The sequence below is a fragment of the Alteromonas sp. 4NH20-0104 genome, assembly GCF_057547795.1.
On the sequence record NZ_BAAJLP010000011.1, the window covers coordinates 1 to 57,671 of the forward strand.

The 57,671-nt window shown below is 51.0% G+C and carries 47 protein-coding genes (1 of these 47 running past the window's edge); 28 read left to right on the forward strand and 19 right to left on the reverse strand.

All coding sequences use genetic code 11. The features are described from left to right. The first annotated feature begins 260 nt into the window (after positions 1-260). Positions 261-1,901: an acyl-CoA synthetase gene (locus AC27IB_RS09610; protein ID WP_487120546.1), complete on the forward strand. Its 1,641-nt coding sequence runs from the start codon at positions 261-263 to the stop codon at positions 1,899-1,901. Positions 1,902-1,940: 39 nt separating this feature from the next. On the opposite strand, the gene AC27IB_RS09615 is transcribed toward AC27IB_RS09610, so the two are convergent. The 3 genes from AC27IB_RS09615 to AC27IB_RS09625 form a co-directional block, all read right to left on the reverse strand. Beyond that, positions 1,941-2,303 (reverse strand): RidA family protein, encoded by a 363-nt coding sequence (locus AC27IB_RS09615; protein WP_487120548.1) that lies wholly within the window; start codon positions 2,301-2,303, stop codon positions 1,941-1,943. Between the two features lie 14 nt (positions 2,304-2,317). Further along, positions 2,318-3,742: an MATE family efflux transporter gene (locus AC27IB_RS09620; RefSeq protein ID WP_296049411.1), complete on the reverse strand. Its 1,425-nt coding sequence runs from the start codon at positions 3,740-3,742 to the stop codon at positions 2,318-2,320. A gap of 113 nt (positions 3,743-3,855) precedes the next feature. Then, positions 3,856-5,103 carry a DEAD/DEAH box helicase gene (locus tag AC27IB_RS09625; protein ID WP_487120550.1) on the reverse strand — a complete coding sequence of 416 codons (1,248 nt, stop codon included), beginning with the start codon at positions 5,101-5,103 and terminating at the stop codon, positions 3,856-3,858. Between the two features lie 164 nt (positions 5,104-5,267). Between AC27IB_RS09625 and AC27IB_RS09630 the strand changes: the two genes are divergently transcribed. Then, positions 5,268-6,215, forward strand: coding sequence for a S41 family peptidase (locus AC27IB_RS09630; protein WP_487120552.1), 948 nt, complete (start codon positions 5,268-5,270; stop codon positions 6,213-6,215). Between the two features lie 57 nt (positions 6,216-6,272). Here AC27IB_RS09630 and AC27IB_RS09635 read toward each other — a convergent pair whose 3' ends face one another. Next, the gene (locus AC27IB_RS09635; protein WP_487120554.1) at positions 6,273-8,120 is read right to left on the reverse strand and encodes a DUF885 domain-containing protein; all 1,848 of its coding nucleotides are present in this window, start codon (positions 8,118-8,120) and stop codon (positions 6,273-6,275) included. Between the two features lie 167 nt (positions 8,121-8,287). Between AC27IB_RS09635 and AC27IB_RS09640 the strand changes: the two genes are divergently transcribed. From AC27IB_RS09640 to AC27IB_RS09660, 5 genes are all read left to right on the forward strand, one after another. Beyond that, positions 8,288-9,499 (forward strand): M24 family metallopeptidase, encoded by a 1,212-nt coding sequence (locus AC27IB_RS09640; protein ID WP_487120556.1) that lies wholly within the window; start codon positions 8,288-8,290, stop codon positions 9,497-9,499. Positions 9,500-9,599: 100 nt separating this feature from the next. After that, positions 9,600-10,979, forward strand: coding sequence for a YcjX family protein (locus AC27IB_RS09645; protein WP_487120558.1), 1,380 nt, complete (start codon positions 9,600-9,602; stop codon positions 10,977-10,979). Positions 10,980-10,981: 2 nt separating this feature from the next. Next, a complete protein-coding gene (locus tag AC27IB_RS09650; protein ID WP_487120560.1) occupies positions 10,982-11,887 on the forward strand; it encodes a DUF697 domain-containing protein in 906 nt (301 codons plus the stop codon). Between the two features lie 152 nt (positions 11,888-12,039). Next, a complete protein-coding gene (locus AC27IB_RS09655) occupies positions 12,040-13,416 on the forward strand; it encodes an alkaline phosphatase PhoX (protein WP_487120562.1) in 1,377 nt (458 codons plus the stop codon). A gap of 472 nt (positions 13,417-13,888) precedes the next feature. Further along, positions 13,889-16,948: a TonB-dependent receptor gene (locus AC27IB_RS09660; RefSeq protein ID WP_487120564.1), complete on the forward strand. Its 3,060-nt coding sequence runs from the start codon at positions 13,889-13,891 to the stop codon at positions 16,946-16,948. 70 nt (positions 16,949-17,018) lie between these two features. Here the strand turns inward: AC27IB_RS09660 and AC27IB_RS09665 are convergent, their stop codons facing one another. Next, positions 17,019-17,390, reverse strand: coding sequence for a VOC family protein (locus tag AC27IB_RS09665; protein WP_296049427.1), 372 nt, complete (start codon positions 17,388-17,390; stop codon positions 17,019-17,021). A 297-nt stretch (positions 17,391-17,687) separates the two neighbouring features. Here AC27IB_RS09665 and AC27IB_RS09670 point away from each other — a divergent pair, with 297 nt between their 5' ends. Both AC27IB_RS09670 and feoB read left to right on the forward strand, forming a co-directional pair. Then, on the forward strand, positions 17,688-17,921 hold the full coding sequence (locus AC27IB_RS09670) for a FeoA family protein (protein ID WP_296049429.1): 234 nt from the start codon (positions 17,688-17,690) through the stop codon (positions 17,919-17,921). Between the two features lie 37 nt (positions 17,922-17,958). Then, complete coding sequence (feoB, locus tag AC27IB_RS09675) at positions 17,959-19,779, forward strand: ferrous iron transporter B (protein WP_487120566.1); 1,821 nt, start codon at positions 17,959-17,961, stop codon at positions 19,777-19,779. Between the two features lie 32 nt (positions 19,780-19,811). Here feoB and AC27IB_RS09680 read toward each other — a convergent pair whose 3' ends face one another. The 8 genes from AC27IB_RS09680 to AC27IB_RS09715 all read right to left on the reverse strand — a co-directional run bounded on the left by AC27IB_RS09680 (position 19,812) and on the right by AC27IB_RS09715 (position 26,658). Further along, complete coding sequence (locus tag AC27IB_RS09680; RefSeq protein ID WP_296053732.1) at positions 19,812-20,345, reverse strand: tetratricopeptide repeat protein; 534 nt, start codon at positions 20,343-20,345, stop codon at positions 19,812-19,814. Positions 20,346-20,354: 9 nt separating this feature from the next. Further along, positions 20,355-20,756, reverse strand: a complete 402-nt coding sequence (locus AC27IB_RS09685) for a hypothetical protein (protein ID WP_296053730.1) — start codon at positions 20,754-20,756, stop codon at positions 20,355-20,357. A gap of 127 nt (positions 20,757-20,883) precedes the next feature. Further along, entirely contained in the window at positions 20,884-21,789 is a 906-nt protein-coding gene (locus AC27IB_RS09690) for a winged helix-turn-helix domain-containing protein (protein WP_487120568.1), read from the reverse strand. Between the two features lie 68 nt (positions 21,790-21,857). Then, the gene (locus AC27IB_RS09695) at positions 21,858-23,027 is read right to left on the reverse strand and encodes a heme biosynthesis HemY N-terminal domain-containing protein (protein ID WP_487120570.1); all 1,170 of its coding nucleotides are present in this window, start codon (positions 23,025-23,027) and stop codon (positions 21,858-21,860) included. Next, a complete protein-coding gene (locus AC27IB_RS09700) occupies positions 23,024-24,217 on the reverse strand; it encodes a uroporphyrinogen-III C-methyltransferase (protein WP_296048054.1) in 1,194 nt (397 codons plus the stop codon). The genes AC27IB_RS09695 and AC27IB_RS09700 overlap by 4 nt, the downstream gene beginning before the upstream one ends. Positions 24,218-24,220: 3 nt before the next feature. Further along, positions 24,221-24,934 carry a uroporphyrinogen-III synthase gene (locus AC27IB_RS09705; RefSeq protein ID WP_296048051.1) on the reverse strand — a complete coding sequence of 238 codons (714 nt, stop codon included), beginning with the start codon at positions 24,932-24,934 and terminating at the stop codon, positions 24,221-24,223. A 5-nt stretch (positions 24,935-24,939) separates the two neighbouring features. Then, positions 24,940-25,869 (reverse strand): hydroxymethylbilane synthase, encoded by a 930-nt coding sequence (gene hemC / locus AC27IB_RS09710; protein WP_487120573.1) that lies wholly within the window; start codon positions 25,867-25,869, stop codon positions 24,940-24,942. A 120-nt stretch (positions 25,870-25,989) separates the two neighbouring features. Next, positions 25,990-26,658: an alpha/beta hydrolase gene (locus tag AC27IB_RS09715; RefSeq protein ID WP_296048049.1), complete on the reverse strand. Its 669-nt coding sequence runs from the start codon at positions 26,656-26,658 to the stop codon at positions 25,990-25,992. Positions 26,659-26,836: 178 nt separating this feature from the next. On the opposite strand from AC27IB_RS09715, the gene gmk reads away from it, so the two are divergent. The 5 genes from gmk to AC27IB_RS09740 all read left to right on the forward strand — a co-directional run bounded on the left by gmk (position 26,837) and on the right by AC27IB_RS09740 (position 31,214). Further along, positions 26,837-27,478: a guanylate kinase gene (gmk, locus tag AC27IB_RS09720; RefSeq protein ID WP_487120575.1), complete on the forward strand. Its 642-nt coding sequence runs from the start codon at positions 26,837-26,839 to the stop codon at positions 27,476-27,478. Positions 27,479-27,560: 82 nt separating this feature from the next. Further along, entirely contained in the window at positions 27,561-27,833 is a 273-nt protein-coding gene (rpoZ, locus tag AC27IB_RS09725; RefSeq protein ID WP_296048043.1) for a DNA-directed RNA polymerase subunit omega, read from the forward strand. Between the two features lie 138 nt (positions 27,834-27,971). Beyond that, complete coding sequence (gene spoT, locus AC27IB_RS09730; protein WP_487120577.1) at positions 27,972-30,080, forward strand: bifunctional GTP diphosphokinase/guanosine-3',5'-bis pyrophosphate 3'-pyrophosphohydrolase; 2,109 nt, start codon at positions 27,972-27,974, stop codon at positions 30,078-30,080. Between the two features lie 16 nt (positions 30,081-30,096). Then, positions 30,097-30,483 (forward strand): RidA family protein, encoded by a 387-nt coding sequence (locus AC27IB_RS09735; protein ID WP_296048038.1) that lies wholly within the window; start codon positions 30,097-30,099, stop codon positions 30,481-30,483. Positions 30,484-30,590: 107 nt separating this feature from the next. Continuing rightward, positions 30,591-31,214, forward strand: a complete 624-nt coding sequence (locus tag AC27IB_RS09740) for a peroxiredoxin-like family protein (RefSeq protein WP_487120579.1) — start codon at positions 30,591-30,593, stop codon at positions 31,212-31,214. Here AC27IB_RS09740 and AC27IB_RS09745 read toward each other — a convergent pair. Together AC27IB_RS09745 and AC27IB_RS09750 are read right to left on the reverse strand one after the other, a co-directional pair. Further along, positions 31,211-31,825, reverse strand: a complete 615-nt coding sequence (locus tag AC27IB_RS09745) for an FMN-binding negative transcriptional regulator (RefSeq protein ID WP_487120581.1) — start codon at positions 31,823-31,825, stop codon at positions 31,211-31,213. The genes AC27IB_RS09740 and AC27IB_RS09745 overlap by 4 nt on opposite strands. Positions 31,826-31,867: 42 nt before the next feature. Further along, the gene (locus AC27IB_RS09750) at positions 31,868-32,434 is read right to left on the reverse strand and encodes a hypothetical protein (RefSeq protein WP_296048028.1); all 567 of its coding nucleotides are present in this window, start codon (positions 32,432-32,434) and stop codon (positions 31,868-31,870) included. A 178-nt stretch (positions 32,435-32,612) separates the two neighbouring features. Between AC27IB_RS09750 and recG the strand changes: the two genes are divergently transcribed. From recG to AC27IB_RS09785, 7 genes are all read left to right on the forward strand, one after another. Beyond that, positions 32,613-34,694 (forward strand): ATP-dependent DNA helicase RecG, encoded by a 2,082-nt coding sequence (gene recG, locus AC27IB_RS09755; protein ID WP_487120584.1) that lies wholly within the window; start codon positions 32,613-32,615, stop codon positions 34,692-34,694. Continuing rightward, on the forward strand, positions 34,687-35,466 hold the full coding sequence (locus tag AC27IB_RS09760) for a class I SAM-dependent methyltransferase (protein ID WP_487120586.1): 780 nt from the start codon (positions 34,687-34,689) through the stop codon (positions 35,464-35,466). The genes recG and AC27IB_RS09760 overlap by 8 nt, the downstream gene beginning before the upstream one ends. A gap of 297 nt (positions 35,467-35,763) precedes the next feature. Beyond that, on the forward strand, positions 35,764-36,357 hold the full coding sequence (locus AC27IB_RS09765; protein WP_296048021.1) for a response regulator transcription factor: 594 nt from the start codon (positions 35,764-35,766) through the stop codon (positions 36,355-36,357). Positions 36,358-36,650: 293 nt separating this feature from the next. Further along, complete coding sequence (locus AC27IB_RS09770) at positions 36,651-39,137, forward strand: S8 family serine peptidase (RefSeq protein WP_296048019.1); 2,487 nt, start codon at positions 36,651-36,653, stop codon at positions 39,135-39,137. A 146-nt stretch (positions 39,138-39,283) separates the two neighbouring features. After that, on the forward strand, positions 39,284-39,757 hold the full coding sequence (locus AC27IB_RS09775; RefSeq protein ID WP_296048017.1) for a peroxiredoxin: 474 nt from the start codon (positions 39,284-39,286) through the stop codon (positions 39,755-39,757). Positions 39,758-39,862: 105 nt separating this feature from the next. Then, positions 39,863-41,464, forward strand: a complete 1,602-nt coding sequence (locus AC27IB_RS09780; protein WP_296048014.1) for a carboxylesterase/lipase family protein — start codon at positions 39,863-39,865, stop codon at positions 41,462-41,464. Between the two features lie 70 nt (positions 41,465-41,534). Further along, the gene (locus AC27IB_RS09785) at positions 41,535-42,716 is read left to right on the forward strand and encodes a BaiN/RdsA family NAD(P)/FAD-dependent oxidoreductase (protein WP_487120589.1); all 1,182 of its coding nucleotides are present in this window, start codon (positions 41,535-41,537) and stop codon (positions 42,714-42,716) included. 62 nt (positions 42,717-42,778) lie between these two features. Here AC27IB_RS09785 and AC27IB_RS09790 read toward each other — a convergent pair whose 3' ends face one another. Together AC27IB_RS09790 and AC27IB_RS09795 are read right to left on the reverse strand one after the other, a co-directional pair. Then, entirely contained in the window at positions 42,779-44,260 is a 1,482-nt protein-coding gene (locus AC27IB_RS09790; RefSeq protein ID WP_296048010.1) for a tryptophan halogenase family protein, read from the reverse strand. Between the two features lie 5 nt (positions 44,261-44,265). Continuing rightward, on the reverse strand, positions 44,266-45,288 hold the full coding sequence (locus AC27IB_RS09795) for a LacI family DNA-binding transcriptional regulator (protein ID WP_296048007.1): 1,023 nt from the start codon (positions 45,286-45,288) through the stop codon (positions 44,266-44,268). A 233-nt stretch (positions 45,289-45,521) separates the two neighbouring features. Here AC27IB_RS09795 and AC27IB_RS09800 point away from each other — a divergent pair, with 233 nt between their 5' ends. From AC27IB_RS09800 to AC27IB_RS09825, 6 genes are all read left to right on the forward strand, one after another. Continuing rightward, the gene (locus AC27IB_RS09800; RefSeq protein ID WP_487120592.1) at positions 45,522-48,251 is read left to right on the forward strand and encodes a TonB-dependent receptor; all 2,730 of its coding nucleotides are present in this window, start codon (positions 45,522-45,524) and stop codon (positions 48,249-48,251) included. A 94-nt stretch (positions 48,252-48,345) separates the two neighbouring features. Continuing rightward, positions 48,346-50,835, forward strand: a complete 2,490-nt coding sequence (locus tag AC27IB_RS09805; RefSeq protein ID WP_487120594.1) for a family 20 glycosylhydrolase — start codon at positions 48,346-48,348, stop codon at positions 50,833-50,835. A gap of 105 nt (positions 50,836-50,940) precedes the next feature. Beyond that, complete coding sequence (locus AC27IB_RS09810) at positions 50,941-51,825, forward strand: glucosamine kinase nucleotide-binding domain-containing protein (RefSeq protein WP_487120596.1); 885 nt, start codon at positions 50,941-50,943, stop codon at positions 51,823-51,825. Then, positions 51,825-52,823 (forward strand): glucosamine-6-phosphate deaminase NagB-II, encoded by a 999-nt coding sequence (gene nagB-II / locus AC27IB_RS09815; RefSeq protein ID WP_487120598.1) that lies wholly within the window; start codon positions 51,825-51,827, stop codon positions 52,821-52,823. Before AC27IB_RS09810 ends, nagB-II begins: the two co-directional genes overlap by 1 nt. Continuing rightward, a complete protein-coding gene (gene nagA / locus AC27IB_RS09820; protein WP_487120600.1) occupies positions 52,824-53,954 on the forward strand; it encodes an N-acetylglucosamine-6-phosphate deacetylase in 1,131 nt (376 codons plus the stop codon). Further along, positions 53,951-55,261 (forward strand): sugar MFS transporter, encoded by a 1,311-nt coding sequence (locus AC27IB_RS09825; protein WP_296047989.1) that lies wholly within the window; start codon positions 53,951-53,953, stop codon positions 55,259-55,261. The genes nagA and AC27IB_RS09825 overlap by 4 nt, the downstream gene beginning before the upstream one ends. A gap of 79 nt (positions 55,262-55,340) precedes the next feature. On the opposite strand, the gene AC27IB_RS09830 is transcribed toward AC27IB_RS09825, so the two are convergent. Beyond that, on the reverse strand, positions 55,341-56,315 hold the full coding sequence (locus AC27IB_RS09830) for a GGDEF domain-containing protein (RefSeq protein ID WP_487120602.1): 975 nt from the start codon (positions 56,313-56,315) through the stop codon (positions 55,341-55,343). Positions 56,316-56,448: 133 nt separating this feature from the next. After that, the gene (locus AC27IB_RS09835; RefSeq protein WP_296053782.1) at positions 56,449-57,342 is read right to left on the reverse strand and encodes an inositol monophosphatase family protein; all 894 of its coding nucleotides are present in this window, start codon (positions 57,340-57,342) and stop codon (positions 56,449-56,451) included. Between the two features lie 148 nt (positions 57,343-57,490). On the opposite strand from AC27IB_RS09835, the gene AC27IB_RS09840 reads away from it, so the two are divergent. Beyond that, positions 57,491-57,671 carry the 5' portion of a DUF502 domain-containing protein gene (locus AC27IB_RS09840; protein WP_487120605.1) on the forward strand. 398 nt of this gene lie beyond the right edge of the window, so only the first 181 of its 579 coding nucleotides appear in the window; its start codon is at positions 57,491-57,493; the stop codon falls past the right edge of the window.

Sequence of the window (57,671 nt, forward strand, 5' to 3'; positions counted from 1 at the left end):
AACAATAACGTCGCGAAGAGAACAAACCGCATAACTATCCATGGATATTTTGATTTGTCATACAAATACCATAGCCCGCCGCTAAAGATAACCGAAATGTTTTATTTTTGTTACGGGTTATCGTGGAGTTTGATATTTGAAACATAAAAAGCCTCAATAAATCCAGCTATCTAAGACCATCGGCTACTGTGCTTAGCTTAAACAAAAGTCTAGTATGGAGGAATAAATTAAACGCTTGTTTGAATGCGATAAGGATACCCATGAACCCTACACATCATCATAACCCCTACGCGTTAGGACTCGACCAGAACCTTGCTAACTTTGCGGCTTTAAGCCCGCTGTCTTTTATCAAACGAACCGCGGCGGTGTACCCCAATCATCTGGCGGTTATCCATCAGCAAACCCGCCGCACCTGGGCCGAAACCTATGCGCGCACGCAGCAGCTTGCCAGTGCATTAACTCAGCGGGGAGTCGATAAGGGCGATACGGTAGCTTTTATCTCGCCCAATCTACCGGAACTGTTTGAGGCGCACTTTGGCGTGCCGATGATTGGCGCGGTGTTAAATGCGGTGAATATTCGTCTGGATGCCGAAGCCATCGCGTTCATTCTGCAGCATGGTGAGGCCAAAGTGGTAATGGTCGACCGTGAGTTTTCTGAAGTGGTTGGTAAAGCGTTAAAAATGCTCAGCAAGCGGCCATTGGTTATTGATATTGATGATCCCTATTACGAAGGCGGTGAGTTGATTGGTGAAATGGATTATGAAGCATTTATCGCCAGCGGTGACGCAGCGGGGTTTGAATGGTCGCTGCCTGAGGATGAATGGGACGCCATTACGCTTAACTATACGTCGGGCACTACCGGCGATCCCAAGGGTGTGGTGTATCACCATCGTGGCGCATATTTAAATGCGTTGAGCAATATTGTGTCATGGAATATGGCGCCGCATCCCCGTTATTTGTGGACGTTACCCATGTTCCATTGTAATGGCTGGTGCTTCCCCTGGACCATTGCCGCTAATGCCGGGTTAAGTGTGTGCTTACGCCACGTTCGCCCTGATGCCATTTACCAGGCCATTAAAGACGACGGGGTGAACTATTTTTGTGGGGCGCCTATTGTGCTGAATATGCTCAACAACGCGCCGGATGAGTTAAAACAGGGCATCGAACATCAGGTGAGTGTGATGACGGCGGGCGCTGCGCCACCGGCGGCGGTGATTCAGGGCATGGAGGAGATGGGCTTTGCGGTCACTCATGTTTACGGCCTCACCGAAACTTACGGCCCTTGTGTAGTCTGCGCCTGGCACGATGAGTGGGACGAGCTGCCCAATGAAGAAAAGGCCAGAAAAAAAGCGCGGCAAGGCGTTAAGGTCCCCATGCAGGAAGACATTATGGTGGCCAATCCCACTACCCTTGAACCGGTGCCTCAGGATGGCAAAACCGTTGGTGAAATTTTCATGCGTGGGAATGTGGTGATGAAAGGGTATTTGAAGAACCCGTCAACCACTGATGAGTCTTTCGAAGGTGGCTGGTTTCATTCCGGTGACTTGGCGGTATGGCATGCCGACGGTTATGTGGAAATCAAAGACCGTTCCAAAGACATTATCATCTCTGGTGGGGAAAATATCTCGAGTATCGAGGTTGAAGATGTGCTTTATCGCCATCCGGCTATTATTGAAGCGGCTGTAGTGGCACAACCGGACGAAAAGTGGGGGGAAGTGCCGGCCGCGTTCATTAAACTTAAAGAGGGGATGCAGGTTAGCGGCGAAGAGGTGATAGAATTTTGCCGCAATAATATGGCGCGTTTTAAGGTGCCTAAGAATATTATCTTTGGTGAGTTGCCTAAAACGTCCACCGGTAAAATACAGAAGTTCGTACTGCGCAATCAGGTAAAAGAAAGCTGATTACACGTGTGGGGGCGGCTGGCACCGCTCCCACGAGGCTTATAAATACCCTTCGCCCGCAGCAACGGTAAAGGCCATTTCCAGCAGCCAGTCCGGGTCGGCCAGCTCCACTTTTACGCACGCACGGCTTGGTGCCGTCCCTTCATCAAACCAGGCATCCCATACGGCATTCAGGCGGTCTACCAGGCTAAAGTCAGTAATATAGATTGTCACACTTAAGATGCGTGACTTATCGCTGCCGATTAAAGCAAGAGACGCTTCGGCCTGGGCAAAAATGGCGCTGACCTGACCTTCAATGTGGAGGACTTCGTTTGTTTCAGGCACTTCTACAAAGTTGGCGATGCCGTTGAAAACGGTGATATCTGACCAACGTTGGGTGGGATTAATACGGTGGATTTTCATGTGTTTTCTCTTTACTAAGGATAATACTGATCGTCTGACTCACGCAGGGTTTCTTCGGTAACGTGGAGCACTTCCTGCTTTTGATTGGTAAGTTTGGTGTGTTTCCAGGTGCCTCGGGCCAGCCAGCAAATACTCACAATGCCAATCAGGATATTGGTGGCTGCAAAGGCCCACCAGATACCGGCTTTACCGAGCTCTGTGTGTTTCGATAAGACAAACGCTATGGGGAATAAAAACATCCACTGCGACAATAGCGATAGCACCATGGCGTTCATCATATTACCGGAGGCTCTGAACGCGCCGGTAATACAAACCTGTATCGCCATACCGCCCCAGGTGAGCGCCATTACTTCGACAAACTCAGCGCCGGTGGCAATGACTTCGGGTTGCTCGGGCACGAAAAACGCGATGATTTGCGGGGCCAGCAAAAAGCTCAGGATGCCAACTAACGTCAGCGACACGAAGCCCCAAATGGCCCCGGTAACCGCCGCTTGCGAAGCGCGCTCTATCTGACCGGCGCCCAGGTTCTGCCCAACCAGAGTAGAGATGGCCATCCCCAGGCCCAGTGCCGGGATGGTAACAAACATCAAAATATTATTACCTACGCCATAAGAGGCAATGGTCACCGTACCGAAACTGGCCACCAGAAACGACATAATGATTTGCCCAAGGGCCCGCGCAGAGAGATCCACCGAGCCGGGAATGCCTAAGAAAAAGGCGCGGCGAATATAACTGTAATCGGGAATAAAGTAGCGCAACCGAACATGAATGCCATGGCGGCCTTTGAGCAAAATGCCAATGCCTATTACGGCGGCCAGCGCCTGGGTAACCAAAGTGGCGAGGGCTGCGCCGGTAACACCTAAACCGGTAAAACTGCCATACCCAAAGATAAACAAGGGGTCGAGGACCAGGTTAAGCAACACGGTACCAAGCACAATCAGCAGCGGTATACGCACCTCGCCCACACCGCGCATTAATGCCTGGAACATGTTGAAGGTAAATACAAAGATCACGCCGATGAAAGAGACATGCATAAAGCTCAGTGCGTTGCTGTAAACCTCGGGTTCTACTTTCAGCAGAGTCAGAAAATGGGGCGATAACCAATATCCGCAAGTACCCAGTATTGTGGACATTACCAGTACCATTAATAAGGTTTGTGCGGAGACTTTGTCGACCTCATCCCTGCGCCCGGCGCCCATATACTGGGCGGCCAGTGTGGCGCCGGCCATGGCAAGGCCCGCCCCTATGGCTATCACCAGAAAGGTTACCGGCATACTAATCGACACGGCGGCAACTTCCGCCGGACCCAGGCGACCCACCCAGAACGCATCAGTTAACTGATAAGCGGATTGCAGAAGCTGGCTGATCACTATGGGAATGGCAAGCGATAGCAGTGCCTTATGAATGGGGCCGGTGAGAAGTTGTGATGAATGGGCCATGCAAGCTCCGTAGCAAAAGACGCGCTATGGTACCCCGACCCCGCTGAAAAAACACGGCTGTCAAACCTGCGGATTTGGCATTTTATATATTCAAAAGCACAGGTCAGCACGCCCTAGCGGCGACGCCGTTTGCCGGCTTTTCCTTTGCTGGCAGTTTCACCCAGGGCGTTAGCGCGCAGAGACTTTTTCGATGGTTTGCGTCGGGTGTTACCAGCACTTTCCTGTGTGGCTGGGTTGGGCTCAAAACCTTCCACCCACTGAGGAATAAAATGTTCGCCGGTGAGCTTTTCAACGTCCTCAAGCAGGTATTTCTCTTTATGGGAAACCAGCGATACTGCCAGCCCTGCTAAACCGGCCCGGCCAGTGCGACCTATGCGGTGGATATAGTCCTCGGCGTTATAGGGAAGCTCAAAGTTGATGACATACTGTAACTGCTGGATATCAAGGCCCCGGGCGGCCACATCGGTGGCAACCAGTGCGCGGACCTGGCCGGTTTTAAAGGCTTCCAGAGCACGTTCGCGTGCGCCTTGCGCTTTGTCGCCATGAACGGCCGAGGCAGTGATGCCGTCTTTGCCAAGCTCTTTGGCCAAGGCATCCACCGCCTGCTTGGTGCGGGTAAATATGAGTACCTGCTGCCAGTTGTTAGCACCAATCAGGTAAGCCACCAGAGCCGCTTTTTTGTGACTGTCCACTTCATAGATGCGTTGTTCAACTTTTGCGGCAGTGGTATTCCTTTCGGCCACTTCAATGAGTGCCGGATCTTTCAGCAGGGTGTTTTTGAGGGCAAACACCTCATCGTTAAACGTGGCACTGAAAAACAGCGTCTGGCGCTCTTCTGGCAAGTGTCGGAGGATGCGCTTGATATCGATAATAAAGCCCATATCCAACATCCGGTCGGCTTCATCGAGTACCAGCGTTTGCAGGTTGCTCAGGTCAATAAGCTCCTTGATAACCAGTTCCAGTAACCGCCCGGGGGTGGCAACCAATACGTCACAGCCCTGGTTTAATGCTTCAATCTGCGGGTTGATGCTTGCTCCGCCGTAGGCTACTACCGAGCGTAAGCCGGTATTCTGGCTGTAGGTAACAAAACTCTGGTGTACCTGCTGGGCGAGCTCGCGCGTTGGGGTAAGCACTAACACACCAATGGCGTTTTGGGGGCTTTGGTCGGTCAGGTACCGCTGAATTAACGGCAAGGCAAACGCCGCGGTTTTGCCCGTTCCGGTTTGTGCCCCGGCCAGTACGTCGCGCCCGTCCAGTACCTCGGGTATGGCAGCCTGTTGAATAGGCGTTGGAGTTTGATAGCCAAGCTCGTCAAGGATGGCTAACAATTGGGTGTGCAGCCCCAGGTCGGAAAAACGCATAACTTACATCGCTACTGATTAAAAAAGACAGTGCTATTGTAGCACTTTAACGGTTGGCAGCTTAGCTGTAGTTTATGTCCGGATATCTGTTTTTATTCACCACGCATTGAAAGCGGATACTTAAGACCAACTTATAGGATAGGCAACTATAAAGGAATGAGCCGGTGACGTTCGTTAAACGCATTTTACTTGTGGTATTCATTTTCAACCTTGTTGGCTTAACACCGGCGTTGGCCCCTGCATTTGCGGCAAATGAACCTTTGCTAGCGAAGCAGGAAGTCCATGATGCAGTGACCCAGCTGATAAGCGCCGTTAAGCAGGAGTATATACGCGACGACGCACGTCATGACACGGTTGAATTACTTAACAATGCTCTGCAGCGAGGTGACTTTAACGGTCCGTTTTCTTTCGGTCGCCTGAAAATAAAACTGGAGTCCATGCTTTACTCAATAAGTCAGGATTCCAACTTCGAACTGCACTGGCAGTCCGGGCTAAACGGCACCGCGATGGCTGGTGATGTGCTGCCCGGCGCGCTTCAAACGCAAATGCTGGAGGGCGATATTGGCTACCTCGCCGTCGATGGTGATTTATTGGATGAGCAGTGGCAGGCAGAAATTGATAAAGCGATGGCTTTTTTAGCTGGCAGTAAGGCAATTGTGATCGACCTCAGAAGTGCTGGAATGACTTCATTGCCGGTCTCGCAACAGTTTCTGAGTCATTTTATGCCAGTCGGAAAGCCGCTCTCGATGGTTACTTTTGCCCACAATAATCGCACTCCTTTGTTGGCAGAGAAGGTGACGAATCCGGTTGACAGAGACAAGCCGCTGTTTATTGTTACATCGCCTTTTATTGCCGGTTCCTGGGAGTTCGTCGCTTTCACATTACAGCAAGCCGACCGGGCGACGATAGTGGGCATGCCAACCATTGGCCTGGGTTATATGACCACCGTGAAGAAACTGAGTGAGCATTTAAGCATGGTGATGGCTTACGCTGAGCTGCAACATCCACAAACCGGCGATAGCTGGAAAAGTAGCGGCGTTATACCTGATGTGCAAACTGACGCTGGCGAAGCGGTGTCTGAAGCGCTTAAGCTGGCAACTGAGGCATTATAAATAGAAGTTTGCTGATTTAAAAAAGGGCATAAGTGCTTATGCCCATTTTTTTGAATGTTAACCAGCCGGGTAGGGCGATGGGCCGCCTTCGGCAATAAACTTATCGACTCGTTCTTCCAGAACCGCAAGGGGCACTGAGCCCATTTGCAGGATCATGTCGTGGAAGTTACGAATATCGAACTGCTCACCAAGGGCCGCTTCCGCACGTGCGCGGTATTCAACAATGGCCATCTGGCCAAGATAGTAGGAGAGTGCCTGTCCAGGCCAGGCGATATAGCGGTCTACTTCGGTGGTGATTTCATGAATCGACAGCGCGGTGTTCTCTTTCATAAAATCCTGCGCCTGTTTACGGGTCCAGCCCTTGGCGTGGATACCGGTATCAACCACTAAACGAGCCGCTCGCCACATCTGGTAGCTGAGCATGCCAAATACCTCGTAAGGGGTATGGTAAAGGCCCATTTCTTCACCTAATAACTCGCTGTACAGTGCCCAGCCCTCACCGAATGCAGAGATATAGCTCTTGCGGCGAAACTCAGGAATGGCATTGTTTTCCAGTGACAGCGGCATCTGGAACGCATGACCCGGGGCCGATTCGTGCAGCGTGAGCGCCGGTAACGAATACAGTGGGCGCGAAGGTAAGTCGTAGGTGTTTACCCAGTAAGTCCCCGGGCCACCGCGGCCAGCGGTATAAAATGGCGCGATGTCATCCGGCACTTTAATAATGGCAAAACGTTTACGGGGCAGGTGACCAAACCATTGGCCTGCCACGGCATCAAATTCCTTGGCAGTCCAGGCCGCGCGGTCGAGCAGTGCCTGTGGTGTACCAACATAAAATTGCGCGTCGGTGCGCAGGAAGGTTAAAAAGGCCTGTAAGTCACCGTCAAAGCCTACCTCGGCCATTACTTCATGCATGCGCTGGCGGATTTTGGCGACTTCATCCAACCCTATCTGATGGATTTCTTCAGCGCTCAAATCCAGCGTGGTGTACTTCTTAATTTGCGCCTGATAATAGGCTTTGCCATCGGGCAGGTCATAACCGGCAATCGAAGGCTGGGCATTAGGAATGTAGTCTTCCTGCAAGAAAGTCAGTAATGTCTGATGAGCGGGAATAACATATTCGGCGATAGCGGCTTTGGCTTTGGCCTGCAATTGCGCTTGTTTTTCTTCACTTAAGCGGGAAGGCATTTTCTTAAACGGCTTGAAATACATGTTATCCGCGCCTTTTGCTTCCACTACCGAGATCACTGACGCATCACGGCCCTGTAAGGAAATCTTCGGTAACGTAAACTTACGCGCCAGGCCAAGCTTCATATTGGCAATTTGCTGATCGAAATAGCGCGGCATGTCTTGCAGCCACTGTATGTAATTCTCGAAATCCTGCTCGCTATGAAAGGTTTCACGGGTGATATAGGCCAGGTTGCTCCAGAACGCCGTATCACCAAGTAAAGGCTTTTCGTAGGTTTTAAACTGCTGGTCGGCAATCAGGTTTTCAACTTGCAGGCGATACACCGCGTAGTTGATTTGATTGGTTTGTGATAAGGCGTCTACGTCGATAGCGTTGAGCTGTGCCAGGGTCTCCTGCCACCGGGCGAGACGTTTTTGCTGAGTAGGAATGCTAACATCCGGCAGGCTCGACGGCGCGCTGGTGGTATTACTGTTCTCATCGGTAGCGTCTTTATTCTGGCGCCACGCCCACTCTGCCTCATACAGCGCTTCAAAGCGGCTGTCGGCGCTGTTCTGAACCACACTGGTGGTAGCTGACGGCGAAGAAGTGGAAGAGCAAGCCGTTACACCGATGGCTGAACACGCCATCATTACCGATAAAGCTACTATTTTTACTGGGTTGGGGGATTGAGCTGTGAGCACCAGAGTCTCCTGTTTTTGTTCTATGCGGATATCATTCATTCTATCGTATCTTACTCATACTGCCTCAGTGAAACGCCCTGAGCGAGAGGAAACCGTCAGGTTGCCGGTCTGGGGAGACTAAATCCCGGGTGGCTGCCTGTTGCCAGCCAGGCGCATAAGTTATAGTGACCGCTATCTGAAAGCCGGAATTTTCACAGGAGTAAGGTATGCAAAAAGGTATAGGCGGGGCAAGCAAAGCGTCGGCACTCGCGACATTGACCGACATGACAAAAGACACCCGCCCGGTAGATAAAGCCGAATACACCCGTCGTATCGACAAAGCGCAGCGTTATATGCGCGAGCATCAAATTGCAGCTATTTACCTTAATGCCGGGACGAATTTAAGTTATTTCACCGGCATGGACTGGTACCCCAGCGAACGGTTAGTGGGGGCGATACTGCCCGCCAACGGTGAGGTAATTTACATTGCTCCTTTGTTTGAAATTGATTCGCTGTCGGAGCGTCAGGTGATTGCCGGCGATATTGTTGGCTGGCAGGAACACGAAAGCCCCTATGCGCTGGTGGCCAGCGTTTTAAAAGACGTTGGTGTTAACGGCGGTGATCTGCTGGGTGTGGATGAAGCCACGGCGTTTTTCATTGTTGATGGTTTTAACAAAGCCATGCCGGATATTGAAATCATTAATGCCAGTGGCGTGACAGCCCATTGCCGTATGCATAAATCGGCCAGCGAACTGGCGCTTATTCAGCGCGCGATGGACATGACATTGGCAGTCCATCAGGCCACCGCCAGCATATTACATGAAGGGATCACCACCACCGAGGTAGAACAGTTTATTCATGACGCGCATAAAAAGGTGGGCGCCAGCGGATCGTATTTTTGTATTGTGCTGTTTGGCAAAGCCACCTCTTTTCCTCATGGCGTAAAAGATCCGCAGGTATTAAAACCCGGCGATCTGGTGCTTATCGATACCGGTTGTAAGTTACATGGCTATTTGTCGGACATTACCCGCACCTATTCCTTTGGTGGAGCCAGCGAAAAACAGGCCCGTTTGTGGCAGGCCGAAAAAGACGCGCAACTGGCGGCTTTTGCTGCGGCGGCCAATGGCTCGCCCTGTGGTGACGTTGATGCCGCGGCCCGGGTTAGTCTGGAAAGTGCTGGCCTTGGACCTGATTACGATTTGCCGGGATTACCTCACCGCACCGGCCATGGCATCGGCATGGATATCCACGAATGGCCTTATCTGGTAAAAGACAATCCGCAGCCATTAGCCCAGGGCATGTGCTTTAGTAATGAACCAATGATAGTGGTGCCTGGCGAGTTCGGGATCCGCCTGGAAGACCATTTTTATATGGCAGAGGACGGCCCGCGCTGGTTTACCGCACCGGCTCAGTCCATCGATAACCCCTTTGGGCTGTAACTGTAACAAAGTGTGGCAAAAGCTTGATATTGATTGCAAAGCCACCCACGTTAAGTAATACATTCAGGGATTAGCAGGATAAAGGGGCGGGAGGACTACCATGCGAAACTTGCTGGACAGTGTGCTTAAACCGGTCAGACGGGCGTCTGATGCCGGCTCGGCACAATTTGCCGAATGGTTTATGCAGTCGCGCCACCGTTTTACCATTACCGGCTTAAGCCGCAGTGGTAAATCCATGCTGTTTACCAGCCTGATGACCATCTTAAAGTACCGCAGTGAGCAGCAGTATCAGTGTCTGCCGTTGCTCCATTACCTGCCCATGGATCTGGTTGAGAACATGTGGGTGGAGCCACTGGGCGACCTGCCTGAATTCCCGGTAGCAGAGCACATGGCGGCGCTGGAAAAAGGTGAATGGCCGCCAGCTACCGAGTCAGTGGCTGGCTTTCAGTTAACGGTGCGACTGCGCCAGACCCATGGCGTTAAAAAGTACCTGCTGCCGTTTACCGATATCGTGTTTGAGTTTATTGATTACCCCGGCGAGTGGCTCACCGACTTACCCATGCTGGATAAAACCTTTACGCAATGGTCGGACTCCGCCTGGGCGCAGCAAATGAATGAGCCGCAGAATCAGTTTGCTAAAGACTGGCATGCGGCGGTGAGTGAATTCGATTTTGAACAGCCGCCCACCCCTGATGCAATTAATTTGCTGGTGACCCAATACCGTGAGTACCTGTTGGCTGCCAAAGCCCAGGGCATCTCCATGCTGCAACCCGGCAGTTTTCTTATTCCCGGGTCGGGGTTCGACTGGCAGGAATATGGCTTTACGCCATTGCCGTCACGGATAAGCAGTGATTTATCCAGCCCCTGGACACAACGTTTTAGTCATCATTTTGAGGTGTTTCAGAAACGCTGGCTGGCAGATTTAAAACAAAGTACGTTTCGCGAGACAGACAAACAAATCATCCTGGTCGACCTTTTCGAAGGCTTAAATCACAGCAAAAGTCACTTATATCAGCTGCGGGAAACCTTAAGCAATTTGGCGCAAACCTTTCTGTATGGCGATCCGGGCTGGGTGCAACGCCATCTGTTGCGCCAGCAAAAAATTGCCAAAGTCGCCTTTGTTGCCACCAAAAGCGATCTCATTCCGGCGGCCCAGAAAGACAACCTGCTGGCGCTGCTTAAAGATGTAACCCGGGGCGCAACGGCCCAGCTGGATAAAGACGAAATCCAGTTTGAACACTTTCTGGTCTCGGCCATTCAGGCTACCGATGCCGGTTCAAATGAGCAGGCACTGCGCTATGTAAACAAGGATGGTCGGTATATGGAAGCGACCTTTGAACCCTTACCTGACTCGCTGAAAGCCATGCCAGGCGAGGAGCATTATCCGGCGTTACCCGCCGGTGTCCCAAGAGACCATCTGGCGCGCATTTTAAATGGCAATGGCCTGGACAGGCTGTTTCAGTATCTACTGGAGGACTAACCGTGAGCACCACAGAAAAAACCTATCGCTCCAAAGTCACACAAACGGAAATTGATATGCAGCCACCGGATCATGCCATGCCGGTTAAACGCGACGCTGAGACGCTCACCGTGGTAGAACCCGCCAAAGGCTTTTCTGCTAAGTGGCTGGCGCTGCTTTCTGGAATTGGCTGTGTGGTTGGGTTTAGCCTGTTTGAAGCGGTCACCTTCATAGAGAGCAACTTTGCTTCCTCGCCGGTGGCCACTTCAGTGTTGGCCGCGGTGCTGGGGATATTTGTGCTAAGCGTATCGTTCATGACCCTCGGCGAGGTGCGGGGCTATCGCAAAGTCACTCAATTTATTCATCGCCGGCCAAAGTTATCAGAACTGGCGCGCAACGACGCCAGGCAGGCAACGCTGGATGCATTGCAGCTGCACGCCAGCCAGTTTACCCGCCACAGTTATGCTGAGCAGTGCTACAAGCGTTTTACCGGCTTATTAAAGGCCGATCATTCCAGTGCCGAGATTGTGGAAATGTACCGCCAGTTTGTTGCTGAGCCGGTGAAAGCCAAAGCCAGTGAAGTGGTGAAAAGGGAATCCATGGCCAGCGGCAGCATGGCGTTTATCAGTCCGAATCATCTTATTCAGTCGTTAATGATTTTGTGGATCAGCATGCGCACCATTAAACGGGTGGCGAAAGTATACGGGCTGCGACCGGCAACAGCAGGTAACTGGAAGCTGATGAAAATTCTGGCTCAGAACCTGGCCGCGCAAAGCATTTTCGATCTGGCCACCGATGAAATGACCAATCAGCTCAGTGGCTCGTTAGCTGCCAAGCTGATGGAAAACTCTGCCGAAGCGGTGGCGGCTGGCGCACTTAACGTGCGGTTGGGTAAAACCCTGATGCGCCTGCTGGAAGAAGAGAAATAGCGCTTCGTCTGGTGGGTAGTTTATCGGTAAAAATAGCGCGTTGAGCGTTTACTCCGTTGTCTGGAAGGAACCAAAACCCATTTTGTTATTCGAAACACACCGTAACGATGTAAATTAAAAACAAAAATGGCCGTGCAAAACAAAGGAACACCATGATTACACGACGACAGTTTACCGTCGCCCTGGGAACGCTGGCAGCCGCCGGTATGTCAGGCGGCCTCTTCAGACAGCCCATGGCTGCCACCAACGTTAGTATGAAAACCAGTGCCGGTTATGGCCCGCTTATTAACGACCCTAATGGCATACTGTCACTACCGGAAGGGTTTACTTATAAAATCTTATCTTCTTTCTCACAGAAAATGGATGACGGCCTGCAAGTACCCGACCGCGCCGACGGGATGGGGTGTTTGCCGCTGGATGAAAACCGGGTGGCATTAATTCGCAACCATGAATTGCAGCCTAAGCATTTGAGCGAGTTTGGCCCAGGGCAACCAGAGCCGTTTAAGTCACCCTTGTCTTACGACAATAATCAGTACGACGAAGCCCTGCCAGGTGGTACCACTACGATTGTGTACAACACCCAAACGGGTAATAAAGAACGGGAATATCTGAGCCTGGTTGGCACCGTGCGCAATTGCTCTGGCGGGATCACCCCCTGGGGGAGCTGGCTTACCTGCGAAGAAAGCGTGGATACGCCGTCTGACGAAGGGGATAAGTATCATGGCTATGTGTTTGAAGTGCCTGCTACCGCGGAAGGGCTGGTTGAGGCAAAGCCCCTGAAAGCTTTAGGACGTTTTAATCATGAAGCCGCCTGTGTGGATCCTGAAACCGGTATTGTTTACATGACCGAAGACCGGGGTGACAGCCTGTTGTATCGTTTTATCCCCAATGAATATGGCAATCTGGCGGCGGGCGGAAAACTGCAGGCGCTGGCCGTGAAAGGCTATCCTAAATTTGACTCACGCAACTGGAACAAGCGTGAAATGCCAGTGGGTGAGTGGCTGGATGTAAGTTGGGTAGATATCACCTCGCCCGACAGCGCCGAAGATGATCTGCGTAAGCAAGGCTATCAGGCCGGGGCTGCGTTGTTTGCCCGGGGCGAGGGCATTCACTGGGCAGAGGACCGATTGTATTTCTGCTGCACCAACGGCGGCCATAAAAAGCTGGGGCAGGTGATGGCTTATAAGCCTTCTGCCTATGAAGGAAGCCCGGGCGAGAGTGATGCACCAGGTGTTTTGCAATTGTTTGTGGAAAGTGCCGACAGTCAAGTGCTGAACTTTGGCGATAACTTAACGGTAACACCCAATGGCCATTTGATTATTTGTGAAGATCAGTACACTGCCATTGTGGATAATCACTTACGTGGAGTGACTCCGGCGGGGGAAGTGTATTCTTTTGCGCAGTTGGCCCTGCAAACGGAGTTGGCGGGGGCGTGTTTCTCGCCGGATGGCAAAACACTGTTTGTGAACCTTTATTCCCCCACCAAAACCCTGGCGATTTCGGGCCCCTGGAATCACCTTAACGCTTAAGCGTTCAAAACGCGGCAGCCAACCCGGCTGCCGTGTTAAATTCAGAATAATTTTTCGTCTTTATTAGGAATAATTAATATTTTATTTCTACGAATAAGCTATTCCTGAGTAATAATTAATCACGTTATTGAATAAAAAAGCCCATGTTATTCCTCACAATGATATAAAAAACCTATCTGCTATTTTCGGATGTTTATTTTTTAAACTTATGAATTAAATAGTTTAAATTTTGATTAATCCGCGTTTTTTGCACAAACTTTAGTGTTAAACTCAATTCTGAACAGGCCGGTTTGTATTAGAATAGAATAAATAAAACCGTTGAGCCGAAAATTATTCTTGATCTGAGATAAAATATTTCAAAAAATATGAATAATTAGAAAAAATTATTCTTGACGTGTGGTCGTGCTGTGGGTTAAATGTTGACCATAAGTGGTAATTTAGCCGCACTAAAAACAGTAAAAGGGTCACTCTCATGCATAAGGAACTCACGTCAATAAGGGCGAGATTTGCCGGCCAGTATCTGTCTGGTCAGATTCGTCAGGCAATTCGTCAATCCTGGAAAAACCGTTCAACTTCTACTGCCGCCGTTATGTTTGCCGGCGCGATGGCTGCGGGCATCTGTGCGCCAGTACAAGCCCAGCAAATTACCGGCAGTATTAAAGGTACCGTAACCGCGCCCGGCGGGGATGTAGCGGTAAGTGGAGTGCAAGTCGTTGTAACCAGCGACGTGATGCCCAAGCCGCGTTCGGCAACCACACGTCCTGACGGTACGTTCTCATTACCCTACCTGCTCCCAGGGAGTTATGATGTAACCTTTACCTTTGCCGATGGCTCGAAGCGCACAACCAGTACTATGGTGCTGCTGGAGCAGGCGTCGGTGATTAACCTGGCTTATGAGCCCGCTCAGGCTGAGCGCATTGCCGTTTACGGCACCGCGATTGTTACTGAAGGTGACTCTGCGCTGACTAACTCATTTGGCGAAGACGTTATTGCTAATATGCCGATTGGTCAGTCTTACCGCGACATGCTGAAAATTCTGCCAGGTGTGGAATACAGCGAAAATAGCACGCTTGGGCCCTCAGCCGGTGGTTCGGGTGTGGATAACAGCTATGCACTGGATGGTGTGGACTTATCTTTACCGATGTTTGGTAACTTATCTTCCGAGCCAGCCACTCACGATATTGCTTATGTGTCTGTCGACCGCGGTGGTGCTAAAGCGATTGGCTTTAATCGTGCCGGTGGTTTTGCGGTTAACTCTGCTACGAAATCGGGTACTAATGAGTTCCATGGTAGCCTGGAATACCGACTGCAAAATTCAGGATTCACTTCCACGCCGGTGGATGGCGTGATCAGCGATGTCGACCGCAGTTGGATTATTGCCTCGGTTAGTGGTCCCATTCTGGAAGATCAGCTGTTTTTCTATGGCTCGTATTTCCGTCCTGAAGTGAACGGCGATAATAAAATCACAGCATACGGCCCAACCAAATCTTACGAAAACACCCGTGATGAGTATTTCGGAAAGCTCACCTGGGCACCCACCGAAGATATTTTGCTGAATGTTAGTCAGCGTGTGTCAGATCGACAGGAAGTGGGCGGGTCCATTGGTGAATTTGAAACAGACAGTGTGTCTCTGGGGTCTGAAGCGCAAATTAAGATCACCGCAGTAGATGGCTCATGGTTATTAGGCGATACATCGAGCCTGAACTTTAAGTATGCCAAATATTCTGAAGACGGCAGCTCACGTCCGGACGTGGAATTAGGTTTTATGCCGGCATTAGGTGATTCACTGGATATCGGCAACCTCGATCAAATGGGTTATTTCGGTGTACCGAGCTTACGTGATTACCCTGACGGTGCAACCGCTGATGAAATCGCTGCTATCGACGCCTTTAATGCTTCAGCTGCGCCGTTAATTGCTCAGTATGGTTATGTGGGTGATGACGGTGACTTAAGCGGTGGTGCCGGCATTGGTGCCTACCCAACTTATAACAATCAGGACTTTGCCCGCGAATCCTTTCAGGTGGGTTTCGATACTGAAATCTACACCGGTGAGATGACGCACTTCCTGCATTTCGGTGCACGTTGGTCTGAGCTGGAAGAAGACTTATCCCGCCTATCGAACGGCTGGGGCTCTATCAGCTACATCGGTGGTCTGGGCGCCGATGGTGGAGACAGCGATTTAACCAACGTCTTCTACGAAGCCTCTATTCAGCAAATGAGTCTGGTACAGGATGGCAACGCAGTCTCATCGATTACGTCTTATGCCGAGTCGATTGATTTTGAAATCAACGATGAAATTGAACACGGCGACTTTACCTATAACATTGGTGTTCTGGTAAGCCGCGACACCTTGTATGGTCAGGGTCTGCGTAAAAACAGCAGTAATGTATCAGGCTACGAGTTAGCGCCGGGTGAGAAATACGAAATGTACAAAACCGACTGGAAGGATATGATCCAGCCGCGTTTGGGCGTTACCTGGGAGTACGAAGAATCGGCGACTGTATTTGCTAATTACGCCAGCTACAACCCGAATGCCAGCTCACTGGCACGGGCTGCATCATGGGATCGTAATACCCGCCGTACCCTGTTAGTTCGTTTCGATGAGAATGGTGACTTTGTAGATGCCGGTGGTGCTGCAGGTTCGTCAGGTAAATTCTTTGCTGACAATATGCGTCCCCGTCGTATTGACGAATTCACCATTGGTACCACTAAAATGGTGACTAATGAGCTCTTCGTGCGCTCACACCTGCGTTATCGCTACGGCAGTCATTTCTGGGAAGATATGCCTAATGGTGCTCGCTTGTACGGCGACTACGGTGATTTCGGTGGTGTACCGGCCAATATAGCAGAAAAAGGCCTGTATATTCCTAACCTCGACGCCATGCGCGATGAAGTGGGCGGTTCGTCTTATGTTATCGCTGAAGTCGATGGCGGTCAGACCAAGTACTGGGAATGGAGTATCGAAGGTGAGTACCAGAATGATAAGTGGTATGTCAATGCGTCTTACGTCTGGAGCCACTACTACGGTAACTTCGACCAGGACAACACCACAGCAGGCAATGATGCCAACACCTTTATCGGTTCATCATTCTACGGTGACGGCCGCGGCCGCATGGTATGGGATAACCGTTACGGCAATATGATTGGTGATAAGCCGCATAAAGTAAAAGTGATCAGTACCTATACTGCTGACTGGGAAGGTGTGTTTGGTGCGTACTTTGTGTTCCAGTCGGGTGAAGCCTGGACTGCGTGGGATGGTACCCCTTACGGTTATTCATCAGGCACCAGCCGTTTTGCTGAACCGGCAGGTGGCCGCCGCGGTGCAAGCCACTGGCAAATGGATTTGAGCTATACGCAAAACTGGGAATTTGTGGAAGGTTACACTGCACGTTTCCGTGCTGATATCTTTAACGTGTTCGACAAGCAAACCGGCTATAGCTACAACCCTTATGTTGTTGATGAAAACTTTGGTACACCACGTCAATACTACAACCCACGCCGTATCCAACTGGCTGTAGGTGTGAAGTTCTGATTTCCGTATAACCTCGTTGACTCACGACGGTTGAGCCACCTCTTTGAGGTGGCTTTTTTATGGGCGATACTTATTTTGCCATGCAGAAGAAATTCAGTTTGTTGCCGTCGAGATCGCGGACATAAGCACAGTAGTAGGCTTCCATGCGAACGCCAGGCTCCCCTTCTGTGGTGCCGCCAAGCTCTATGGCCTTGGTATAAAACGCATTTACCTGATCAGGATCAGTAGCGGCAATTGCTACCATGCTACCGTTACCCACGGTCGCTGGCTTTTCATCATAAGGGGTTGCGATGGCGAACATCGGTGCGGCGGGGTTATTGCCCCAGGCAATCATGCGTGGTGCATCAATTGCGCGTTGAGCGCCAGCCAGACTGAGTAGTTCGTCGTAAAAGGCAGCGGCCTTTTCAATATTGTTAGTACCAACGATAGTGTAAGCAATCATGTAAAATTCCTTGTTATTAACAGGCCCCATTGGCTTGCAAAATAGTGTAGAGCAAGACATCCCGGTCAGGAATGAAAAATTATCCATCCTCAACAGGTCTTTGTTCTTATCTGGATATGGGGGAAAACAAATTAATCTCAACAAATAGTCTATCAGCCGTTAACAAAACCCGGTCTGCTATAGCCTGACTGGTCAAATTCTGGTAGTCTAAATGGGAATGATTGTTATTTAAGTGGTGCGCGGGTAACCGCTGCACAGTTTTGGCCAACAGGTGCCACTGATTAGGTGTTATTTAGTATGACGTTATGGGAATTAGGTAAGTCAAAGTCTGCCACGGTGACACAAATTGACGCCTCCCTCGATCAACAAATTATTGCCCGTCTGGGTGAAATGGGGCTTTCTTCAGGCCGCAAAGTCCAGTGTATCCGACGTGGTCCATTAGGTGGGCCAATGGTCATGCAGTTAGGTGGAAGTGTTTTTGCTATGGAGCACGACCTCGCCACCCGTATTCAGATTTCCCCCACTGACTGAAATATCCAGTTAGTTTAGATTCAGGACAGCCGTATTCATGCAACGCATTTTAATGGTAGGTAAACCCAATTGTGGTAAGAGTCTGCTCTTTAACCAGCTCACCGGGTTACGCCAGAAAGTCGCAAACTACCCAGGTATTACCGTCGAAATCACGCGCGGCAAGTGCGATAAGTTCGAGCTGGTCGATTTGCCCGGCGCGTATTCGTTAAACGGTCTGACCCGTGACGAAATTATTGCCGTGGATGAGATTCAACGCTCAGTTGCCGATGACGACACGTCTATGGTGCTGGTGGTACTCGACGCTACGCGTCTGGCGCAAAGCCTGGTGATGGGGTTGCAGGTTCAGCGACTGGCTTTTGAGCATAATAAACCGGTGATGTTTGCGCTCAACTTTATTGATGAAGTGAAGCGTGTTGGTGAGAATATTGATGCCGAAGGTTTATCCAAAGCGCTGGGCAGCCCGGTACTGGCCCTGTCTGCCCGCTCTCTGGACGGTCTGCACGAGTTTAAACAGAGCTTGTTGGGCATGGCTGGCGAACCTGAGCGTTTCGCCACCACCGACGGGACAGCCCATGAAGAGGTAGCTGAGCGTAGTCAGGAACTGGCCACGGAATTTGGTATTCAGCATGATATTGTGCTCAAAAATCAAAACCGTATTGATAACTTCATGCTCAACAACTGGACCGGTGGCATTATCTTTATTGCCGTGATGTTTGTGTTGTTCCAGAGTATCTTTACGCTGGCTACACCACTAATGGACGGTGTGGAAAGCTTTATTGAAACACTGGCCGGCGGTGTGGGGGCGGTGACCGCGGAAGGCGTGGTTCACGACTTTATTAACGATGCCATCTTTGGTGGCTTCGGTTCCTTCTTAGTGTTTGTGCCACAGATAATGGTTCTTACGCTGATCATCGGTTTGCTGGAAGACTCCGGCTATCTGGCCCGGGCGGCATTGATGTGCCACCGGCCGCTGAGCTTTTTTGGGTTGTCCGGTCGTAGTTTTATTCCTTATTTATCCGGCCATGCCTGTGCCATTCCGGCCATCATGGCAGCGCGAACCATAGAGTCGCCCCACAAGCGCCTGATCACCATGCTCACCATCCCACTGATGTCTTGTTCGGCAAGATTGCCGGTTTATGCTCTGTTGGTAGCCGTGTTGGTGCCCGCTAATGAAACCTTCCTGGGCATTTTTAATATGCAGGGTGCGGCATTTTTTGGCTTGTATTTCTTTGGTATTTTCATGGCGCTGGTGGTCAGTCAGATCCTCAATCGCTTCTTACCCCGGGATCTGGAAAAAACCGATATGCCGTTTATTCTGGAGTTGCCGACTTATCGTCTGCCGCACTGGAAGCCGCTATTCCAGCGAGTCGTAAACAGTGGAATCATGTTTATCAAACGTGCCGGTCCTATTATTTTCATGGTCTCTGTTGGCATCTGGATCCTCGGCTACTTTCCGCTTAATTCTACCTTGCAGGATTCCTGGTTAGGGCAGATTGGTCATGTTATCGAACCCATCTTTACGCCAATGGGACTGGACTGGCGCTATGGCGTGGCAATTTTAATGTCGTTCCTGGCCCGTGAAGTGTTTGTTGGCGCGCTGGGCACGCTGTTTGGTTTGGAAGGCGCCGATGAAGACGTGGCCGGCCTTGCTGAACGGGTACAGGCAGATGGCATGACTACCGAAGCCGGACTGGGCCTAATGTTGTTCTACGTGGTTGCACTGCAGTGCGTGGCAACCGTTGCCATGCTAAAAGGTGAAAGCGGTAGCAGCAAGTTGTCATGGGGGCTGTATGTGGCTTACGGGCTGTTGGCTTACGTGATAGCGGTGGCCGTGAATCAAATTGGCGGTCTGCTTTAACAGACCGCTCAATATATAATACATCAGCAGTGTTACTGGCAATGCGCACTCAGGCAGCGAGTCTCTGCTAAATGCTTTATGGCTAACACTTCGCCCTGCTTCGCTGCTTTGGCAATCCACTGTATACCTGATTCCGGTTGTTCGGTTACGCCTGCGCCTTTTATCAGTGCCATGCCATAGTGATACTGGGCAATCGGGTTACCGGCCTTCGCAGCTTTAGCCAGCCATTGGGTGGACAATACGGGTTGTGGGGCTCTGATGGTGCCTTGTTCATAGAGCAGCGCTAAATAGATCATGGCCGAAGTTGAACCTCGTTGCGCGCACTGAATCAGAAACTTTTCACTATCGCTGTGTAAGCCCCCCTTGTCGAGCAGGTAAGCGTTATAGCAAATGGTGCCTATGCGGTCAGGAAAACGGTCCATTTGTTCCTGATAGTAATGCCAGGAAAAGTCTGTGGGATTTAAGGCGCCGCCATAGTCGTCTATCTCGCCATCGAGAAATTGAGCTGCGCTCTTGAGAGGCAGGAAAATCATTAGCACCGAGACATAAAGAAAGATTTTCATCATTGCGGCCCCTTATAGCTGAACAGGGTAAAACAACACATTGAGCACCAGTAACAATGCCCAGAACCCCGTTTCAATCGTTTCTGTAACAGGCTGAATACGCAGCAAAGCCCCCCAAATGTGTACGATAACCATCAAAATACAAAACAGAATAAAGAACTGATAGATAAAGGGCGTGCCAAGGTTATAAATAGCGGCTTGCATAAACATGATATTGGTGACGATGGCAAAAGCCCCCAAACACCTTCCAAAGTATATTGTCAGATGTGTGTCATCAGGAATCTTCCACAGTAAAAGCTTTGCCCACAGACAAGGCTTAAAAAACAGCGGCAGGCTAAAAGCGAAAAACGTGATGAGCGCTATGACCAACAGATAAGTTTGTGCGTGTTCTGACCAAATTCCAATCCAGGACATTATGATACCTTTTGTTGCGAGTTAATCGGCCAGGACATTGGACCTGAAACGGCAACCGGATATGCCAGAAAAGGCGAAGTAATTCGCAAGAAATTTGCAAAATGGCGCTAAAAATGCGGATAAAGACTTATGCGGGAGGGCTAAATCGGTATCCCTGACCGTGTACGGTTTCGATGATTTTGGGCCGCTTTTTTTCGGGGTCCAATTTTTTACGTAAGGTGATGATGTGTTGTTCCAGCGCCCGGCTATTTTGAATAAATTCCCGGCCCCATGCTGCATCGTACAATTCTTGTTTTGTAACGACTTCGCAAGGGTGACTGGCGAAATGCTGCAGTAACTTTACGTCCCTGTCTGTGAGGTCAATGGCTAAGTCTTGCCGTAAACCACGCAGTTGTCGCGGGTAGACAGTCAGATCGCCCAAGGTAAACCCGGTTTCCTGGGGGAGTGGTACTTTGGTGATTGCAGGGCTTTGGCGGCGCCAGAAGAAAACGCAGATGCCCGATATAACCAGGAACATCAGACCGGCAATGAGCCAGCTATGGTTTGGCGATTCTGCGCCGGTGACCAGGAGTTGCTGATTGATCTGATTAGCCGAGACAGACAGTAAAGAGGCCAGTTGCTCAACATTGAGCAGCGCGCACACGAGCTGCTGCGTTCGATAGCAGTAAAATAATTCAGCACCCGATGCATCGACTTTTTCTGCCCGCCAGGGATGAGCACGCTCTGCCAGTGCTGTTAATCGTTTTTCAGCAGCGATAACCTGCTGATCCAGTACATGGAGTACCTGTGCGTTGGTCGGATAGCGTTGTTCACCATTGCTATCCCAAATCATTGCACTGGTGATAACTGGCGAAGCAGAGATATAAAGTCTGGTGCCTGCTATATCACTGCGCTCATTTAAGGTTGCAATATACTGCAACTCACTTTGCAGGTATTCGTTGAGTTCAGTACTTTTTGAGGCCGCGGCGGCGAGTCGTGGCGCGACGATCAGCATCGCAATCATAATGGTTAAAGCGAGAGTAAATCCATGCATAAGCCTACTCACAAGCCCGAAAACATAGCTCTATATCGTTCGCGCGGTTAGTCGCGAGCCAATACAGATTACTGAAGTTTCAGACTTTGTTTATAAAAGGCCATCGCCGATTCGCGGTTATTGGCCTTTTCGTTTATCTCAGCCAGTAACAGCAAACCTTCCTGAGTGGGATTAAGCTTCATGGCTTTCTGCAGGGCTTTGTTGGCCAGCATATTGTCGCCGGCGTTGTACGCTACATGGCCAAGCACCAGATATAACTCCTGGTTTTCTTCATTGGCCTTAATCCATTTTTCCAGTGCCTTAATGGCAGGCGCAGGGTTGGGTAACTGTAAGCCTTTCAGCAGTGGCAATAGCTGTGGATGAGGACCGCGTTTCTGCCAGTCCAGCAATACCGTCTGAGCTTCCTGATGCATGCCCTGAGCAAGCAGTTGCTCTGCATAGGCTGCCTGATAGCCAATATCATTACGCTGCTTGCGCGGCAGGTTGTCCCAAAAGGATTTTAAGGCAATCGCACCCTGTTTACTGGCCACTTCCGCCAGGCGACCCTTAGCGATTTGCTTAGACCACTTGGCGTAATCGTCGCCCAGGACTTTCTTATAATTGCCCAGCTCCTCTTCCAGTTTCGCCCACTGGTTACTCTCTGCCAGGGCCTGCACTTTTAATTTTATGGCGGGTGCTGTGGCCTGTTGTTTATCGCTGAGCTGAGCCAGCTCCTTTAAGGCATCGCCTGGCTGACCTTCGGCCAGCGCCATACGCGCCAGGGTAACTCTCGCGGCCAGCGCCGAACTCTCATAATCAGCGGCTTCGTTGAGTTTACGCTCAGCAGTATCCTTACGCCCTCTGGCAACGGCGGCCTGCGCTGAAACCAGATAATTTACCCCTTCAAACTCGCCATTTTCGGCCTGATCCGCGGCTTTAGTAGCGGCCTCCCAGTCACCTTCTGCGAGCGCCTGAATACTGCGATAAAAGGCCTTTTGTGTTTTACGCCGTGAACGATTACCAAACCAGTTGCCAGATCGTCTGGTTAAACTCCAGGTACGGCTGAATACAGTGGAGATGATGATCCAGCCCACCAGGCCAATAAATAGCATAATACCCAGAGCCACCACACTGGTTTCAAGTACCAGGTTGCCCATTTGGATCATCACATAGCCTTTGTCGCCCACCAAAGACGGCGCGGCAATCATTGCGGCCAGACACACCGCCACAATAATTAATAAATAGATAAGCTTCTTCATAGTGCGCTGGCTCCTTCGCCGAACACACGTTTTACCCGGCTGTCGAGTAACGACTCCAGTGCCGCCTGGGAACTGAGTTCAGTAGGAATAGCTTTGCTGATGTCAGTATTTTTTAATTGGCTCAGAGCACTTTGAAAACCTGAAACATCGCTGTTTGACAGGATATAGTCGTCACTGATGATCGCCGTTGCCCGCTCAATGGATGCCTCATACAACGTTTGTTCACTTGCCAGTGCTGCCGCCTGGGCCTGTTGTAGCGCCAGTTTTATTTGCTCACGGGAGAGCCATTCCTGTTGCGCTGTCATCATTGGTTCAACCGGCTCGTCACGGTATTCAATGCGAATAAAGTCATCCACCAGTGAGCGCCACACATTGAGCAGATTTTGCTTCCAGTCGCTGGCCGAGTCGCTGACGGCTTCACTGGTAAATTCATTGGCTTCTTTAGGCGTGATAATGGCCAGCTTATCAACTTGTTTAACCAGTCCGTCGAGGGCTAGCGCTACCGACACTTCTGATACGGGGTTGACCTGTTGAAGGGCCTGTATGTCCTGGGCGATTAAGGCTCTTACCGGCAGAACCGACGGATCAGCTAATGATTTCAAGCGCTGGTCGGCATTGCCCAGCAGCATAATAGCCGTGCGCAAATCCTTCTCGAGCCACATTTTACGGCCCGCCATGCGCACCAGGTAATCGGCTTCGGCTATTAACCAGTCGGTAGGCCTGCGCCCGTCTAATTCCTGTATTTGTGCCAGTGCGCCCTGCAATTGATTCTCCAGTTGCTCCACGGTGGCTTGTTGGGCGGCTTCACCGTCCAGTACGTCCTGGGTGGCGGCTGCCTGCGCACTGAGTTGCTGCTCAAGTGTTGAGGCTTTGCTGGCTATCTGACTGTGTTTCTGGCCAAGCTCATTGTTGAGCTCGCTGCGCAGTGAGTCGAGTTTGGTCTGGGTGACGCTGTGCTGATTAAAGTACCAGTAACCGCCATAGGCCGCACCGCCCAGTAATAGCAGGTTTAGCAAGGTAACTAACCATAACAGGCCGGTTTTGGCTGTTTTGGGGGATGATGAATCTGCAGACTCGGGTTTGGCAGAAGTGCTTTTGGGCGCAGCGGTCTTAGCCGCAGAGGCTTTACTGCTGGCTGCGTCGGGCAACTGCTTGGGTTGCTCTTGGTTTGGTTGCTGCTGATCAGCCATATATCACTCCCAATTCTGCTGAATCCATGTAATGAGCGCTTCGTCGCTGGCTTTGGGGCAAACATCTGCTTGCCGAATACCATATTGATGAAGTTGTTGCGCTATGCGCTCACTGACCGTTAACCATTTTACACCGGTTAGCGGCTGGGTATTAAATTGTTTTATTAGTGCCTGGGCCTGTTCGCTACTGGTGGCAATAATGCCCGCCAGTTGTGTCCAGTTACAGGTCCGGCTAAATACAGGGGGAATTAATGGCACTCGTTCGTAAAGAACCACCTCGTTTAGCCTGGCACCGCGTAGGGTTAATTGTTCCGGGATTGTAGTGCGCCCGCCTTTACCCTTTAATAACAAAATGTGCCTATTGGCGCAATCATTGAGCAAAGGTAAAGCGAGCACCCCTTCTGAATTTTCAGCTGTGGGCACAATGGGGGTTAAACCAGCGTGGGTCAGAATCCCTGCGGTACTCTGACCAACGGCAATCACCGGCTGATTGATAGGGTGAGTGGCCAGATGTTCTGCCAGCGGTATGGCGGCGGCGGTGCTGGTGACCACAACAATGGCATCCGGGTGGGCCGCCAGTAAAGCCTGTAACCGGGGAATGCCTTCAGCGAGTTCAATGGTTCGCTGCAAGGCAATCACGCTCGCTGATAGCCCGGCCCCGGCAAACGCCGAGTCAGTGGTGGCTAATTTTGCGAGCGGCCGGGTAATCAGATACATAGCGGTTACTGATGCAGCGCCTTTAAGATGTCACCGGCGCCCTGCTCCAGCAACGACTCAGCAACTTCTTTCCCCAGTGCCACGGCATTATCGCGGTGGCCTTCGGTACTCGCATATAAAAGGGTTTGACCGTCGGCAGAACCTACCATACCGGTAAGCGACAGCGTGTCATCCGCAAGGGTGGCAAAACTCCCGATAGGTACCTGACAACCGCCCTCAAGGCGTTCATTCATGGCGCGTTCGGCAATCACTCTGGAAGCTGTGTCGGTATCGTTAAGCGCGGCCAATAGCTCAATGAGCTCGGCATCGTCGTTGCGGCATTCAATGCCCACGGCGCCCTGCCCCACTGCGGGTAACGATTGCTCCTTAGGAATAGGCTGGGTAATGCGGTTCTCCATACCCAGACGGATAAGGCCGGCACAGGCCAGAATAATGGCGTCGTAGTCGCCGGCGTCCAGTTTGGCCAGTCGGGTATTAACGTTGCCGCGCAGATCTTTGATGACTAAATCGGGGCGCAAATGCTTTAACTGACACTGGCGGCGTAAGCTACTGGTGCCAACGACAGCGCCGGCCGGCAGTTCGTCAATACTGCCGAAGGTATTCGAGACAAAAGCGTCGAATGGATTTTCCCGCGGGCAGATAGCATGGAGGCCGAATTCAGCCGGAAACTCTACCGGCACATCTTTCATGGAATGCACGGCAATATCGGCGCGCCCTTCCAGCATGGCAATTTCGAGCTCTTTGATAAATAAGCCTTTACCACCAATCTTGGCCAGTGGTGTATCGAGAATACGATCGCCCTGGGTAGACATGGGTACCAGTTCGACAGTGCAGTCAGGGTGATGCTTGAGTAACTGTGCCTGAACATATTCGGCCTGCCACATGGCCAGGGCACTTTTACGGGTGGCTATTCGGATAGTGCGGGAGGACTTCACTGCAATATTCGCCTTTAATGTTTAATTCAATCACTGCGCCGCCCGAAAATCAGCAGCGCTAAAGCGCAAAGTGTAAACGATTTTGCAGGGACAGGCGATGTTATACCGCCGGTATTTGATCTATGCCAAGCGAGCCTGCAACCACTGACTAATGGCGTTAATCTCATCCATATTGACATTGTGCTGCATGCGATAGGTTTGCCAGCTTACGGCATACTGGTTTGCTGTGAGCGTGTCATAGGCGGCTTTGCCCATGGCAACCGGCACTACGTCGTCCATTTCGCCGTGGGCCATGAAGACGGGCGTTTGCTGATTAGCAGGATGAGCCTCTTCAGCCAATAATTCCGGCTGACACATGTAAGTAGATAACCCCATGATACCGCCAAGAGACTGGCTGAAGCGTGGGCCAAGGTGCAGCGCAATCACGCCGCCCTGAGAGAAACCAGCCAGGATGATTTTTTCCGGCGGTACGCCATTCCTGATTTCCGCTTCAATGAGCTGCTCTACCTGCTCGGCGGATTCTCTGACGCCGGTGAGGTCGGCACGCTTGTCGAAGTCCATGGATTTAATATCGTACCAGGCGCGCATGCGCATGCCGCCATTAATGGTCACCGGGCGCTCGGGAGCGTGAGGGAAAACAAAGCGTACGCCCAGGGAATCCGGTAATCTTAACTCCGGGACAATCGGCGCAAAACCATGGCCGGAATCGCCCAGCCCGTGTAACCAGATAACGGTGGCTTTAATCTCAGAGACCGGATTGGTTTCGATATAAGGTAGTGCACTGCTCATTGACCGATAGTTCCTTTTGCTATTGTTATTACAGGTTAAAATTAACACTCACTGACCATAGGTACAATGGTCTTACCGGTATTGATGAATATTGTTGCTGCGGCGTTTATGTCGACGCCGAGTGTGCTACACTTTCGCCCTATAACATCACCCAGAAAAAGAAGCATAGATCACCATTATGACGACACAACTCGGCAATCTGTTTATTTTGGCCGCCCCTTCTGGCGCCGGTAAATCCAGTTTGATAAAAGCGCTGCTGTCTAAAGCGCCGGATGTAAACTTTAATCCGAAGCAAGTTTCCGTGTCGCATACTACCCGGGCACCTCGCCCCGGCGAAGTAGATGGTGAACATTATCACTTCGTTAGCCGTGAACAGTTTGAGGCACTCATTGCCCAGCAGGCGTTTTTTGAATATGCCGAAGTGTTTGGTAATTATTATGGTACCTCGCGAATTACCATTGAGAACACGCTGAGTCAGGGCATCGACGTATTTTTGGATATTGACTGGCAAGGCGCCCGTCAGGTAAAAGCTTTGATGCCGGACACCTGCAGCATTTTTATTCTGCCGCCGTCTACCGAAACGCTGCGCGAAAGGCTGGTTAGCCGTGGGCAGGATGAGCAAAGCGTGATTGATAAGCGCATGGCGGAAGCGGTGTCTGAAATGTCACACTACGACGAGTTTGACTATGTGCTGGTGAATGATGAGTTTTCTGAAACCTTGCAGGAATTAAGTTGTATCGTTGAAGCCCAGCGCTTGCGCACGGCCAAACAAAAAGCCCGCCATCAGCCGCTGATTGAGAGTTTATTAAGCGCTGAGTGATTTATTACTACCCAATTGAGTATGGCTTGTTGTATACTACGCGGCCATTTTTTTAATATTTTTGTTCGAATCGGAGATTTTCATGGCTCGCGTAACAGTCGAAGATGCAGTAGATAAAGTTGGTAACCGTTTTGATCTGGTATTGGTTGCTGCACGCCGTGCCCGCCAAATCGCCACCGAAGGCAAAGATCCTATGGTTGATGTGAGTAACGATAAGCCTACGGTTATCGCTCTGCGCGAAATCGAAAAAGGGTTAGTTACCTCTGAAACCCTTGAGCAAGACGAGCTGCGTGACCAACAGGATCAGGAACACGCTGAGTTTGCTTCAGTAGCAAATATTCTGTCTGATCAGTAAAACGGGTAGCCCTCGGAAGCACAAATTGACAGCGCCAGTGTGTCTTTTATAAGAAACACTGGCGTTTTTCGTTGGAAACCGACGCGTTTCACCGTATTCTTGAAAAACGCTTGAAATTATTGGAAATGCGCTACACACGTGTATCTGTTTGAAGGGTTAAAACAAAAAATTGCCGAATACCTGCCACCGGAACGGGTTCAGCTCGTTCAGGATGCTTTTGTATTGGCACACGAAGCCCATGATGGCCAGATGCGATCCAGTGGTGATCCTTACATCACCCACCCGGTTGCAGTAACCAGCATTCTGGCTGACATGCACCTCGACCATGAAACCCTCATGGCGGCGCTTCTGCACGACGTTATCGAAGACACTCATTACAGTCAGGAAGATCTGGCTGACGCCTTTGGCGACACAGTGGCCGATTTGGTGGAAGGCGTCAGTAAACTCGATAAAATTGCCTTTAGCACTAAGCAGGAAGCCCAGGCCGAGAACTTTCGCAAAATGATGATGGCCATGGTGCAGGATATTCGCGTTATCCTGATCAAGCTGGCCGATCGCACGCACAATATGCGCACGCTGGGCTCATTACGCCCCGATAAACGCCGTCGTATTGCGCTGGAAACCCTCGAAATCTATTCGCCTATTGCCCACCGTCTGGGTATTCACGATATTAAAAACGAACTGGAAGACCTCGGTTTTCAGGCTATGTACCCCATGCGCCATCGCGCGCTTAAATCCGCGGTCAAGCAGGCCCGGGGGAATCGCAAGGAAATTATCGAGAATATCCGCCAGGAACTGGGTACCCGTTTGGAAGGCTATAACATTGAAGCCACGGTGGTGGGTCGCGAAAAGCACCTGTATTCCATTTATCGCAAGATGAAAAACAAAGAAAAGATGTTCAACGAAGTGATGGACATCTATGCGTTTCGCATTGTGGTGAATACAGTGGATGACTGCTATCGCTCCTTAGGCGCAATGCATGGGTTGTATAAGCCCATTGAAACACGCTTTAAGGATTACATCGCGATTCCGCGGACCAACGGTTATCAGTCGTTGCACACGTCTCTAGTGGGGCCTCATGGTATTCCGGTAGAAGTACAGATTCGGACTCAGGCCATGGATCAGATGGCGGATAAAGGCGTAGCCGCCCACTGGATGTACAAAGAGTCCAGTGATGGCACTACTGCTCAGTTGCGCGCACGTAAATGGATGCAGTCGTTACTGGAACTGCAACAAAGCGCCAGTTCGTCTTTTGAATTTATTGAAAGCGTTAAAACCGACCTGTTCCCGGATGAAATCTATGTGTTCACACCGGACGGCCGGATTATTGAATTACCGGCGGGTGCTACAGCGGTGGACTTTGCTTACGCGGTGCACTCCGACATTGGTAACACCTGTGTGGGCGTGCGGGTTGAGCGGCGTAATTACAGTTTGAGTAAGCCGCTGCAAAACGGTCAGACGGTAGAAATTATTACCTCACCCAGAGCCAAGCCGAATGCCAACTGGCTTAACTTTGTGGTGAGTGCCCGGGCGCGCACGCGGATCAGGCAGTATCTGCGCAAACAACGCTCTCAGGAAGCCCTGACCATGGGTAACCGCTTGCTACGTCATGCCCTTGGCGCGGTTAAACTGGACGACATTAGTCAGGAATCGATAGACCGCGTAGTGGCAGAAACCAAGCATGAATCTTTTGAAGATCTGTTGGTGGACATTGGTCTGGGGAATGAGTTAAGCGCCATAGTTGCCCGGCGTCTGCTAGGCGAAAACGAAGACATTCCGGATAAAAAAGGCAACGTGGCTATTCGTGGTACGGAAGGCCTGCTGGTGACTTACGCACGTTGCTGTCACCCCATCCCGGATGACGAAATTGTTTCGGTGCTGAGCCCGGGTAAAGGCATGACCATTCATCAGAATGGGTGCCCGAATATTCGTAAGCTGGCCAAAGAAGAGCCACAACGGGTATTGCAAATGACCTGGGATGAAGAGCCGCAGGGTGAATTTAAAGCATCTCTACGTATTGAGCTGTTTAATCATCAGGGTACACTGGCTACACTGACCAATAATATTGCCTCGTGCGACTCGAATATTATCGGGCTGCAAACCGAGGAAAAAGAAAGCAATATCTACTTTGTAGATCTTGAATTAACCACTTATAACCGGGTACATCTGGCCAACGTAATGCGCAAAATTCGCATCATGCCGGAAGTACAACGGGTGTCGCGACACAGCCAGTCGCGTCACCATTAATTGAGAAGGACTCATCATGGCAAAGTCGATTATTCAAACCGATCAGGCGCCAGCAGCAATTGGTACCTACAGTCAGGCCGTTAAAGCTGGTACCACTGTGTACCTGTCTGGTCAGATCCCATTAGTACCCACCACCATGGAGCTGGTATCTCAGGATTTTGCCGAGCAGGCCACACAGGTGTTCGAAAACATCAAAGCCGTATGTGAAGCCGCTGGCGGTACCACCAATGATCTGGTGAAAGTAAACATTTACTTACTTGACCTTGGTCATTTCGCTACCGTAAACGAAATTATGTCTAAGTACTTTGCCAAGCCTTATCCTGCACGCGCAGCAATTGGCATTAAAGAGTTACCGAAAGGCGCTCAAATTGAAATCGACGGCGTGATGGAACTGCCGGAGTGATACTCATCACTAACCCTTCATAGGTTAGATTAAATCGTGATGAAAGAAAAAGGCCCGCTTGCGGGTCTTTTTGGTTTCTATTGCTTAAACATCTAACGAGAACCTCTATGCGACAAAAGCTTTTCTTTATTCTGCTGTGTTTATTATTGCCACTTGGCGCTTCTGCTAAAGCATTAGCTCCCCAGGCCAACGCGGTGACGCCGCTGCTTAATGGTATGAAAGTCCCTGCCGTGACTTTGCAGTTTCCCGATGGCAGCCCGGTGAGCCTCAATGCGCTTACCATGAGTAAACCCGCCATTATCCTGTTTTATCGCGGCGGCTGGTGCCCCTACTGCAACCGGCAGTTTGGCGAATTACAGACGATAGAAGATCAACTGCTTGATTTAGGTTATCAAATTTTGGCAATTTCGCCGCAAACACCGGCAGCGCTGCAGTCTCAGGAGCTTGAAACCGAAATGAAAGTCCAGCAGTTATCTGATGTGAATCTGGATGCCTTACGTGAATTCGGCGTTGGATTTTACGTTGATGACGCCACAGCAAAGAAATACGACGACTACAATATCGCCCTGACCAAAGATGATACCGGAACACCGGTACTGCCGGCACCAGGCGTGTTTATTGTTAATCAGCAAGGGTTGGTAGAATTTACCTATGTGAACCCGGACTTCAAAGTACGCCCCTCGGCACAACTGATCCTGTCGGTAGCTGAAGTACTTGCCAGCGAACGTTAATCCGCATAGCCAAGATTGTGGCGCTGCATGTAGTCGAGCAGCGCCAGCGACTCATGATCGCCACAGGCTTTAAGCCCCTTACTCACGCCAGCCCTATCTGCCACTTTCTTGTGTTGCCCGAGTTTGCGCACGCCCTGCAAACTGTCTACCGATAGCGTTATACCAACAATTCCCCGGATCAGTTTTTGCTGGTAGTCGATAAGTGACGTATTGAGTGTGTTGCGGTTATAGTCAGGCTCAAACGCTTCCATTAGTTCGTCTAAAGCGGCCGGTAAGTCCTGGTCGTCCATCACACTCACTGTGCCCCTGGCGTGAACCGCAGTATAGTTCCAGGTGGGCACATTCGGCTCGCTGGCATACCACTTAGGCGAGATATAGGCGTGGGGGCCGCTAAATACCGCCAGTGCCGGAGTGTTGTCCAGAGACTGCCAGTGTGGATTGGCCCGGGCCAGGTGACCCACCAGAAGGAGCTCGTCTCCCTGTTGCCGAACCAGCAAGGGCAAATGGGTTGCCTGTAGATCGGGGGTGGTCAGTACAGCAAACGGATGTGCTTTAATGAAGGCTAATTGTGCCTCGGTATCGGTAAAAGAAAAGGCCGACGGAACAAACATAAAGGTTCTCTGACATGAGTAGTAGCCATTGATAATACGTGATCAGCGAATTTCCACAAAGGGCAAAAAGCGCGGTTGGGGTTCAATATCGGTTCTTTCAAATTCGCCAAAGGGGGGCGTAGACAGATCGTCGGGCGGCGCGGCCAGTTGATTTAAATCGACAGCCTGAGCAACGCCGAGGATCCGGCCGTTTTCAATTTTCATCTGATAATAAATACCATTCCAGAAATTGGCGCCAAATTCGCCTTTTTTCTTGTACATAAACAGCAGGTCGTGGGCCAGCCAGCTAAAATTATCAGCACTAACGGTACGTGGCTGCTCATAGGGGTAAGGCAGGTGACACCAGAGCTCAGGGCCTTCAAGGCACTTCATTTCCTTCATCGATAAAAAGTAATCGGTAAAGTGCGTATGATCGATAGTGATTGTGTAACTCACCGTTTTGCCCTTTGGCACAAACGTGACGCTGCCAATGTTCAGTTGCTCGCCTTTATTGCCTTTTAATATAATGCGTTTCTCGCCTGAAAGCGGGTCGTCTGAATGCGCTGAAGCCATCGGTAGGCTCAATCCGGCCAGCGTCAATAGCAGGGTGGCAAGGGGTAACAGGTTCATACGGGCATCCAGAAAGTCGGTCTTTAACTAACTATAGACGCGAGACGTCACGGCGAAAGGGTACTTTAGAACAATTAAGGTAGTAGCCCCAGCCGGAATAAGCGCGTGGGGCGATTGAAGCTCGCAATGCCTAAGCGCTTGATTTAATATGCCTCTAAAAGTAAGGAATCACACTCACATGCGGTCTGAACAGCCTCTTGCCACCATGCCAATTACCCAGCTCAAGGGCGTTGGTGCCAAAGTGGCGGAGAAACTGGCTAAAATTAATCTGGTAACCGTGCAGGATGTGCTTTTCCATCTGCCTGCACGTTATGAAGATCGCACTCGCATTTACCCCATTGGTGATTGCCTGCCTTTCACACATGTCAGTATCCTCGGTGAAGTGAAATCGGCGGATATTCAGTACGGCAAAAAGCGCATGCTGGTGGTAAAACTCTCCGATGGAACCGGCACCATAACGCTGCGATTTTTTCATTTTGGTGCCCTGCAACGCACCATGATGTCACCGGGCAATCAGATCCGGGCTTTCGGTGAAGTGCGCACAGGCAAGTGGGGGCTGGAAATGATGCACCCCGAATTTATGCTGATTGAAGACGATGCTGCGCCCATGGAGGAGACCCTTACGCCGGTTTATCCTACTACCGAGGGGGTGAAGCAGCTTACCTTGCGTAACCTTACTGATCAGGCGCTGGATATCCTCAAAAAAGGCGGCCTGTCAGATTTATTACCCGATGGCATGTATCAGCAGCAAGTCAGCCTGGTGGAAGCACTTACCCTGGTGCACCGGCCACCCCCGGATGTGGTGTTGCAGGAACTGGAAAATGGCGAACATCCGGCCCAGATGCGGCTGATCCTGGAAGAACTGCTGGCGCAGCATCTGAGTGTGTTAAAAGTACGTCAGCAAAGTGATGCACAACCCGGTATTGCGATAAACGTTGACCATGCTCTGGTGAACAAATTACTGGCCGCGCTGCCTTTTAAACCCACCGGCGCCCAGCAGCGGGTAACCACCGATATACAGCAGGATATGGCGCGCAGCCGGCCGATGATGAGGCTGGTGCAGGGCGATGTGGGGTCTGGTAAAACCCTGGTGGCTGCACTGGCGGCGTTGTCGGCTATTGGCGGTGGTTATCAGGTAGCGCTGATGGCTCCCACCGAACTGCTGGCTGAACAGCATGCTAATAACTTCAGGGACTGGCTGGCACCACTGGGCATTGAGGTGGGCTGGCTGGCCGGAAAACTGAAAGGCAAACAACGCACCGAAGTACTGCAACGCCTGGCAAGTGGTGAGGTGCAAATGCTGGTGGGCACCCATGCCATTTTTCAGGAACAGGTAACCTATGATCAGCTGGCGCTGGTGATTGTGGATGAGCAGCACCGTTTTGGCGTACATCAGCGTCTGGCGCTGCGCGAAAAAGGTGAGCAACAGGGGCGTTTTCCCCATCAGTTAATTATGACGGCTACGCCGATTCCGCGCACCCTTGCCATGACAGCCTATGCCGATTTGGACACCTCTGTTATTGATGAACTACCGCCTGGCCGAACACCAGTAAAAACCGTGGCTTTGCCAGACTCGCGCCGCGCTGATGTTATCGAGCGGGTGCGCGAAGCCTGTCAGCACCAGGGGCGCCAGGCATACTGGGTGTGTACGCTTATCGATGAGTCTGAGGTATTACAGTGTCAGGCCGCCGAAGATACCGCCGTTATTTTAAAAACCGCCCTGCCCGACCTGCAGATTGGTCTGGTTCACGGGCGATTAAAGGCTGCCGAGAAGCAGGCTATCATGGGCGCATTTAAGTCGGGCGAGCTTGATTTGCTGGTGGCGACCACGGTTATTGAAGTGGGCGTGGATGTGCCTAATGCCAGCTTAATGATAATTGAAAACCCGGAACGGTTGGGCCTGGCTCAGCTACACCAGTTGCGCGGACGGGTTGGCCGTGGCGCGGTGGAAAGTCACTGTGTATTAATGTATCAAAGCCCCTTATCGAAAACGGCAACCAAACGCCTGGCGGTGCTGCGGGAGTCTAATGACGGTTTCTATATTGCCCAGCAGGACCTTGAAATAAGAGGCCCGGGTGAACTTATGGGCACCCGTCAAACGGGGATTGCAGAACTGAAAATTGCGGATATTGTACGCGATGCGCCACTCATTCCTCAGGTCCAGGAAATCGCTAACCGCCTGTGGGCGGAATATCCGGCCCGCGCCCAGGCCATTATTAATCGTTGGATAGGGCAGAAGGAGCACTATGGTCATGCCTGATTTACCGCGACTACGCCTGTCTGCACAGCAACAGGCTGCGCCCTCTGAAGTTGAACAACAGTTAATTTCGCTGAGCAGTTCGGTGGGTATTGCTACGGTTAGCGAGGCCGATGTCAGCGATGCTCTGGTACTGGAGATCGTTGCTGATACTCTGCAGCTAATGGATTTAACGGTGGCCAACAGCACCGGTGTGAGCGTTGATTTCTTATCCGGCCAGAGTCAGTACCGGCGTCAGCATGGAGGGGGCAGTAAAGAGCCGATTGCCAAAGCGGTGGGTCTTAAAGCCAGTCAGTCAATCACCGTTCTGGATGCCACGCCAGGCCTTGGCCGGGATGCGTTTGTCCTGGCTGCACTGGGTGCTCATGTGATTATGATTGAGCGCTCGCCGGTGGCCTATTTGTTACTAGCGGATGGCTTGCGTCGCCTGGCCCGGCAGGAACCAGAGCTGGCGAAGCAGTTTGTGCTATATCATGCCAACAGTTGCGATTACATGCACCAACTGGCGCCCGCCAGCGTGGACGCGGTGTACCTCGACCCGATGTTCCCCCACCGCAAGAAATCGGCCCTGGTCAAAAAGGAAATGCGTCTGTTCCAGGTGATGCTCGGTGCGGATGAGGATGCTGATTTACTGCTACCAGCAGCGCTGCATGCCGCGGCAAAGCGAGTAGTGGTTAAACGGCCGAATAGTGCCCCGTTATTGGCGGAGAAAAAACCATCGATGGCAATCAGCAGTAAGAAACATCGCTTCGATGTGTATATTAAAAACGTTTGATTCTACGCTCGTAAAAGTTCAATATACTGATTTATATAGCGAAATATTTATATTGGCATTGTAATTTTAGCTGTACAAAGGATGTACATTTAGCCGGTAACAGGTATAGTAAGTATACGATTTGCTTCATCGCGGCAAGGAAGTAACGCTGCGGCACGAAGCGAAATCCACAACTCTCAACCTCGTTATCTGCAAAAACCAAAGGAAGTCTGGAGAATTGCATTGACTGTGACGAATACCAATTCGGTATGTTTTGTCGTTCCCGCTAATTGTAGCGCTATGGCAGGCACTAATTGCTTGTTAAAGCGGTTAGTGGAAACCTGCGGCTATACTACCTCCTGTGTGGAAGGCGTTGAGAGTCTGCCGACGGCTGCCGAACCGGCGCAGCTGATCTTTATTGATATTAAGTTAACAACCAATTTGTGCGAGCTGCTTAGTTGTTGCACGCGCAGTGGTCGTTGGGTCTTCTTTAACGTAACACCGGGCGCTTTAGACGAGCTCACCCTGTTAATGGCCGGCGCCGAAGGGGTGTTTTATGCGACGGATAAACCCGAGCTTTTACTCAAGGGGATCCACCGTCTGAATAAGTTTGACGTGTGGTTTAAGCGAGACACGATAAACCGTGCTTTCCGTCAGTTGCGGGATAAGAACGACCCGGCGGCAGCGATACAAAGTATGCAGGTACAGCAAATGGTACAGCAGGCGGGTTTAACCAAACGGGAAAAGAATATTCTGTTGCTCGTATCCAAAGGCGCACAGAATCAGGAGATTGCTGATACCCTGCATATTAGTGTGAATACCGTAAAAACCCATATCTACAGCATATTCCGCAAAACTAACTCGCGAAATCGCGTGGAACTGGTTGCCTGGTCGAGCAGCGTTTTCAGCTAGTTGCCTTACCGGGTACAGCAGACTTTCCTTACCAGCTAAGCAGCGCCAGGGACGGTTTTCACTGGTGCACAAGTGTCTGGATGCCTGATTTAACCTGCTTCTAGTATAAAGGTACTACTAAAAAAGTGCCTGACGCAGATAACTAATACATTTTTTGTAAATTACTCCTCCTAACTAGCAATCCCTTATGGGTTGTGCCAAAAATGAACGTGGATTGTCGCAGTTCCACAATCGATTCGAAGGAACCTATCACGCTTACCCTGTAAGCGTTTTTTATTGTTGGAAGAATAATTATGAAAACAAAACTTACTGCTTTAACGCTGGCTATGTTGCCTGCGTTGGGCTTTAGTGCTGCTGCAGAAACTGTAAAGTTCAAGGACGATTCTATTATTGTAGTTTATAAAGAATCCGCTACTTCCGCCGACAAGCGCTCGGCACGTGCCCTCGTGGGGGCCAGTATCGCAGACATGAATGCCGACGGGCGAGACGACAAATTCAGTCACCTCCTCAAAGGACGGATTGCTAAATTTCAGCTTAAAGGCATGCCGGTAAAAGAGGCTATTAAGAAACTGAAAGGCAATCCGGCGGTGGCTATCGCTGAGCCTAATTTCATCTGGTCTATTGACGCAACGCCTAACGACGAATTCTATGAGTTGCTGTATGCCATGAATAATACCGGTCAGACCGGTGGTACCCCGGATGCCGACATAGACGCGGCCGAAGCCTGGGATATTTCAACCGGCAGCAGTGATGTTGTGGTTGGTGTTATTGATACAGGTGTACAGTACGACCATCCTGATTTGGTTAACAATATGTGGATGAACCCGGGTGAAATTGCGGGTAACGGTATTGATGACGACGGCAATGGTTACGTGGATGATATCTACGGTATCGATACGGTCAATGGCGATTCAGATCCCTATGACGACCAGGGGCATGGTACGCACGTATCGGGCACTATTGGTGCCGAAGGGAATAACAGCATTGGGGTGGTAGGGGTTAACCACGACGTCTCCATTGTTGGCTGTAAATTCCTCGCCGCCGATGGCTTTGGTTCAACCGAAGGTGCTATTGCCTGTATTGATTATATGGTAGCGCTCAAAGAAGATGGCGTTAACATCAAAGCGCTCAACAACAGTTGGGGCGGTGGTTCGTTCAGTGCTGCACTGGAAGCGTCTATTCAGGCCGCTGCGGATGCTGACATTCTGTTTGTGGCCGCAGCCGGTAACGATGGGGTGAATAACGATAACAGCCCTCACTATCCTTCCAGCTATGAGGTCGATAACGTATTAGCGGTTGCCAGTACAAACCATAACGATGGTGATTCGGGGTATTCCTACGGGCTGGTGTCGGTTGATATGGGGGCTCCGGGCACGGATATCGGCTCAACCTATGTAGACGATAGCTACGTTTACGCTTCTGGTACTTCCATGGCCACACCTCACGTTGCAGGTGCTGCAGCACTGGTTTGGTCGGTTAATCCAACCCTTTCGGCTACCGAAGTAAAAGCCTTACTGATGGAAACCGGTGATGATAACACCTTCCTGACCGGCAGAACCGTATCCGGTAAGCGTCTTAATGTTTATAACGCATTACTTGGCGCCGATCCACAACCTGGCTTTGGTCTTGGGGTGGCAGACTCAACCATGGAAGTAACCGCTGGTGACACCGGGGAATTCGTTTTCTCTATCAGTTCTATAGCGGACTGGTCGGGAGAAGTCACCTTCTCAGTAACCGATCCTCTGGGCGGCGCAAGCTTCTCTTCAACCTCGGCGATGCCGGGTGATGAAGTGACATTATTTACGCCTACCACCGATGAAACGCCATGGGGTGATTACCAGTTTGTGGTCACGGCCGTAAGTGACGAGCTTGAACGCTCGCAAACCGTTACCTTAACCGTATTGCCGGCGGGTCTGATTGATGTTTCCTACTCGAATACCACGCCTGCTTCAATTCCGGATAACGATGCAACAGGTATCACCTCAACCATTTCCATAACAGACCCGTATACCGTGTTTGGTACTGAAGTGAGTGTGGATATTACTCATACCTGGATTGGTGATTTGATTGTTGACCTGACCTCGCCGTCTGGCACCACAGTGAATCTGCATAACCGCTCAGGAAGCAGTGATGATGATATTGTAGCTACCTACTCTGTTGATAGTTTCAATGGCGAAATGATAACGGGCGACTGGGTGTTGTCGATATCTGATAATGCCGGTCAGGATTTAGGTACCCTGAACAGTTGGTCACTGAGCTTCCAGGCCCTGGGTGAAGTGACCAGCGCACCGCCGGTTGCTGGCTTCGAGGTTAGCACTGATGAATTAACCGCAACCTTTACTGACACCAGTACCGACGCAGACGATGATATTGTTAGCTGGGACTGGAGTTTCGGTGACGGCGGTACTTCGTCGTCAATGAGTCCGGTTTATACCTATGCTGCGGAAGGCACCTACAGTGTTTCACTTACGGTAACCGATTCAGAAGGTCAGGCTGACACCTACTCCGATACGGTAACGGTTTCAGAGCCTGCAGACGCCTTCATTGTTGCGGACATTCGTCGCTCAGTATTGCGGCCTAATGGTACGCTGGTGACTTTCTTAACCTGGCGCCCAACACCTGCACCTACCGTGGATATTATTCGCAACGGTGTGGTTGTAGCCACGGTAGCTAATACTGGCAGATACCGCGACGTTGCCCGCAATGTTACGGATACAGAGTTTACCTATCAAATCTGTGATGACCGCGGTTGTTCAGACGAAATGACCGTGAGTTTTTAAGCACGTCAAATAGGCTAATCTAAAATATAAAGCCTCCGTTTAACGGGGGCTTTTTTATTTCACAATTTACAGATACTGTTATAGTTACAAAGTAATTTACCTAAGACAGCTTGCTGTTAATTATATTATTTCTCTGGGAGAACAACATGATTGATGTGGGTAGCACCCTGCCGGAAGTGACGTTTGGATTAATGAAGGACGGCAAAATGACCAGTCCGCATACGAATGAGTTATTTAGCGGTAAACGCGTGGTCGTCTTCGCTGTACCTGGTGCATTTACACCAACCTGCTCGGAAGCACATTTACCGGGTTATGTTGCACTTGCGGATAAAATTAAGGCCAAAGGGGTGGATAGCATTATTTGTTTAAGCGTGAACGACGCTTATGTGATGGATGCCTGGGGCAAGTCTGCTAACGCCGAAGAAATCCTGATGGTGGCCGACGGCAATGCTTTTTTCACTAAAAGCATTGGCCTGGATATGAACACCAGTGACTTTGGTGGTATTCGTTCAGTGCGCTACTCCATGCTGGTGGAAGATGGCGAAGTGGTTAAACTCAACGTCGAAGATCCTGGTCGCTTTGAAGTCAGTGACGCTGAATCGATGTTAAAAAGCTTATAGTCCGGTAGCCAGTGTGCAAGATCGTACGCTGGCCACTCTTGCCGATGCCGGGTAATCCAACGATTACCTGTCCCGCTTAGCATTACTGTTGCACAGGATGTAAAAATGTTCCGTTGTTCACTACAAAAATATGGCCTGATTGTACTGGGCTCATTGGTGGGTTTATTCGCCTGTTCTGCGGCCAATACACCCGGGGAAGTTGAGGTGACCGGCGGCAAGATAAAAGGAACGGTTGCTGAACAATTGGTGATCTACAAGGGCATTCCATTTGCAGCGCCACCGGTTGGCGAACTGCGCTGGCGAGCGCCTCAGCCTGTGACTCCCTGGAAGGGAGTGAAACAAACCACCGATTACGGTAACGACTGTATGCAGTTGCCTTTTCCCAGCGATGCCGCTCCGTTGGGGAAAACACCGGCAGAAGACTGTTTGTACGCGAATGTCTGGGTACCGAAAGATGCCGATGGCACAACACCGGTGCTGGTATGGATCTATGGTGGCGGCTTCGTCAATGGCGGCGCATCGCCGGCGGTGTACGACGGCAGTGAATTCGCCAAAAATGGTGTGATATTGGTAAGTTTTAACTATCGATTGGGGCGGTTCGGCTTTTTTGCCCACCCTGCGCTGACTGCTGAGGCTGAATCGACCGGCGACATGCTGGGCAATTACGCCTACATGGACCAAATTGCTGCACTTAAATGGGTTAACGCCAATATCGCCGCCTTTGGTGGCGATGTGAATAACGTCACGATAATGGGCGAATCAGCCGGCGGCGGCTCTGTGCATGCCATGATGCAGGCAAAGCAGGTCAGAGGATTATTTAACCGGGCGATTATCATGTCGGGCGGCGGCCGTTCATTGTTTGGCGATCGCAAGGTGACTGAACCAACGCCAGGCTCCCTGGCCGGTGAGCAGTATGGTCTTAACTATGCCGAGAAGCACGGCATTACCGGTACCGATGCACAGGCGCTGGCCGCACTGCGAGAGCTTAGTGCCGAAGACATCGTCGACGGCTTTAATCTTGCAGCCTTGTTTAACCCCACACCCACCGATAAGCCTACCTGGGCAGGCGGCCCGATGCAGGACGGTGAAATCATTACCGAAACCACCGGTGACGCGCTACGCCACGGCAATCTGGCAGCGGTGGATGTGATGGTAGGCGCCACCAGTCTGGATATTGGTTTTAATTTCTTTAAAGATAAAGATGGTCTGTTTGCTTCCTTTGGACCTCACGCCGACAAGGCCCGGGAAGTTTACGATCCTACCGGGGAGGCACCGTTTCAGGCGGTGGGTTATGCGGTAGGGCAGGATCGCAGTATGCAGGAACCGGCAAGGTTCGTGGCAGAACAGATCACTGAGATGGGTCAACAGGCATTCTTTTATCGCTTTGGTACCGTTGCTGAAAGTGTTGATAGCCCGGGAGCCCCCCATGCTTCGGATATCCCGTTCTTCTTCAACACGGTAGCGGCGAAATACGGTGAAGCATTAACGGAGCAGGACATTGCGGCCGCTGATACTATTCACCAGTACATTGTGAGTTTTGCCAAAACCGGCCAGCCATCGAGTGAAAGTGGCGTGCAATGGCAGGTGTTTGACCCGGCAAAAAGCAACATGTTGAATATGACCCGCAATGGCACAGTGGAGCACGTTAGTGATCCGTGGAAAGCCAGACTGGATGTGGTTAAAGCGGCGATTGAAAGCAGTAATTAAATCGGCCGAACCATATTAACCACGCTTCTCCTGACCTATAATACGCCGGTCAGGAGAGGAGCGTGTTGTTTTGAATAAGTTTGATGTAATTGTGATTGGGGCGGGAGCAGCCGGATTATTCTGTGCGGCCGAAGCCGGAAAGCGCGGTCGTAGTGTGGCGGTGCTGGATCACGCAAAAAAAATCGGCCGTAAAATCCTCATGTCTGGCGGCGGCCGTTGCAACTTTACCAACATGTATGCCAGCCACGAAAACTACCTGTGTAACAATCCTCATTTTTGCAAATCCGCGCTAAGCCGCTATACCCAGTGGGATTTCATTTCGCTGGTAGCCGAATATGGTATCGCCTATCACGAGAAAACCCTGGGACAGCTATTTTGCGACGACTCCGCGGCCGATATCGTAAATTTATTGGTGAGTGAATGCCGGAAAGCCAATGTGGAGATTACCACCCGCTGTGAGATCCACGGTGTGAGCAAAACCGATGAGGGCTTTGCTTTAAGCACGTCCATGGGCGACTACGAGTGTGAGTCTCTGGTGGTTGCAACCGGCGGGCTGAGCCTGCCAAAACTCGGTGCCACCCCGTTTGGCTATAAACTGGCTGAGCAATTTGGGATCAAAGTATTACCTACACGAGCCGGTCTGGTGCCCTTTACCCTGCATGAAAAAGACAAGACGATCCTGGCCGAGCTAAGCGGTGTGGCGATCGACACTTATGCGACCTGCAACGATACCACGTTCAGAGAAAACACCTTATTTACGCACCGGGGCTTAAGCGGCCCGGCCATGCTGCAAATTTCAAGTTACTGGCAGCCCGGTGATACGCTGCATATCAATGCTGCGCCTACCTTCGATATCGCAGAAAGCCTGGCAGATGCGCAATTAAAGAATCCTGATTCTTTAATCACTACCTGGCTGGCAAAGCATTTTCCCAAGCGCGTTGCGGCGGCCTTTTGTGAGTTGAATGACTGGGATAATAAACCGTTAAAACAATTAAACAGCAAAGAAGCTGACTCCATCGCCGGCTTTTTTGAAGACTGGCAGATTCACCCAAATGGTACCGAGGGTTATCGAACTGCTGAAGTCACACTGGGCGGTGTAGACACCGACGAGCTGTCATCAAAGACCATGATGAGTAAGAAAGTAGAACAGTTATTCTTTATTGGCGAAGTGGTGGATGTCACCGGTTGGTTGGGCGGCTATAACTTCCAGTGGGCGTGGAGCAGCGGCTGGGCCGCGGCTCAGTATGTGTAGCTGGCAGTTTGTTGATAGACAACAGATAAAGTGAAACAGGCTGTTGAGGTGACCGGCTATCGCTAAGCCAACAACTGCGCCTTAAAGTGCTCACCAACCGTCCGGGTAAGATATTGTTGAATGCCAGCAGCAGCGCCAGGATCAGGAAGGTTAGCTGCCTGGGCTTTAAACCTGCCCATGCCTGCCAGAATACAATACCAGGAAGGCCGCAAGTACACGAGTTGTTGGTCTATGCTGTCCAGCGCTTCCTCAAACTGGCCCGGGCCGTCCCAGGCATTGACCAGTAAAGACAGGTTTTCCGGTACCCTGATATCATGGCGACAAGCCTGCCAGTAGGGGCTGTCGGTACGCGTGTTCAGATAGTAGTGAGCCACAATGTAATCACGGATACCGTCGAACATCCTGTTCATTTCGGTATTGTATTGACTGCGGCTAGTAGTCGTTACAGGTTCACCTAACCGGCTCGACAACTGGTAAATACCATATTGCACCAGCATCAGAGCAGTAGCCTCCAGCGGCTCGATGAAGCCCTGGGCTAAGCCAATAGCAACACAATTGTTGTGCCAGTGTTCCTGCAAGCGGCCAACGGGCATAGTCAGGTGGCGAGCGGAGGTTTCATCGCTAACATTCAGACGCTGCCTTAACTCTGCCTCAGCTTCCTCCGGCGAGCAAAACTGGCTGCTGTACACATAACCATTGCCTACCCGGCTGGTCAGTGGGATATTCCACATCCAGCCACAGGATAAGCCTTCTGAGCGGGTTTGTGGCGTGATGGCCTGTTGCGGCTGATTGTGCGGGGTGGGGATGGCCACGGCGCGGTCGTTGAATAAACAATCCTGATAGCTTTGCAAAGACTGCCCAAGCCCTTGTTTCATTAGCAATCCGCGAAAGCCCGAGCAATCGATAAACAGCGTGGCAGTAAGGGGGGCGCTGCAATCGGTTTCCAATTGGGTGATGTGGCCGTTAGTGCACTGCACCTTCAGTACATTGCCGGTAAGATGCGTCACGCCTTGACGCACAGCAAAGTTGCGTAAACAACAGGCGAGTTTGCTGGCATCAAAGTGATAAGCATAATCAATGTCGCCGCCCAGAGTAGTACTAACCGGTGAGACTGCCGCTTCTGCCATTGTGGCTGCAGAGAAAAACTGCTCGGGCCGAACAGCCGCGTTCTGGCCCCGTCGCAACTGGTTGCAGTTTGCAAAGAAGTGGTCGGCGGTGTCTAAATCCAGGGCACTGAAAAAAGGGTGAAAATAACGTTTAAAGCGCTCGCTGCTGGTCCAGTTGCTAAATTCAATTCCGGTTTTATAGGTTGCATCGCAGGCGGGCATCCAGTCGGACTCCTGCCAGCCCAGTTCGGCAAAAAACTGTTTTAAAAACGGAGTGGAACCTTCACCTACGCCCACCGTACCAATTTGTGCCGATTCGATAAGCGTAATGCGATAGCGCTTGCTCCACTTCGCCGCCAGATAGGCCGCACACATCCAGCCGGCGGTGCCGCCGCCAACGATAACGATTGATTCGGGCTGTTGAGTGCTATTGGTCATAGTGGCTACCGGCTGGTGGATTCGCGAACAATCAGTTCAGGCACAAAGATATCGGCGGGAACGGTTTGGTTCTCGGCTTTACGTTTACGGGCCTGCAAAGAACGAATTAACGAAGATGTAGCGCGCTGGGCAATTTGCGCCGTGGGCTGCGAAGCGGTGGTGAGTGGCGGAAACGTCTGAGTTGAAAAGGGGCTGTTCTCAAACCCGGCAATGGCCAGCGCTTCAGGTACATCTACGCCTTGCATACGGGCTCCGAACAGCGCACCCGCGGCTATTTCATCGTTACAGGCAAATAGCGCGGTGGGCGGCTCAGGCAATGCCAGCAGTTGCTGAATACTTTGTACACCGGTACCAAATGAATAGGTACCTTCAACCACCAGATCCGGGTCCGGGTGAATACCCCGATCGGCAAGCGCCTGATAAAACCCGCGTTCCCGTTCGGTGGTGGAATGGTGTTGTTTTTCACCCGCGATAAAGGCAATACGTTGGTGTCCCTGGTTGATCAGGTGCTCGGTGATTTGGCGGGCAGCCTGATAATCGTCTACCAGTACACAGGGCTTGTCATCAGGGGCTTTATCGCCTGAAAGTACCCGCACATACTGAATGCCTTTTTCGTCCATGGCCTGCAATACGTCGGGCATCTCTGACAAGGGGGGAGACAGGATCAGCCCGGCCAGTCGAGCACTGTTAACCATGTTAACCAACTCATCGATAATGTTAGCGTTGGTGGCGTCGCAGGGGTGGATTAGCAGCTCGTAACCATTGGCACGACACTCCTTAAGAATACCGTTCTGCATGGCCAGAATGTAATAGGCGTTGGGGTTGTCGTAGACGTAACCCAGCACATAGTTGTCTCGCCCGGCTAAATCACGGGCCGCTTTGTTGGGGCGGTAATCCAGGGCGTCGATAGCCTGCTGTACTTTAGCCAGCGTATCGGGTTTTACCGTGCCTTCGTTATTGATAACCCGGGAAACGGTTTTAATGGATACACCGGCGTATTCCGCAACACTTTTTATCGTGGCAGACATTATGCCTCCAGAATAATTTTTAAACAATTTTTTGCATATACTTATCAGTAGGTTACGTAATATTCATGCCGAATAGTAAATAAATATGTTTGCAAAGGTTAATTCCTTGTTGTAGCTTAACACTCAATGACAGCGTTGTCATTAACCAAATTCTGGCTAGTGAACGCGACTGTCATTTTATTTATGAGTAAAATGACAGCGTTGTCATTATGATGAGAACAAGGACTTGAGTGATGCATAAACACAGAATAACTAAACTAACTCGTGGGCTTCGTCTGGCACTTGCAGTAGGTGCTGTTGCGGTAACTTCAGCGCCGGCCGCTTTCGCACAAGAAGGTGCAGACAATACTGAAGTGATTGAAATCCGTGGTATTCGGGCAAGCCAGAAAGAAAACATAAACACCAAACGCTTTTCCGACAGTGTGGTGGATGCCATTACCGCAGAAGATATTGGCAAATTCCCCGACAAAAACGTGGCAGAGTCACTGTCACGTATCCCGGGTATTACGATTGACCGGGATTTTGGTGAAGGTCAGGGTGTGACCATTCGGGGTGTACAACCCGATCAAAACCTGACCTTACTGAATGGTCAGGCGGTGGGTACCGCACAATGGTTTGTATTGTCTGACGCTACACGTAACTTTAACTTTGAGATCCTGGCTTCAGAAATGGTCGCCGGTCTTGAGGTGTATAAATCATCACAAGCGGATTTAGATGAAGGCGCACTCGGTGGTACGGTCATTCTGCGCACCCGCAAACCGCTGGACCTCGATGCCAATACTTCGCAGGTGTCGATTGAAGGGCAGTACAGTGACAACGCAGAAACGACCGATCCGTCATTGTCTGGCTTATACAGCTGGAAAAATGACGAGGGAACGTTTGGTTTACTGGTTTCTGCCAGTTATCAACAACGAACCGTTCAGCGTGAAACCAATGAAGATTTTGGCTGGTTTGGCCCCAGCATTGCGCGTATTGACCCGCTTATTGAAGCACCGCAGGGTGCCAGTGAGCGCGGCGCTATTCCATGGGGAATGGGTTCAGCCTTGTTTAAGCAGGATCGTAAACGTAAAGGTTTCGATATTACCGGTCAGTGGCTGGTCACCGACGATCTGGACCTGTCTCTGCACTATATGTCGTCGGTAATGGAAGCGGATAACGTTAACTCCAACCTTATCGGTATTCCGTTCAGAGGCGTGGCCTTCTTAGGCACAGATACCAATCCGGGTACCGTAAGTAACGGTATTGTAGATTCACTGGCGGTAACCGGCGTACCAAACCGTCCGGGCTGGGCACGCCATATTGCTTACGACAATATCTACCGTGATGGCTCTGAGATGTCGACCGACGTGCTCGATTTGGAAGGTACCTACACCCTGGAAAATGGCGAACTGCACTTTCAGTTAGGCACCACCAGTGGTGAAGGCACCAACAACGACTTCTTCACCGAGTTCTGGGTAACCCCGGATGATGAACGCGCGTCTTTCGACTTCTATAATCCAGGCGGTACTAACCCTTACATCGATTTTGTGAGTGCGAGTCCCTGGTTGGCTAACCCCGGTGATGAAATGTGGTTAGGCGGAATTTTTGATCAGGAAAACAGCACCGAAGATAAAGAAGACTACCTGCAGTTTGACTACAGTCACTTTGTAGAGTGGGGCGCGATTAATGAAATTAAATCCGGTATGAAATTCCGCGACCGCAGCTTCTCCCAGCAGCGCTACCGAACCGATCTGGCTAATCTGGCCCCCACCGGTGAAGGCAGTCTGGGACCAGCGAGCGACTTCTGGAGCGGCGATATGGTTAATGTAAGTCATTCGCAAACCAATGGTGTGGCAGCGAGCTACTTTATGCCGGACAAAGACCTCATGTACTCGGCGTTATATAACGTTTCTGAGTGTAACGAAGGGAATGCCGGTGGACTGTGTCGTAACAGCAATGTGTTTTTGAAAGATGCCTCTTTCGACATTGAAGAAAGTATAACCGCCTTGTACACCATGGCAAAATTTGCCACCGACGATCTGCGCGGTAACATTGGCATACGTTATGTTGAAACTGATTCAACCTCGAATGGCTTTGATTTAAATTCCGGTCAGGACGTGGCTTACGACAGCGACTATAAAGAATGGCTGCCCAGTGCAAACATTGCTTATAACCTGTCTGAAGATGTTATCTTACGTTTTGCTGCCGCCCGTGTGATTACCCGTCCGGCGCCTTTCCAGCTGGCTCCGGCAGTCAACCTCACCCCGGAAACCAGCTCAGGCTCAGCGGGTAACCCGGCGCTGAATCCGTTAACAGCGAATCAGTTTGAAACGGGTGTGGAATGGTATTTCGACAGTGCATCACTGGCGTCAATTACCTTCTTCAGAAAGGATATCAGCGACTTTATCTTTACCAAAACCGTGGCTAAAGAAATTAACGGTCAGCAAATTAACCAGCTGAGTACGCCTGAAAACGGTGGCAAAACGGCGCTTGAAGGCTTTGAATTCCAGCTTCAGCACGCCTTTGAAAACGGCTTTGGCGGGTACTTTAACTACACCTACACTGACCTCGACGATGCGGAAATTGACGAAGCCGCACCGGTACTGGATGATGACGGTAATATCATTGGTGCTACGTTAACCAGCCGGACGGTGAGCTTCCCCAATACGTCGAAGAACTCGTTTAACGTGGGCGTTTATTATGAAACAGACCAGTACAGCGCGCGTCTGAACTACAATTATCGTTCGGAGTATTTCATTGCTCAGGCCGAAATTGGTACTCAGTATCGCGATGAGCAGGCGCAACTGGATGCGCAGTTCAGCTGGCAGTTTAATGACAACGTCACGTTTAAAGCGGAAGCCTTAAACCTGACCGATGAAATCTGGGAAAACTACTATGTACGGGAGTCGGATGGCGCTCGCTTAGGTGGTACCCAAAGTGCCAATGGTCGACGCCTGTTTGTTGGCGCGAGCATGAGCTTTTAAGCAACTACCGCTGGCCGGTTATTTGCCGGTCAGCGGCTGACACTGCCCAAAGAATTACTACTCTGTTTACTCTAATCCACCACGAAGATGTTCAATGATGATCAATACCCTAATTAAATATTGTCTGGCCTGGTCTTTTGCGAGTTTAAGTGCAAGCGCTGCGACCATCACCCAGCACGAGCTTAACCAGTTGGGCAGAACACTGGTCGTGCAATATCAGGTATTGGATAATATTGATCAGTCGGCTTGTCAGTCCGCCGGGATTGCCGGGCACTGTTTCAGCGCGCAAATCCGTTTGCAAACCCAGGCCGTGCCACTGACCAGGGGGACAGTGATTCATTTTAGTCACATTACGCCCATCGCAACGGCGCAAAGCGTGGCGGTTAGCATTAGCCATATTAATGGCGATCATCATCAAATGTCTCTTTCTCAGACCATCCCTGCTCACACCACTGAGGATATTCGCATAATGGCACCGGCCTGGCATGCGGCCCGGTCTGACATTATGCCAAATTACTATTTGGTTGCCGGGGCACTGGCCCCGGTGGTTATCGACAGTACCGTGCAACAGATAGAGCAAGGTACTGGCTTACCGGTGAACGCTCACACCGGTACCTGGACCAGACCAAATCAGTATCGCCGTAATGCCGAAGATTCACTGCCTCTTGAAATCAGCCGAGCGCAATTTGCCTCGTTACCAGAGCAGTGGGCGGCGTCCAGTGCTCATCGGGTGATACCGCAAGTGAAAACACGCCAGGATAGCTTGCAAAAAAGGGCGCTCGCGGGTATCAATCTGCCATCGAATGCGGCCCATCTGGCACCCTGGATACCACTCGTTGAGCAGTTAGGCTTACCGGTTGGTGAGCGTCTGGAAACCATTAAGGTTATTTTCGCGGCGCAGCAGTTTAGCAGTGCTGAGCAATATGAGTTGCGAGTCGATGAGCACATCATCACCCTGACTGCGGCTTCCGATACCGCGGCTGGCTATGGTCTGTTAACCCTGGCTCAATTGCGCGAACCGCAAAGCGGCCAGGTTGCCGTCACCACTATAACCGACGCCCCTCGATTTGCTTTTCGGGGCGTCCATTTTGACATTGCCCGCAGTTTTACCGGCTATGAGTCGATTACCATGCTGCTGGAGCAGATGGCGATATTAAAACTCAATAAACTCCATTTGCACGTCAGTGACGATGAAGGCTGGCGTCTGGAAATTCCCGGGCTACCGGAACTCACCAATGTAGGTGCTTATCGGTGTCATGATGAGTCGGAGCGTCGATGCCTGATGCCACAGCTGGGGTCTGGTCCGAGCCGGGATGCCGGGGTTAATGGCTATCTGAGTGTTGAGCAGTATCAATCTCTCCTGCAGTTGGCGGCACAATGGGGCATAGAAGTGATCCCGTCGCTGGATATGCCGGGCCATTCCAGAGCAGCAATTAAGTCTATGGAAGCCAGGCATGCCCGCCTGATGGCCGAGAACAAGCCCGAACAGGCCGAAATGTACCTGCTCACTGAATTTAGCGATACGTCGGTGTATTCCTCAATTCAGCACTATAACGACAACACCCTTAACCCGTGTTTACCGTCAACGTTTCGCTTTATTGATAAGCTGCTGGCGGAGCTTAAAGCGATGCATCAACAAGCGGGTGTGCCGCTTACTACCTATCATATTGGCGCCGACGAAACGGCCGGCGCCTGGACAAAATCAGCGGCTTGTCAGGATTCAGGCATTGCGCCCCACGATATTGCCAAAACCTTTATTCAGGAAATCATTAAGCTGGGTAACAGCAAGGGGCTGGTAATGGCCGGCTGGAGCGATGGCATGATGGAAGCTTTACCGGCACTGCCAGAGGCCAATGTATACGTTAACGTTTGGCAGACGCTGCCAGCCGGCGCTAGCAACACGATTAGCCAGTTAGTCGCGTCCAATATACCGGCGGTATTGTCACTGCCGGATGTGCTGTACTTTGATTTTCCGTATCAAAACGACCCTCTCGAACCGGGTTATTACTGGGGAGCTAAGTCAGTATCGTTAAAAAAAGTGTTCGGGTTTATGCCGCAGTATCCTGGCCAGCACTCGACGCTCTGGACTGACAGAATGGGGCATCCCTATGATGATGAACCGCGCCAGCAGGCTACTGAAGTTCTGGGTATGCAGGCGCAGCTCTGGACCGAGATTACCCGCGATCAGCGCAGTGTTGAATATATGCTTTTCCCCCGTTTACTGGCCTTTGCTGAGCGTGCCTGGCATCAGGCTGAGTGGGAAGGCAATGCCTCACAAGCGGATTATCTTACTGAGCTGAATCGCGACTTTACGGAATTTACCCAGGTGGTGGCGAAGCGCCATTACCCACGGCTGGTTAAGGCGGGTATTAATGTCCGGATCCCACCGCCGGGATACCAGATTAATGAACAACAGCAAATAGTACTGCGGGCTGCCATGCCGAATCTGAAGCTGGAATACAGCGCAGATGCCAGTACCTGGCACACTTACACCAGAGCTCTATCTAAAGATTCTATTCATTTTGTGCGCGCGCGCTTAATTAACAGCCCTCACACCAGCCGAATTATCGCAGTGGAACCCTAATCAGCATGCTGACGACAGACCCTAATAATTTTTATATCACTGCCCACAGGCGTAATTCAGTGAGTTGGTGGCGAGGCAACTATCGCAAGTTGAGAACAATTAGCTATGAAAAGTAACACGTATTTTATTGGTGTTGATGGAGGAGGGAGCCGTTGCCGGGTTCGTCTTGAAGATCAGCACGGCAAGGTATTGTCGACCGCCAGCAGCGGTCCGGCCAACATTATGCGCAACCCGGATGTAGCCGAAGCCTCTATTCGCCAGGCCGCAGAGCAGGCTATTAAGCAAACCGGGCTGTCTATTACTGCCGAACAGGTAGTGTTGTGCGCAGGATTGGCAGGCGCCAATATTGCTGGGGCCAGTCAGGCGTTTTTGAAGCGTGAACTGCCCTTTATGCGGGTTCATCTTGTGAGTGATTTACACGCCGCCTGTGCCGGCGCTCACCGAGGCAATGCCGGGGCAGTGATTGTGTGTGGGACCGGCTCATCGGCTACACGCTATGCCAACCATACGTTTACCGACTTCGGTGGTCATGGCTTCCCGATTGGCGACAAAGCCAGCGGTGCCTGGCTGGGATTACAGGCCATTCAGCATACTCTGCTTGGCTATGACCATCTGGCGCCCCGCGATGCGGTATTCGACGCAGTTTCTGCGCACTTCAACAGTGAGCAGGCCGAAGACATTGTTCAGCAGTGCAGTGGGTTTAATTCTAATGACTACGCGGCCATCGTGACCTCACTGATGCCCTTATATCAAAATGGTGACAGTGTCGTTGCAGGCTTTATTGAGCAAGGCCGTCATTATTTACAGTGTCTTGCCGAACAAGCCATTGGTAACAGCGAGTTCGAATTATGTTTAATTGGCGGGCTGACCGCCGTTTACCAACCGTTATTAAGTGATGCCATACAGCAGCGGATCCAGCCCTGCGCATACAGCCCCGAACAGGGCGCAATCTTATTGGCAAAACAAGCAGTAACATCCGGAGAGGGATAATGACCAACAGTATTATGGCGCACGAGGCCCGTCAGGCCGCCACAGTAATTGCCGATCAACTTAAACACAACAAGCCCGTGTGCGATGCGCTTGCCGAAACTTTACGCACTCTGCAGCCGAGTATGATCATGATGATAGCCCGTGGCTCTTCTGATCATGCCGGTGTGTTTGCTAAATATCTTTATGAAGTGGAGCTGGGTATTCCGGTGTGCGCCGCGGCGCCCTCGGTATCGGGGATTTTCAATAAACAGCTTAACCTGAACAATGCGCTGGTGATTGTGATTTCACAGTCAGGACGCAGTCCGGATATTCTGCATCAGGCCAGATTCGCTAAGCAGGGCGGTGCTTATACGGTGGCGTTGGTGAATGATGAGACGTCCCCTCTGGCCTCTATTTGTGATGCCGTGTTGCCAATACGTGCGGGCAAAGAGCAGGCGGTGGCTGCCACCAAGAGTTACCTGGCCAGTTTGTCGGCGTTATTGCAATTATGTGCCTTGTGGTCTGAGAATAAAGCCCTGGAAGCTTCTCTGTCTGACTTGCCCGCAGCAATGGAAATGGTCTGTAAGCAACCGCCGCAGCTTGAATTAGCGCACTTACAGGGCGTACAAAACTGCATAGTGTTAGGGCGAGCCTTTGGCTATGCAGTGTCCAGGGAGGTGGCGCTTAAACTTAAAGAAGTACTGGGGATCCACGCAGAATCCTTTAGCAGCGCCGAATTTATTCACGGGCCGGTCACCCTGGCTGAAAAGCCCTTGCTGATTATCGATTTGGATATTCCGGATGAGTCTCAGCCCTACCATCACACCATGTCGGATAACGTGCGCCAGCGCGGCGCTAACATGGTGAAGTTGGATTGTGCAGACACGACCTTGCATAAAAGAGTGTTACCCTTATTGCTGATGCAGCGTTTTTACCTGGATATCGAACAGGTGGCGATGGAAATGGGTCTTAACCCGGATACGCCGCCGGGGCTTAATAAAGTAACGGAAACTGTATAAATGAAAATGTGTGTACAACAGGTTATCACCCCAGCCGGCGTGCTTAATAATACCTGCATAACTGTTGAAGATGGCATTGTCGTGGCTATTGAGCCGGCCGGCGATGAACCGGTAAAAGCGGGGACATTACTGCCCGGTTACTTTGATACCCAGGTAAATGGCGGCGGCGGGGTTTTATTTAACCAGCAACCCAATGCCGCAAGTCTGGATAAACTGGCGCGGGCTCACCTGTGTTTCGGTACCACCTCAATGTTACCCACGTTAATCACCGATGGTGAGCCGGCTATGGCAAGAGCCGCAGATGCTATTGCCGAAGTGATAGCCGACGACCACCCCACTATCGTAGGTGTGCACTTTGAAGGGCCGTTTCTGAACGTGGCCAAAAAAGGCGTTCACGAAGCGGGCTTTATTCGCCATCCCAAAGACAGTGAACTGGCCATTTTATCCCGCCAGGATCTGGGGCGGGTGTTGGTGACCGTGGCACCGGATAATGTGGACGTTGGATTTATTCGCGAACTGGTGGCCGCCGGTGTGGTAGTGGCGTTGGGGCACAGCAATGCTACCTACGAACAAGCCATGGCAGCCCTGCAAGCCGGTGCCAGCGGATTTACCCATTTGTACAATGCCATGTCAGCCTTACAATCCCGCGCGCCGGGTATGGTGGGTGCTGCACTAAATCACAGCGATGCCTATTGTGGCCTGATTGTCGATCATCACCATGTGCATCCGCAAAGTGCTGCGCTGGCGATAAAAACCAAAACGGCACAGCGCATTATGCTGGTTACCGATGCTATGGCCCATGTGGGCACAGACATCACTGAACTGGCCTTTTTTAACACCGTTATCGAACGCCATGGTGACAAACTGATTACGCCGGAGGGAACACTGGCCGGTTCTTGCCTCGATATGCATACAGCAGTGCAAAACTGTTACCGTGACCTGGGCTTTACGCTACCAGAGGTCAGTACCATGGCCAGTCAGACGCCGGCCCGGTTTATGGGTAAGGAACAACACCTTGGCAGCATTGCCGTAGGCCAGACTGCCAATTTATTATTGCTGGACGATGCGCTGAATATTGAAAGCATTTGGCTGCGCGGTAAGCCCGTCGAAAACGGAGAGATAACCCTATGAATACGCAATCTGTCGCCCAACCGGGTGCCCGCAGTTTAATGCCGGTGCTAACCATTGGTTTGTTATTTTTTATCTTTGGTTTTGTCACCTGGCTTAACGGCGCCCTGATCCCTTTTTTGCAAATGGTGTGCGAGCTCAGTGAAATGGAAGCGCTGTTTATCGCCTTCTGTTTTTACGTGGCCTACGTGGTGATGGCCCTGCCAATGGCCAAAATCCTCGAGCATACCGGCTATAAAAAAGGCATGTCGCTGGGGCTGGCAATGATTGCCGGCGGCTGCCTGCTGTTTGTGCCGGCCGCGTTGAGCAAAACTTTTATCATCTTCTTACTTGCTCAGTTTGTGGTGGGCTCCGGGCTAACCATTCTGCAAACTGCTTCTAATCCGTTTATTGTGCACCTTGGTTCGCCAGACAGCGCCGCGGCGCGCATTGCATTTATGGGTTTGTTGAATAAATTTGCCGGCGTATTAGCACCGCTGATTTTTACTGCGCTGGTGTTGGGTGATTTCGGCCACGTTAACCAGGTATCTCTGGCACAGATGAGCGAAACCGAACGCAATATCCAGCTCAACGAGATGTCTTTTAAGCTTATTCAGCCATACATCGGTATGGCGATTGCGCTGGGACTGTTAGCGCTGGGTTTAATGAAAGTTAACCTACCGGATATTCGCTTTGAGGATGAAAATACCGCTACCGAAGTTTCCGGTTCGGTGATGCAGTTTCCGCACCTGGTGCTTGGCGCGGTAGCCCTGTTTTGTTACGTGGGAGTGGAAGTTATTGCCGGCGACACCATTGGCCTGTACGGCTCTTCACTGGGTGTTGCCAATGCTACCTCACTCACCTCGTTTACCATGACCGCCATGGTGGTGGGCTATCTGCTTGGCTTGGTGTGTATTCCCCGGGTTATTTCACAGGCTGCTGCATTAAAGGCATCCGCCGGATTAGGTCTGGTACTGACGGTGGCGATTTTGCTGGGCTCAGACGATTCAACATTGCTGTCTTCCCTGCTCTGGGGCTGGTTGGGCTTGCCCGAAGTACCAGATACCATTGCCATGATTGCGCTGTTAGGGTTAGCCAATGCAATGGTCTGGCCGACTATCTGGCCGCTGGCATTAGCCGGGTTGGGTAAGTTTACCCCGCAAGGTTCGGCCATTCTGATTATGGGTATTGCTGGTGGAGCCATTTTACCGCTGGCCTATGGCGGCCTTGCCGATGTGCTCTCTTCACAGCTGGCCTATGCCATTATGATCCCGTGCTACTTGTTTATTGGCTACTACGCCACCTTTGGTCATAAAAAAGCAAGCTGGTAATAGATGTTCGCAGCGTGAACGCTGCGTGTGAGTGAAGTGTGTGACCTCTTGCCCCGCTAGCGGGGCTTTTTTGTTGCTATCAGCCGTCTGCCATCCCACTGGCATAGGATACAACCTGATTGCGCCCGGCGTTTTTGGCTTTATACAGCGCTTTATCGGCCCGACTTACCAGCCCGTCATCAGAAATGCTGGCGCTGATGGTTGCCACACCAATGCTGCAGGTAATAGTAATGTTATTGGTGAGCGTTATTGCTTCTACGGCAAGACGGATCCGATCGGCCAGCTCATGTGCTTGTTCGCCCGGTGTTTCCGGCAATATGACTAAAAATTCCTCACCCCCGTAGCGACCTACCGAGTCGGGCTGTCTGACATTGCTGGCAATACACATGGCAAGTTCATGCAATACCGTATCGCCGGTTTGGTGGCCATGGTTATCGTTAATGTCTTTAAAGTGGTCCACATCTATCATCAGAATGGAAAACGCGCGATGGTAACGCTGATACTCCAGGTAGCAACGACTAAGCCGGTCCATAATGGCAAAGCGACTGGCTACGCCTGTTACGGTATCGGTATTGGCCTGGCGCTCGAGCTCAAGCGTGCGTTGTTTGACTTTCTCCTCCAAGGATTTGTTGGACTCTTCCAGTTCAGTTCTGAGGGCTTCCAGCTCGGCATTGCGCTGGCTGAGCATATCAATACTGGGGATGTTGATAAGGGTGGGCATCAGGCGCCATAAACAAACCGCGGTAACAATAGAGATAACGCCGGTAGAGAACTTGATAATGCCTTCAATAAAATAATAGCCATGCCATATATTGATCAGTCCCACCAGGTGCGAAGCACCACAAAAGGCAATAAAACCGCCAAATAACATGGCGATGCCATTAAAGTTCAGATCTTTACGTTTGCGTAAAAAATAAAAAATACCGAAGGGGATCAGCGAGTAGGCCATGACCGTTAGCAGGTCTCCGCCGAGGTGCAAAAATAATAAGTCCCAACGCCACAACAGGCAGTGCCCGTGTGGCATCAGGCTTCCATCAATTATTCTATCCAGCATACCGCCTCCGCTTAATCAGCATCAATGCCGTTGGTCTGTGAACCCTAAGGCGAGATTTTTAACTATAGTCACTCCATTGAGCTTAATGCTAAATAGCCATATCAGCCAAAATAAAGCGTATTATTTTAGTTGCTCAGGAAAACAGCGCGGCCACTTCATTCCAGCGTGCCTCGCTTTCTGCCACCAGTAACTTACCTGTGTTCTGCGGTGCATATTGAGAACCATCGAGCATGCGTGCAACAGCTCCGGCTTCCTGACTGATCAATAGCCCTGCCCCATGATCCCAGAGGTTTAGCGTACCCTGAAAGATAACAAAGGCCGTGGCGCCGGTGTTTAGCAGGCGATACTCCGCTGCGGCACAGCGATAGTCCATTACCCGGCCCATTTGCATTACGGCCTGAATGGCTCGCGGCCGGTCTTCACCCTTAGACACCCCAAATGAAAAACAGCCCATGGTCTCACTAAGTGGCAGCGAAGACTGATGGCCAGCTTTCAGGGGGCGGTCCTGCCCGTCTACCCGATCAAAAGCCCCCTGGCCTTTAATGGCCCACATATAATCGCCGCTGATAGGTTCAAAAATGATCCCGGCTACCACTTCGCCATGACTGGCGACACTCAGCATAACGCCAAAATTAACCGAGCCATTGGCGTAGTGCCAGGTGCCATCAATGGGGTCTAATACAAAGCTTAGGGCTGCTTTGCTGAATTGAGACAAAGCTGCTGGATCCTGGTAAACACTCTCTTCGCCAATGAGCAAGGCATCCGGATACAGTGCGCGGAGTTTATCCAGAATAAAGGTTTCGGCTGCCTGGTCTGCAATCGTTACCAGGTCGTGATGATTTTGCTTCTCTTCAACCTGATCACTGCCCAGTTTTCTGAACCTCGGCATGATTTCGGTATCTGAAGCCTGGCGGCATATAGCGGCTAATTGGTGCAGTTGTTCGCTGTTCAACATTGTGGCCCCGTTGATGTTGGTTAGTCTGTCTATACTGACATCATTGAGGGGATGTACCAGTGATCTTTTCATGAACGTTTCGTGGTGATCCGCTATCAGCTTACAACGGCTAACATAAAGCTGAATGAGATGATGATTAAAATAACCCACAGACTGATCTACAATGCCTGACCGGTTATCGGTGCCGTCATTGCGGTTCACTTTTTTCAGTAGAGTGCTAATGCTTAATAAATTGTTGTTATTGCCCGTAAAGGGCCTGGTTATTATTTTGCCCTTCGCCATTACTATTTACTTTTTGGTATGGCTGGTTAGTTCTACCGAGGCTTTGTTGTCGCCGCTTATTCCTGTGCAGTATTACTTCCCCGGATTGGGTGTAGTGACCGTCATTCTGGCATTAACGG

Excerpts from the sequence above, each read along its gene's own strand:
- AC27IB_RS09680 (WP_296053732.1), bottom strand. The coding sequence starts at position 20,345 with ATGATGAAAATCTTTCTTTATGTCTCGGTGCTAATGATTTTCCTGCCT.
- AC27IB_RS09735 (WP_296048038.1), top strand. The coding sequence starts at position 30,097 with ATGGCAAAGTCGATTATTCAAACCGATCAGGCGCCAGCAGCAATTGGT.
- AC27IB_RS09770 (WP_296048019.1), top strand. The coding sequence starts at position 36,651 with ATGAAAACAAAACTTACTGCTTTAACGCTGGCTATGTTGCCTGCGTTG.
- AC27IB_RS09615 (WP_487120548.1), bottom strand. The coding sequence starts at position 2,303 with ATGAAAATCCACCGTATTAATCCCACCCAACGTTGGTCAGATATCACC.
- AC27IB_RS09610 (WP_487120546.1), top strand. The coding sequence starts at position 261 with ATGAACCCTACACATCATCATAACCCCTACGCGTTAGGACTCGACCAG.
- AC27IB_RS09750 (WP_296048028.1), bottom strand. The coding sequence starts at position 32,434 with ATGAACCTGTTACCCCTTGCCACCCTGCTATTGACGCTGGCCGGATTG.
- AC27IB_RS09740 (WP_487120579.1), top strand. The coding sequence starts at position 30,591 with ATGCGACAAAAGCTTTTCTTTATTCTGCTGTGTTTATTATTGCCACTT.
- AC27IB_RS09795 (WP_296048007.1), bottom strand. The coding sequence starts at position 45,288 with ATGTCTGCCACGATAAAAAGTGTTGCGGAATACGCCGGTGTATCCATT.
- AC27IB_RS09655 (WP_487120562.1), top strand. The coding sequence starts at position 12,040 with ATGATTACACGACGACAGTTTACCGTCGCCCTGGGAACGCTGGCAGCC.
- AC27IB_RS09685 (WP_296053730.1), bottom strand. The coding sequence starts at position 20,756 with ATGTCCTGGATTGGAATTTGGTCAGAACACGCACAAACTTATCTGTTG.
- AC27IB_RS09690 (WP_487120568.1), bottom strand. The coding sequence starts at position 21,789 with ATGCATGGATTTACTCTCGCTTTAACCATTATGATTGCGATGCTGATC.
- AC27IB_RS09660 (WP_487120564.1), top strand. The coding sequence starts at position 13,889 with ATGCATAAGGAACTCACGTCAATAAGGGCGAGATTTGCCGGCCAGTAT.
- AC27IB_RS09700 (WP_296048054.1), bottom strand. The coding sequence starts at position 24,217 with ATGGCTGATCAGCAGCAACCAAACCAAGAGCAACCCAAGCAGTTGCCC.
- AC27IB_RS09695 (WP_487120570.1), bottom strand. The coding sequence starts at position 23,027 with ATGAAGAAGCTTATCTATTTATTAATTATTGTGGCGGTGTGTCTGGCC.
- AC27IB_RS09780 (WP_296048014.1), top strand. The coding sequence starts at position 39,863 with ATGTTCCGTTGTTCACTACAAAAATATGGCCTGATTGTACTGGGCTCA.
- recG (WP_487120584.1), top strand. The coding sequence starts at position 32,613 with ATGCGGTCTGAACAGCCTCTTGCCACCATGCCAATTACCCAGCTCAAG.
- gmk (WP_487120575.1), top strand. The coding sequence starts at position 26,837 with ATGACGACACAACTCGGCAATCTGTTTATTTTGGCCGCCCCTTCTGGC.
- AC27IB_RS09800 (WP_487120592.1), top strand. The coding sequence starts at position 45,522 with ATGCATAAACACAGAATAACTAAACTAACTCGTGGGCTTCGTCTGGCA.
- AC27IB_RS09760 (WP_487120586.1), top strand. The coding sequence starts at position 34,687 with ATGCCTGATTTACCGCGACTACGCCTGTCTGCACAGCAACAGGCTGCG.
- AC27IB_RS09665 (WP_296049427.1), bottom strand. The coding sequence starts at position 17,390 with ATGATTGCTTACACTATCGTTGGTACTAACAATATTGAAAAGGCCGCT.
- AC27IB_RS09805 (WP_487120594.1), top strand. The coding sequence starts at position 48,346 with ATGATGATCAATACCCTAATTAAATATTGTCTGGCCTGGTCTTTTGCG.
- nagA (WP_487120600.1), top strand. The coding sequence starts at position 52,824 with ATGAAAATGTGTGTACAACAGGTTATCACCCCAGCCGGCGTGCTTAAT.
- feoB (WP_487120566.1), top strand. The coding sequence starts at position 17,959 with ATGCAACGCATTTTAATGGTAGGTAAACCCAATTGTGGTAAGAGTCTG.
- AC27IB_RS09775 (WP_296048017.1), top strand. The coding sequence starts at position 39,284 with ATGATTGATGTGGGTAGCACCCTGCCGGAAGTGACGTTTGGATTAATG.
- AC27IB_RS09830 (WP_487120602.1), bottom strand. The coding sequence starts at position 56,315 with ATGCTGGATAGAATAATTGATGGAAGCCTGATGCCACACGGGCACTGC.
- AC27IB_RS09790 (WP_296048010.1), bottom strand. The coding sequence starts at position 44,260 with ATGACCAATAGCACTCAACAGCCCGAATCAATCGTTATCGTTGGCGGC.
- AC27IB_RS09810 (WP_487120596.1), top strand. The coding sequence starts at position 50,941 with ATGAAAAGTAACACGTATTTTATTGGTGTTGATGGAGGAGGGAGCCGT.
- nagB-II (WP_487120598.1), top strand. The coding sequence starts at position 51,825 with ATGACCAACAGTATTATGGCGCACGAGGCCCGTCAGGCCGCCACAGTA.
- AC27IB_RS09745 (WP_487120581.1), bottom strand. The coding sequence starts at position 31,825 with ATGTTTGTTCCGTCGGCCTTTTCTTTTACCGATACCGAGGCACAATTA.
- AC27IB_RS09645 (WP_487120558.1), top strand. The coding sequence starts at position 9,600 with ATGCGAAACTTGCTGGACAGTGTGCTTAAACCGGTCAGACGGGCGTCT.
- AC27IB_RS09670 (WP_296049429.1), top strand. The coding sequence starts at position 17,688 with ATGACGTTATGGGAATTAGGTAAGTCAAAGTCTGCCACGGTGACACAA.
- AC27IB_RS09715 (WP_296048049.1), bottom strand. The coding sequence starts at position 26,658 with ATGAGCAGTGCACTACCTTATATCGAAACCAATCCGGTCTCTGAGATT.
- AC27IB_RS09640 (WP_487120556.1), top strand. The coding sequence starts at position 8,288 with ATGCAAAAAGGTATAGGCGGGGCAAGCAAAGCGTCGGCACTCGCGACA.
- rpoZ (WP_296048043.1), top strand. The coding sequence starts at position 27,561 with ATGGCTCGCGTAACAGTCGAAGATGCAGTAGATAAAGTTGGTAACCGT.
- AC27IB_RS09635 (WP_487120554.1), bottom strand. The coding sequence starts at position 8,120 with ATGAATGATATCCGCATAGAACAAAAACAGGAGACTCTGGTGCTCACA.
- AC27IB_RS09705 (WP_296048051.1), bottom strand. The coding sequence starts at position 24,934 with ATGTATCTGATTACCCGGCCGCTCGCAAAATTAGCCACCACTGACTCG.
- AC27IB_RS09825 (WP_296047989.1), top strand. The coding sequence starts at position 53,951 with ATGAATACGCAATCTGTCGCCCAACCGGGTGCCCGCAGTTTAATGCCG.
- AC27IB_RS09620 (WP_296049411.1), bottom strand. The coding sequence starts at position 3,742 with ATGGCCCATTCATCACAACTTCTCACCGGCCCCATTCATAAGGCACTG.
- AC27IB_RS09835 (WP_296053782.1), bottom strand. The coding sequence starts at position 57,342 with ATGAAAAGATCACTGGTACATCCCCTCAATGATGTCAGTATAGACAGA.
- AC27IB_RS09625 (WP_487120550.1), bottom strand. The coding sequence starts at position 5,103 with ATGCGTTTTTCCGACCTGGGGCTGCACACCCAATTGTTAGCCATCCTT.